At 56.9% G+C, this 57,671-nt stretch carries 51 protein-coding genes and 1 riboswitch; of the genes, 45 read left to right on the forward strand and 6 right to left on the reverse strand.

Translation table 11 applies throughout. The features are described from left to right. Window positions 1-125: 125 nt before the first annotated feature. Window positions 126-1,067, reverse strand: a complete 942-nt coding sequence (locus ABH899_RS03740; protein WP_009676162.1) for an aldo/keto reductase — start codon at window positions 1,065-1,067, stop codon at window positions 126-128. Between the two features lie 169 nt (window positions 1,068-1,236). Here ABH899_RS03740 and ABH899_RS03745 point away from each other — a divergent pair, with 169 nt between their 5' ends. From ABH899_RS03745 to ABH899_RS03780, 8 genes are all read left to right on the forward strand, one after another. Further along, window positions 1,237-1,806 carry a TetR/AcrR family transcriptional regulator gene (locus ABH899_RS03745; RefSeq protein WP_009676128.1) on the forward strand — a complete coding sequence of 190 codons (570 nt, stop codon included), beginning with the start codon at window positions 1,237-1,239 and terminating at the stop codon, window positions 1,804-1,806. Between the two features lie 43 nt (window positions 1,807-1,849). Then, complete coding sequence (locus ABH899_RS03750) at window positions 1,850-2,197, forward strand: DMT family transporter (protein WP_369994106.1); 348 nt, start codon at window positions 1,850-1,852, stop codon at window positions 2,195-2,197. Next, entirely contained in the window at window positions 2,197-2,511 is a 315-nt protein-coding gene (locus ABH899_RS03755; RefSeq protein WP_369994109.1) for a DMT family transporter, read from the forward strand. Before ABH899_RS03750 ends, ABH899_RS03755 begins: the two co-directional genes overlap by 1 nt. 447 nt (window positions 2,512-2,958) lie before the next feature. Continuing rightward, window positions 2,959-3,993 carry a phenylalanine--tRNA ligase subunit alpha gene (pheS, locus tag ABH899_RS03760; protein ID WP_369994112.1) on the forward strand — a complete coding sequence of 345 codons (1,035 nt, stop codon included), beginning with the start codon at window positions 2,959-2,961 and terminating at the stop codon, window positions 3,991-3,993. A 24-nt stretch (window positions 3,994-4,017) separates the two neighbouring features. Continuing rightward, the gene (pheT, locus tag ABH899_RS03765; protein ID WP_369994115.1) at window positions 4,018-6,468 is read left to right on the forward strand and encodes a phenylalanine--tRNA ligase subunit beta; all 2,451 of its coding nucleotides are present in this window, start codon (window positions 4,018-4,020) and stop codon (window positions 6,466-6,468) included. Between the two features lie 179 nt (window positions 6,469-6,647). After that, entirely contained in the window at window positions 6,648-11,633 is a 4,986-nt protein-coding gene (locus ABH899_RS03770) for a hypothetical protein (protein ID WP_369994118.1), read from the forward strand. Beyond that, on the forward strand, window positions 11,633-12,181 hold the full coding sequence (locus ABH899_RS03775) for a CvpA family protein (protein ID WP_326055079.1): 549 nt from the start codon (window positions 11,633-11,635) through the stop codon (window positions 12,179-12,181). Before ABH899_RS03770 ends, ABH899_RS03775 begins: the two co-directional genes overlap by 1 nt. 214 nt (window positions 12,182-12,395) lie before the next feature. Next, a complete protein-coding gene (locus ABH899_RS03780) occupies window positions 12,396-12,971 on the forward strand; it encodes a hypothetical protein (protein ID WP_369994120.1) in 576 nt (191 codons plus the stop codon). A gap of 208 nt (window positions 12,972-13,179) precedes the next feature. On the opposite strand, the gene ABH899_RS03785 is transcribed toward ABH899_RS03780, so the two are convergent. Together ABH899_RS03785 and ABH899_RS03790 are read right to left on the reverse strand one after the other, a co-directional pair. Beyond that, window positions 13,180-13,548 (reverse strand): cupredoxin domain-containing protein, encoded by a 369-nt coding sequence (locus ABH899_RS03785; protein ID WP_009676126.1) that lies wholly within the window; start codon window positions 13,546-13,548, stop codon window positions 13,180-13,182. A 165-nt stretch (window positions 13,549-13,713) separates the two neighbouring features. After that, window positions 13,714-14,079 carry a phage holin family protein gene (locus ABH899_RS03790; RefSeq protein ID WP_369994125.1) on the reverse strand — a complete coding sequence of 122 codons (366 nt, stop codon included), beginning with the start codon at window positions 14,077-14,079 and terminating at the stop codon, window positions 13,714-13,716. A gap of 270 nt (window positions 14,080-14,349) precedes the next feature. Between ABH899_RS03790 and ABH899_RS03795 the strand changes: the two genes are divergently transcribed. The 34 genes from ABH899_RS03795 to ABH899_RS03960 all read left to right on the forward strand — a co-directional run bounded on the left by ABH899_RS03795 (window position 14,350) and on the right by ABH899_RS03960 (window position 50,695). Further along, the gene (locus ABH899_RS03795) at window positions 14,350-16,710 is read left to right on the forward strand and encodes an endonuclease MutS2 (protein ID WP_369994128.1); all 2,361 of its coding nucleotides are present in this window, start codon (window positions 14,350-14,352) and stop codon (window positions 16,708-16,710) included. Between the two features lie 122 nt (window positions 16,711-16,832). Continuing rightward, window positions 16,833-17,507, forward strand: coding sequence for a PspA/IM30 family protein (locus ABH899_RS03800; protein WP_369994131.1), 675 nt, complete (start codon window positions 16,833-16,835; stop codon window positions 17,505-17,507). 95 nt (window positions 17,508-17,602) lie between these two features. Then, entirely contained in the window at window positions 17,603-18,022 is a 420-nt protein-coding gene (locus ABH899_RS03805; RefSeq protein ID WP_009676216.1) for a DUF350 domain-containing protein, read from the forward strand. A 158-nt stretch (window positions 18,023-18,180) separates the two neighbouring features. Further along, the gene (locus tag ABH899_RS03810; protein WP_369994134.1) at window positions 18,181-18,699 is read left to right on the forward strand and encodes a hypothetical protein; all 519 of its coding nucleotides are present in this window, start codon (window positions 18,181-18,183) and stop codon (window positions 18,697-18,699) included. Between the two features lie 224 nt (window positions 18,700-18,923). After that, window positions 18,924-20,255 carry an MFS transporter gene (locus tag ABH899_RS03815; RefSeq protein WP_369994136.1) on the forward strand — a complete coding sequence of 444 codons (1,332 nt, stop codon included), beginning with the start codon at window positions 18,924-18,926 and terminating at the stop codon, window positions 20,253-20,255. Window positions 20,256-20,348: 93 nt separating this feature from the next. Then, a complete protein-coding gene (gene cysK, locus ABH899_RS03820; protein ID WP_369994137.1) occupies window positions 20,349-21,275 on the forward strand; it encodes a cysteine synthase A in 927 nt (308 codons plus the stop codon). Window positions 21,276-21,905: 630 nt separating this feature from the next. After that, complete coding sequence (locus ABH899_RS03825; protein ID WP_009676083.1) at window positions 21,906-22,214, forward strand: GNAT family N-acetyltransferase; 309 nt, start codon at window positions 21,906-21,908, stop codon at window positions 22,212-22,214. A gap of 375 nt (window positions 22,215-22,589) precedes the next feature. Then, window positions 22,590-23,081 carry an Lrp/AsnC family transcriptional regulator gene (locus ABH899_RS03830; RefSeq protein WP_009676149.1) on the forward strand — a complete coding sequence of 164 codons (492 nt, stop codon included), beginning with the start codon at window positions 22,590-22,592 and terminating at the stop codon, window positions 23,079-23,081. Window positions 23,082-23,093: 12 nt separating this feature from the next. Next, window positions 23,094-24,290, forward strand: a complete 1,197-nt coding sequence (locus ABH899_RS03835; RefSeq protein WP_009676105.1) for an aminotransferase class I/II-fold pyridoxal phosphate-dependent enzyme — start codon at window positions 23,094-23,096, stop codon at window positions 24,288-24,290. 70 nt (window positions 24,291-24,360) lie between these two features. After that, complete coding sequence (locus ABH899_RS03840; RefSeq protein ID WP_009676194.1) at window positions 24,361-24,621, forward strand: aspartyl-phosphate phosphatase Spo0E family protein; 261 nt, start codon at window positions 24,361-24,363, stop codon at window positions 24,619-24,621. Between the two features lie 54 nt (window positions 24,622-24,675). Then, window positions 24,676-25,251 carry a hypothetical protein gene (locus tag ABH899_RS03845; RefSeq protein WP_016423856.1) on the forward strand — a complete coding sequence of 192 codons (576 nt, stop codon included), beginning with the start codon at window positions 24,676-24,678 and terminating at the stop codon, window positions 25,249-25,251. Between the two features lie 127 nt (window positions 25,252-25,378). After that, a riboswitch (cobalamin riboswitch) is annotated at window positions 25,379-25,584 on the forward strand. A 178-nt stretch (window positions 25,585-25,762) separates the two neighbouring features. After that, entirely contained in the window at window positions 25,763-26,770 is a 1,008-nt protein-coding gene (locus tag ABH899_RS03850) for an ABC transporter substrate-binding protein (RefSeq protein ID WP_369994142.1), read from the forward strand. After that, window positions 26,771-27,808: a FecCD family ABC transporter permease gene (locus tag ABH899_RS03855; protein WP_009676079.1), complete on the forward strand. Its 1,038-nt coding sequence runs from the start codon at window positions 26,771-26,773 to the stop codon at window positions 27,806-27,808. After that, window positions 27,808-28,593: an ABC transporter ATP-binding protein gene (locus ABH899_RS03860; protein WP_369994145.1), complete on the forward strand. Its 786-nt coding sequence runs from the start codon at window positions 27,808-27,810 to the stop codon at window positions 28,591-28,593. Before ABH899_RS03855 ends, ABH899_RS03860 begins: the two co-directional genes overlap by 1 nt. Before the next feature lie 76 nt (window positions 28,594-28,669). After that, window positions 28,670-29,719, forward strand: a complete 1,050-nt coding sequence (gene cobT / locus ABH899_RS03865; protein WP_369994147.1) for a nicotinate-nucleotide--dimethylbenzimidazole phosphoribosyltransferase — start codon at window positions 28,670-28,672, stop codon at window positions 29,717-29,719. Beyond that, window positions 29,719-30,312 carry a bifunctional adenosylcobinamide kinase/adenosylcobinamide-phosphate guanylyltransferase gene (gene cobU / locus ABH899_RS03870; RefSeq protein WP_369994150.1) on the forward strand — a complete coding sequence of 198 codons (594 nt, stop codon included), beginning with the start codon at window positions 29,719-29,721 and terminating at the stop codon, window positions 30,310-30,312. The genes cobT and cobU overlap by 1 nt, the downstream gene beginning before the upstream one ends. 9 nt (window positions 30,313-30,321) lie before the next feature. Next, window positions 30,322-31,419 (forward strand): adenosylcobinamide-phosphate synthase CbiB, encoded by a 1,098-nt coding sequence (gene cbiB / locus ABH899_RS03875; protein ID WP_369994152.1) that lies wholly within the window; start codon window positions 30,322-30,324, stop codon window positions 31,417-31,419. Next, window positions 31,395-32,252 carry an adenosylcobinamide-GDP ribazoletransferase gene (gene cobS, locus ABH899_RS03880; RefSeq protein WP_369994155.1) on the forward strand — a complete coding sequence of 286 codons (858 nt, stop codon included), beginning with the start codon at window positions 31,395-31,397 and terminating at the stop codon, window positions 32,250-32,252. The genes cbiB and cobS overlap by 25 nt, the downstream gene beginning before the upstream one ends. A 175-nt stretch (window positions 32,253-32,427) precedes the next feature. Continuing rightward, a complete protein-coding gene (cobD, locus tag ABH899_RS03885) occupies window positions 32,428-33,543 on the forward strand; it encodes a threonine-phosphate decarboxylase CobD (RefSeq protein WP_369994157.1) in 1,116 nt (371 codons plus the stop codon). Between the two features lie 2 nt (window positions 33,544-33,545). Further along, a complete protein-coding gene (locus ABH899_RS03890) occupies window positions 33,546-35,228 on the forward strand; it encodes a cobyric acid synthase (RefSeq protein ID WP_369994159.1) in 1,683 nt (560 codons plus the stop codon). Window positions 35,229-35,405: 177 nt separating this feature from the next. Next, the gene (locus tag ABH899_RS03895; RefSeq protein ID WP_369994161.1) at window positions 35,406-35,975 is read left to right on the forward strand and encodes a cob(I)yrinic acid a,c-diamide adenosyltransferase; all 570 of its coding nucleotides are present in this window, start codon (window positions 35,406-35,408) and stop codon (window positions 35,973-35,975) included. Further along, window positions 35,972-36,973, forward strand: coding sequence for an RluA family pseudouridine synthase (locus tag ABH899_RS03900; RefSeq protein WP_369994164.1), 1,002 nt, complete (start codon window positions 35,972-35,974; stop codon window positions 36,971-36,973). Before ABH899_RS03895 ends, ABH899_RS03900 begins: the two co-directional genes overlap by 4 nt. A gap of 352 nt (window positions 36,974-37,325) precedes the next feature. After that, the gene (locus ABH899_RS03905) at window positions 37,326-37,682 is read left to right on the forward strand and encodes an arsenate reductase family protein (RefSeq protein ID WP_009676101.1); all 357 of its coding nucleotides are present in this window, start codon (window positions 37,326-37,328) and stop codon (window positions 37,680-37,682) included. A 48-nt stretch (window positions 37,683-37,730) separates the two neighbouring features. Beyond that, window positions 37,731-38,804 (forward strand): site-2 protease family protein, encoded by a 1,074-nt coding sequence (locus tag ABH899_RS03910; RefSeq protein WP_369994166.1) that lies wholly within the window; start codon window positions 37,731-37,733, stop codon window positions 38,802-38,804. A gap of 30 nt (window positions 38,805-38,834) precedes the next feature. Next, entirely contained in the window at window positions 38,835-40,028 is a 1,194-nt protein-coding gene (locus ABH899_RS03915; protein ID WP_369994169.1) for an aminotransferase class I/II-fold pyridoxal phosphate-dependent enzyme, read from the forward strand. A gap of 97 nt (window positions 40,029-40,125) precedes the next feature. After that, entirely contained in the window at window positions 40,126-41,262 is a 1,137-nt protein-coding gene (locus ABH899_RS03920; protein ID WP_369994171.1) for a DNA sulfur modification protein DndB, read from the forward strand. After that, a complete protein-coding gene (locus ABH899_RS03925) occupies window positions 41,262-42,434 on the forward strand; it encodes a DNA sulfur modification protein DndB (RefSeq protein ID WP_369994172.1) in 1,173 nt (390 codons plus the stop codon). The genes ABH899_RS03920 and ABH899_RS03925 overlap by 1 nt, the downstream gene beginning before the upstream one ends. 223 nt (window positions 42,435-42,657) lie before the next feature. Then, window positions 42,658-45,930 carry a glycosyltransferase family 39 protein gene (locus ABH899_RS03930; RefSeq protein WP_369994174.1) on the forward strand — a complete coding sequence of 1,091 codons (3,273 nt, stop codon included), beginning with the start codon at window positions 42,658-42,660 and terminating at the stop codon, window positions 45,928-45,930. A gap of 97 nt (window positions 45,931-46,027) precedes the next feature. Continuing rightward, window positions 46,028-46,933, forward strand: coding sequence for a 5'-3' exonuclease (locus ABH899_RS03935; protein ID WP_016423859.1), 906 nt, complete (start codon window positions 46,028-46,030; stop codon window positions 46,931-46,933). Between the two features lie 290 nt (window positions 46,934-47,223). Further along, window positions 47,224-47,439, forward strand: a complete 216-nt coding sequence (locus ABH899_RS03940) for a hypothetical protein (RefSeq protein ID WP_369994177.1) — start codon at window positions 47,224-47,226, stop codon at window positions 47,437-47,439. Window positions 47,440-47,464: 25 nt separating this feature from the next. Continuing rightward, entirely contained in the window at window positions 47,465-48,433 is a 969-nt protein-coding gene (locus tag ABH899_RS03945; RefSeq protein WP_369994179.1) for a hypothetical protein, read from the forward strand. Next, window positions 48,433-49,638 (forward strand): glutathionylspermidine synthase family protein, encoded by a 1,206-nt coding sequence (locus ABH899_RS03950; RefSeq protein ID WP_369994182.1) that lies wholly within the window; start codon window positions 48,433-48,435, stop codon window positions 49,636-49,638. The genes ABH899_RS03945 and ABH899_RS03950 overlap by 1 nt, the downstream gene beginning before the upstream one ends. After that, window positions 49,635-50,309 carry a signal peptide protein gene (locus tag ABH899_RS03955; protein WP_369994184.1) on the forward strand — a complete coding sequence of 225 codons (675 nt, stop codon included), beginning with the start codon at window positions 49,635-49,637 and terminating at the stop codon, window positions 50,307-50,309. The genes ABH899_RS03950 and ABH899_RS03955 overlap by 4 nt, the downstream gene beginning before the upstream one ends. Continuing rightward, a complete protein-coding gene (locus ABH899_RS03960; RefSeq protein WP_009676075.1) occupies window positions 50,306-50,695 on the forward strand; it encodes a DUF350 domain-containing protein in 390 nt (129 codons plus the stop codon). The genes ABH899_RS03955 and ABH899_RS03960 overlap by 4 nt, the downstream gene beginning before the upstream one ends. Before the next feature lie 142 nt (window positions 50,696-50,837). On the opposite strand, the gene ABH899_RS03965 is transcribed toward ABH899_RS03960, so the two are convergent. Both ABH899_RS03965 and ABH899_RS03970 read right to left on the reverse strand, forming a co-directional pair. Then, entirely contained in the window at window positions 50,838-51,101 is a 264-nt protein-coding gene (locus ABH899_RS03965; RefSeq protein WP_042229375.1) for a hypothetical protein, read from the reverse strand. Window positions 51,102-51,174: 73 nt separating this feature from the next. After that, window positions 51,175-51,468 carry a DUF3055 domain-containing protein gene (locus ABH899_RS03970; protein ID WP_009676133.1) on the reverse strand — a complete coding sequence of 98 codons (294 nt, stop codon included), beginning with the start codon at window positions 51,466-51,468 and terminating at the stop codon, window positions 51,175-51,177. A gap of 610 nt (window positions 51,469-52,078) precedes the next feature. On the opposite strand from ABH899_RS03970, the gene ABH899_RS03975 reads away from it, so the two are divergent. The 3 genes from ABH899_RS03975 (at window position 52,079) to ABH899_RS03985 (ending at window position 56,366) form a co-directional block, all read left to right on the forward strand. Further along, window positions 52,079-52,957, forward strand: a complete 879-nt coding sequence (locus ABH899_RS03975) for a protein phosphatase 2C domain-containing protein (RefSeq protein ID WP_369994188.1) — start codon at window positions 52,079-52,081, stop codon at window positions 52,955-52,957. Window positions 52,958-53,116: 159 nt separating this feature from the next. Continuing rightward, window positions 53,117-54,145, forward strand: a complete 1,029-nt coding sequence (locus ABH899_RS03980; RefSeq protein WP_369994191.1) for an HRDC domain-containing protein — start codon at window positions 53,117-53,119, stop codon at window positions 54,143-54,145. Between the two features lie 220 nt (window positions 54,146-54,365). Continuing rightward, window positions 54,366-56,366 carry a peptidoglycan D,D-transpeptidase FtsI family protein gene (locus tag ABH899_RS03985; protein ID WP_369994194.1) on the forward strand — a complete coding sequence of 667 codons (2,001 nt, stop codon included), beginning with the start codon at window positions 54,366-54,368 and terminating at the stop codon, window positions 56,364-56,366. A gap of 95 nt (window positions 56,367-56,461) precedes the next feature. On the opposite strand, the gene corA is transcribed toward ABH899_RS03985, so the two are convergent. Next, entirely contained in the window at window positions 56,462-57,400 is a 939-nt protein-coding gene (corA, locus tag ABH899_RS03990; protein WP_016423862.1) for a magnesium/cobalt transporter CorA, read from the reverse strand. Window positions 57,401-57,671 lie beyond the last annotated feature (271 nt).

Genomic DNA, 57,671 nt, shown 5'->3' on the forward strand with positions numbered 1-57,671 from the left:
GCAGCGAAAGCTAAACAAGCTGACGCCGATGGAATATCGACGCCAGCTTGCAGCCTAGGCTTTTTTCATTTGTCCGTTAAATGGGGTCTTGACCAAGAACCGGATAGGCTTTTTCGCGTGCGCAATCATGCGCCGGAAGCTTCCGCTTCTTCCGTCCATGCTTGCGGGTGGTTGTCGCTCAGATACGCCGCCGCTTTCGCGTTGCTTTCGACTTGAGCGACGTTTTTGCAGCCCGGGATGACGGCGCTGACCGCGTCATGCTTCAAGCACCACGCGAGGGCCCACGTCGCCATGTCCATCGCTTCCGGCACTTCGTGCTCGCGGATGCGCTGCACTTCCTCGAGCTTGCGCTGCGTCTCGGCGGGGTCGTGCCGGTGGCGCGTGTCCGTGGCGGCGAAAGTGGCGCCCGGCTTGTACTTGCCGCTGAGATAGCCGCTTGCGAGAGGAACGCGGGCAAGCACGCCGAGGTTCTGCTGCAGGCACGACTGGAACACGCTCTCTTCGGGAGCGCGGTCGAGCCGGTTGTACACGACCTGGATCGCTTCCGAGCCGACCTGTGTGGAGGCGGCTACCTGATGCAGGTTGTCGTTCTTCGCGATCGAAGTGCCGATGTGAAGAATTTTGCCCGCCTGCTTCTGCTTGTCCAGCGCCGTCCAGAGGGCGTCGTTGTCGAACACGGAGTCCGTTCCCGAATGGAACTGGTACAAGTCGACATAGTCCACTCCCAGCGCTTTCAGAGAGGCGTCGAGCTGCCCGATCATATCTTCCGCCGAAAAACGCTCGTCGCGTTTAAACCGGTCATGATAATGATGGCCGAACTTGGTCGCCACGACCCAGCCTTCACGGCCCCGGCGGCTCAAATAGTTGCCGATAAACGATTCCGATAAATGATCGCCGTAGCATTCCGCGGTATCGATAAGGTTGATTCCGAGCTCCTTTGCCTTGTCCAGGACAGCGTCCACTTCGTCCTGCGTAAAGTCCTGTCCCCATTCGCCGCCGAACTGCCATGTGCCGACGCCGATTACGGACACTTTTAATCCCGTTTTGCCGAGTGTGCGGTATTTCATCGTTTCAGCCTCCCGCGTGCGTATTTGACCGTGTCGGACCCGGAATCCGTAACGGTATATTCTCTTTCATTTAACGGGAAAATGAAGACAAAGTCAAAATGCCGCTTGATCTCAAAGCGGAAATGTGACATACTATGCCTAACTAATGTTAGTTAGGAGAATGAGGCTCATGAACACCCCCGAGCGGATCAAGGCCGCGGCACTCGATTTGTTTGCGTCACAAGGCTACGAAGGCACCTCTATGGCAAATATCGCCGAAGCCGTAGGGATAAAAACGCCTTCCATCTACGCACACTTTAAAGGCAAAGAGGAATTGTTTCTCAGTGTGCTGCAGGATGCGTCCCGCGGCGAGCTGGAATTTGCCTCCTCGCATCTGGAAGCGGGCGGCGAGGCGCTCGACCGCAAGCTGTATAAGCTGTTGTCCCATACGCGCGGCAAGTACGAGCATAACGGTTCGACGAAGTTTTGGATTCGGATGATGTACTTTCCGCCGGCCTCGGTGTACCGGGAAACGATAGAGCTCTCTTATGCGTACTTGTCCCGGATGGAGGAGCGGCTTACGTCCGTGTTTACCGAGGACTGCTCGGCTATCGGCGTCGATCCGGATAAAGCTGCGGCGGCTTTTCTTTGTCTGATGGACGGGATCATTGTGGAACTGCTGTACGGTACCGCCGAAAGCTACGATAAAAGGCTGGAGGCTTCGTGGGACGTCTACTGGCGGGGAATCTCTCATTCATGAGCCTTCATGAGCATAAGGGGAAAGAAGGAGGCATAATTCGATTATGAATCGGAACTGGTTTTATGTACTGGCGGCGGGATTGCTGGAAATCGGCTGGGTTTCGGGTCTGAAACATGCGCACGACGCGTTTACCTGGATCTTGACCGGAGCCGCGATCCTGCTCAGCTTCTGGGTGCTGCTGATGGCGACAAGCCGTCTGCCCGTAGGAACGGTGTACGCGGTATTTACGGGGATCGGCACGGCGGGAACGGTCCTTACGGAAACGATCGTGTTCGGAGAGCCGATCAGCTGGCTGAAGATTGTCTTTATCCTGATTCTGCTCGGCGGTGTGGTCGGGCTTAAAATCACGACGAAAGAACCGGAAGAACCGGCGAAAGGAGCGAATTCCTGATGGCATGGGCCGCACTGATATTGGCGGGATGTTCGGAAATTTTCGGCGTACTCGCCATGAACAAAATTGCGCAGAAGAAGACGATTTGGGCTTACGCGCTGCTTTTCTTCGGCTTCGGCATCAGCTTTTCGCTGCTGTCCTTTGCCATGGAATCGATCCCGATGGGCACGGCTTACGCGGTGTGGACGGGAATCGGCACATGCGGAGGCACACTGCTGGGCATGTTTATGTTCGGCGAGTCCAAAGACTGGCGCCGCATCTTGTTTATCGCCATGATTATTTCGGCGGCCGTAGGACTCAAGCTTCTTACGTAACCGCCGCATGTTCTTTTTTTTGCAAGGGAAGCGGGCATTGAATGGGCTTGCAACGCCGCGCCGATTTTCATATAATAGGTGGCATAGTTAAACGCAGCATCAATTCCATAGCAAATGCAATGAAGGAGAAGAGTACGCAGTGCTTCCTGACAGGGAGGAGACGCCGGAGATTGAGAGCGTCCCCGTGGAACCAGGCTGCCGAAGTTCGCTCCCGAGCAGTCTCTTGAACCGTGGCCTGCGGCCAGTCAGTAGAGAGTACCGGCTACGAACCGTTATTTCGAAGAGTGAGACACGTCAGAGGCAAATGACCTTCCGGGAAGGCATTTTGCGCAGCAGGCGGTCTAACAAGGGTGGTACCACGGCTTTTTCGTCCCTTACCGGGCGGAGAAGCTTTTTTTGTTGTCCGGAAACCGTCAAGGGTTGCCAGATCTAAAGGAGGGATTACACATGAGAGAACGTTTGGAAGCGTTAAAAGTACAAGCGCTGCAGGAATTGGCCGCCGTCGGCAGCCAGCAGGAGCTGAATGATCTCAGAATCAAGTATTTGGGCAAAAAAGGGCCGCTGACCGAAATTTTGCGCGGCATGGGCGCGTTAAGCGCGGAGGAGCGTCCGGTTATCGGCCAGGTGGCCAATGACGTCCGCGGTGCGATTGAAGAAGTGATCGCGGCGAAGCAGGAAGAATACGACCGCCAGGAGACGGAAAACCGCCTCCGCGCCGAAACGATCGACGTTTCCCTGCCGGGCCGTCCGTCCGTACAGGGAGCCGTTCATCCGCTGAACAAGATCGTCGAAGAGATCGAGGACATTTTCATCGGGATGGGATTCACCGTCGTGGAAGGGCCCGAAGTGGAGCGCGATTACTACAACTTCGAAGCGCTGAATCTGCCGAAGGACCACCCGGCCCGCGATATGCAGGATTCGTTCTACATCACCGAGGAGCTCCTGCTCCGCACCCAAACGTCGCCTGTCCAGGTCCGGACGATGGAAGGCCGCAAAGGAGCCGTGCCGATCAAAATCATTTCTCCGGGCAAAGTGTACCGGCGCGATGACGACGACGCGACCCACTCCCACCAGTTCACGCAAATCGAGGGGCTTGTCATCGACAAGAACATCCGGATGAGCGATCTGAAAGGGACGCTGCTCCAGTTCGTACGCGAGCTGTACGGCCCGCAGACGCAAATCCGTCTGCGTCCGAGCTTCTTCCCGTTCACCGAGCCGAGCGCGGAAGTCGACGTGTCCTGCATGATGTGCGGCGGCGAAGGCTGCCGGACCTGCAAGCAGACCGGCTGGATCGAAATTCTGGGCTCCGGCATGGTTCACCCGAAGGTGCTCGAAATGTCCGGCTACGATCCGAACGAATACAGCGGGTTCGCTTTCGGCCTGGGGGCTGAACGGGTCGCGATGCTGAAGTACGGGGTAGAAGATATCCGCAATTTCTATACGAACGACCTGCGCTTCCTGAAGCAGTTCGTCCACCTATAAACCGGAGAGAAGGAGGAGAAGACGATGAAAGTTTCTTATCAATGGCTGTCGGAATATGTAGACGTACAGGGCTTCACGGCTGAAGACCTTGCAGATAAATTGACACGGAGCGGTATCGAAGTCGACATTGTCGAATCGCTGAACAAAGGCGTGTCGGGCGTTGTCGTCGGCTTTGTCAAATCGAAGACGAAACACCCCGATGCGGACAAACTCAACGTGTGTACGGTCGATGTGGGAACGGGTGAGGACCTGCAGATCGTCTGCGGAGCCAAAAATGTGGATGCCGGACAAAAGGTCCCGGTTGCCGTAATCGGCGCCGTACTTCCCGGAGATTTCAAAATCAAGCGCGCCAAGCTTCGCGGCGTGGAATCCCAGGGCATGATCTGCTCCGCCAAAGAGCTGGGCATGAACGATAAACTGCTGCCGAAGGAAATTCAGGAAGGCATTCTGGTTCTTCCGGAAAATACCGAGATCGGCAAGCCGGTCGTGGACGTGCTGGCTCTAAGCGACAACATTCTGGAACTTGAGCTGACGCCGAACCGATCGGACTGTCTCAGCATGATCGGCACCGCTTACGAAATCGGCGCGATTCTCGGGCGTCCGGTGAAGCTGCCGGAAGAGGGACGCAACGTTAATGTGGATTTCAGTACCGTCAAAGCGGAAGACAAAATCTCCGTTTCCATCGCCGCTCCCGAGCAGTGCACGCATTATGCGGCACGCCTCATTGAAGGCGTCCGTGTCGGCACGTCTCCGCTGTGGCTCCAGAACCGTCTGATGGCGGCGGGCATCCGGCCCATCAACAACATCGTGGACGTGACGAATTACGTGATGCTGGAATACGGCCAGCCGCTGCACGCATTTGACGCGGATCAGGTCGCGGGCGGCAAAATCGAGGTCCGCCTTGCGAAGGAAGGGGAGAAGCTGGTTACCCTGGACGATGTGGAGCGCACGCTGGAGCCGCACATGCTGCTTATAACCGACGTCCTCAAACCTATCGCGATTGCTGGCGTTATGGGCGGAGCCAATTCCGAAGTGACGGAAAGCACCACTTCGATTTTGCTGGAGTCGGCACGGTTTGCCGGCCCGTCTGTCCGTAAAACGTCCCGCCAGCTCGGTCTGCGTTCGGAGGCGAGCCTCCGTTTCGAGAAGGAAGTCAATCGGGAAGCGGTCATTCCTGCGCTTGACCGTGCGGCGGCTCTCCTTGTGCTTTGCGCCGGAGGCCAGGTCGCCCAAGGCATCGTGCAGGAGACCGTTCAAACCTTCTCCGGCGTCAAGATTCCGTTGAAGCTGGAACGTGCCAATACGTACCTTGGAACGGATCTTTCGCTGCAGCAGGTCAAAGAAATTTTCGACCGTCTCGGTCTGGAATACGGACTGCTCGAAGAGGGCTCTCTCCTCGTTCACGTGCCGGGTCGCCGTGGGGATATTACCCGTGACGTCGAACTCATTGAAGAAGTGGCGCGCCTGTACGGCTACGACAACATCCCGACGACGCTGATGACCGGCGTAACGACTCCCGGCTCCCTGACGCGCGAGCAGTCCCTTCGCCGGACTATCCGCCGTCTGCTGACGGGCAGCGGCCTGCATGAAGTGATCACGTACACGCTGGGACAGCGGGAGAACGCCGCCGACTATCCGGGTCTATATCCGGAATACACGCCGATCCCGCTTGCGATGCCGATGAGCGAGGACCGCAGCGCGCTGCGCACGTCCCTTGTTCCTCATCTGCTTGAGGTCATGAGCTATAACCGCAACCGGAACAACGACGATGTCGCGATTTTCGAAACGGGCACGGTATTCCTGTCCAAGGAGACGGCCTTGACCGCACAGCCGCAGGAAAAGCGTCTGCTGAGCATCGCGATGACCGGTAACTGGAGCGGCGCTCACTGGGGACAGAAAGCCCGCAAAGCCGACTTCTACGACTTGAAGGGCGTGTTGGAACGGGTGATTTCTTACCTGGGCGTAACGATCGAATTCAGGTCCGCACAGAAAGAAGGCTTCCACCCGGGACGCACGGCAGAACTGTTCCTGCTCACTCCGGATGGAGAGCGCCGGTCCATCGGCTACATGGGGCAGCTGCACCCGACGCTTCAGAAGAAGCGGGACCTCGAGGACACCTACGTGCTGGAAGCCGAGCTTGATCCGCTTCTCCAGCAGGCCGACTTCGAAGTGGACTACCGCATACTTCCCCGCTATCCGGCGGTAGGGCGCGATATGGCGCTCGTCGTGGATACGGCTGTACCGGTAGGCGATCTGGAACGCCTGGCGGCGGAAACGGCGGCGGAGCTGCTGGAATCCATCCGCGTGTTCGATATTTATACGGGAGAACGTCTGGGCGAAGGCAAGAAGAGCGTCGCTCTGGCGCTGGTCTATCGTCATCCCGAGCGCACGCTTCAGGACGAAGAAGTCACAGAAACGCATGCGCGTGTCGTGGCGGCATTGGAATCGGCTTTCGGAGCCGAGCTCCGCAAGTGATCTTTCGCTGAAATATCAAGGCTACGGAAGGAAATAGGGCCGGTCGCATCGAATTCTTTTTCGATGGACCGGCTTTTTTCTATAAAACAAGGAAACAAATGGAAAAGTCCGATGTCTTCAACCGGAACCGCCATGCAGGCGGCCGGATTTCGAGTGTTTAAACCGAAGGAGGATATCTCATGAATTCGGAAGAAAAAACGAAAATCATCGTTGATATATATGGAAATGAATATAAACTGAAAGCCCATAACAGCCCCGGCTACGTGCGCAAAGTGGCGGCGGAAGTCAATGACCAGATGGTCCAGATCGCCGAAAGCTATCCGAGACTCGATACCTACAAAATCGCGGTGCTGGCGGCCGTCAATCTGACGGATGAGAAAGCCAAAGTCGAACAGAGATTCAGCGAGACGGAAAACCGGCTGAACGATTTGCAGCGGGCGCTTTCCAAGGCTGACGCCGCCGTGGAAACGGCCCGCGGGCAGCTCGAAAGGGCCCAGCAGGAGGAGCAGCTGCGCAAAGCCGAGCTGGCGGAGGCCCGGGAGCAGGGAGCCAAGGCGGCCAAGCGCCAGCAGGAGCTTACGGCATCCCTGGAGCAGACGAAGCAGCGGGCGGAACAGAATCTGCGGGAGTTGAACGCGGCGAAGGAGAAGGCCCAGCAGGGAGCGAAGCGGGAAGAGCAGCTCAAGGCCGAGCTTCAGCAGGCCAGACAAAACACGGAGAAGCTTCAGCGGGAACAGGTGTCTCTTAAACAGCAGATGGAAAAAGACGCTCGTCAGGCCGATCAGTGGAAAAAGGAGCTGGAGCAGGCGGCGGGGCAAATCAAGACGCTCGAAAGCAAAATCGGGCAGGCGGAGCGCGATGCCGAATCGCTGCTAGAGCAGCTGGAACAGGAAAAAACGGCGGCCGGTCAGGCGAGAGAAGAATCGGCGGCCGCTCTTCTACAAATCCAGGAAGCCGCGGAGAAGGAACAGACCCTGCGGGCCGAGCTTCAGCTGGTCAAACAGCGCAGCGAGCAAGTCCAGCGCGATCTGCAGGCGTCCAAAGAGCGTGAGCGGCAGCAGAACGGGCAGATGGAGCAATTGCGGCAGGAGCTTGCGGAAGCGGCCCAAAGAGAAGCCGCGGTCCGGAAGGAAGCGGATCAGGCGAAGCAGGATGCCGAAGCGCTCTTGGAGGAGCTGGAGCTTGAAAAAGCCTCCGCCGAAGAGAATCGGCAGCAGGCTGCGGCCGAGCTGGAGAGACTGGCGCGTGAGCAGAAGCACACGGACGAACAGCTCCGCCAGCTGAAGGACGAGCTCGAGCTGGCGAAGCTGGAGGCGGACGAAAGCCGCGAAAGAGAAGAGCGGCTGAATACCGACGCGCAGCAGGCCGCTGAACGCGAGGAAATGCTGCGTAGCGAACTCCAGCAGGCCCAGAGAGACGCCGAAGCGCTTCTGGAGGAAGCCGAGCGGGAAAAAGCCGAGGCGGAGAGCTTGAAGGAACAGCTCCGCGAAGCCGGGGAGCGCGAGCAGACGCAGCGCACCGAACTTGCGCTGATGAAACAGCGCGGGGAGCACATGCAGCGCGAGCTGGCCGAAAGCAAAGAACAAACCGCACAGCGCGAGCAGAGTCTGCGGGAAGCGGCCGATCAGCTGGAAGAAATCCGCGACGAGCTGGAAAAATCCCGTAAAGACGCGGAGGCGCTTCTGGAAGAGCTGGAGGCGAACAAGGCTTCGGCGGAAGAAGAGCTGCGCGAATCCACGGAAGCGCTCAAAGCGGCTCGTCTGGAATCCAAAGCGGTGCGAGAAGCGGCGGAGAATGAGAAAGCGGCTGCGGAAACGAGGCTGCGGAATGCCGAAGAAGCGCTGGTAACGGCTCGGCAGGAAGCGGAGGAAAGCCTGGCCGCAGCCCGTCTGGAAGCTGCGGAGAAGCTTGAGGCTCTGCAGAAAGAGTCTGCCGAGCGGTTGGAACTGGCGCAGCTTGAAGCTGAAGAGCAGCTTGAAGCATTGCGCAGGGAAGCGGCCGATCTGGAAGCGGCCCGGAAGGCGGCGGATGCGCAGCTGGAAGCTCTGAAGCGGCAAAGCGCCGAAGAGCTGGAACTGGCCCAGATGGAAGCCGAGGAGAAGCTGGAGGCCGCACGGCGTGAAGCGGCGGAGAAGCTGACGGCGTCCGAGAACGAAGCGGCAGCCAAGCTTCTGGCGGCCGTACGCGAAGCCGAAAAGATAGAGACTGCCCGCAAGGAAGCGGTAGTCAAGCTTGAAGAAGCACAGCGTGAAGCGGCAGCCGCACGCGAGGCGTTCCGGCAGGAGCTGGAGGCGGCGCGTGAACGGGCCGAGCAAGAGCTCCTGGAAGCGATGGAAGCGGCGGAACAGGAAAGCGAGGCGCGCAAGGAGGCTCAGCGGGGCCAAGAGGGCGCCGAGGCTAAGCTGCGCGAAGCGTCCGAGGCTTTACAGGCATTGGAGCAAAGAGCGTCCGGGCTGGAAGCGGAGAAGGAAGAAGCTGCCGCGCGGCTGGAAGCGCTGGAGCGGGAAACCTCCGAGCGAATGGAAGCTTTGAAGCGTGAAGGAGCCGAAGAACTGGAGCTGGCTCAGCTGGAAGCGGAAGAACAGCTCGACGCCGCAAGACGGGAGTCGGCAGCGGAGCTGGAGGAAGCGCGGCGCGAAGCCGCAGCAAAATTACAAGCCGCTGTACGCGAAGCGCAGGAGCTGGATTCGGCCCGCAAGGAAGCGGCGGATAAGCTGGCGGAAGCGCAGCGCGAAGCCGAGGCCGCGCGTGTAGCGTTCCGGCAGGAATTGGCGGCAGAGCGCGAGAAGTCCGAGCAGGAGCTGCTGGAAGCGATGGAAGCGGCAGAGCGGGAGACCGAGGCGCGTGCAGCGCTCCAGCGCGAGAAAGACGACGCCGAGGCCAAGCTGCGCGAAGCGTCCGAAGCGCTGCAAGCCGCCGAGCGTAAAGCGGCCGAGCTGGAAGCAGAGAAGGAAGCTTCCTTGGCGCAGCTGGAAGCTCTGAAGCGGGAAAGCGCGGATGAGCTGGAACTGGCTCAACTGGAGGCGGAAGAGCGCCTGGAAGCCGTGCGCAGAGAAGCGGCGGCCGAACTGAAAGCCGCGGAGAACGCTGCCGCGGAGAAACTTCTGGCGGCGGAGCGCAGGGCGGAAGAGCTGGAAGCCGCCCGCAAAGAGTCGGCGGCCCGGTTGGAAGCGGCACGCCGCGAGGCGGAAGCCGCACAGGAAGCACTCCGCCGGGAACTTGCCGAAGAGCGCGAGAGAGCGGAGCGGGAGCTGCTGGAAGCGATGGAAGCGGCCGAACGGGAGACCGAGGCGCGTGCAGCGGTCCAGCGCGAGAAGGAAGCCGCGGAAGCGCGCCTTCGTGAGACGGAGCAGGCGCTTGCGGCCGTCCGGCAGGAAGCAGGAGAACTGGCGGCTTCCCGCAGCGAAGCGGCGGAGGAATTGGCGGCCGCCCGGAGAGATTTCGCCGAACAGCTCGAGTTTGCGGAGCTGGAGGCGGCGGAGAAGCTGCAGGAGGCTCAGAGGGAAGCGGCCGAGAAGCTGGCTTCCGCACAGCGGGAAGCCGAAGCCGCCCATCAGCGCGAACTTGCCGCGGAACGCGAACGTGCCGAGCGGGAGCTGCTGGAGACGGCGGGAGCGGCGGAGCGGGACAGAGCGGCCCGGGAAGCGGCCGAAATGGAGAAGACCGACGCCCTAGCCAAGCTGCGCGAAACCTCCGAAGCGCTTGAAGCGGCCCGGCAGGAAGCGGTGCAGATGCGCGAATCGGCCGCGAAGCTTGTCGAAACGCTCCGTGCGGAGCTGATGGGGGCGCGTCAGGATGCCGAAGCCCTGCTCGAAGACCTCGAGCAGGATAAATCCGCGGCGGACAAGGAGCTGCGGAAAGTGACCGAAGCCTTGCGCGCCGCACAGGAGGAAGCGGCAGCCGCCGCAAATACCGCTAGTGCCGCGAAAGCCGCGGAGCGGGATGCGGAAGCCCGCGCAGCCTCCTTACGGGAAGAAATGGTGGTTCGCCTGAATGCCGCCGAAGAGCGCGAAGATGCGCTCCGCGGCGAGCTGGAGCAGGCGCGCAGGGATGCCGAAGCGCTGCTGGAAGACCTGGAGCAGGGGCGGAGCACCGCGGACGAGCGGCTCCGTGAAGCGGAGAAGGCGCTGGAAGAAGCGCGTTTGGAAGTGGAACGCGCCCGTGAAGACCGCGCCAAGCTGGAGGCTTCTCTTAAGGAAGAACTGACCGAAACGCTCAAGCAGGGTGAACTCATGCTTACCCAGGTGGCCGCTGCCCGCGAGAAGGCCGACAAAGAACTTGCGTCGGAACGCGGCCGTTCGGCCCAAGAGCGGCTTGCGGCGGTTGAACTTGCCGCCCAGTTGGAGGGAGCTCTTAAGCGTGAAGAGGCACTTCGGGCCGATCTGAACCAGGCGCGTCAGGACGCGGAAGCGCTCCTCGAAGATTTGGAGCAAGGCCAGGGCGCGGCGGCGGCTAAGCTGCAGGAAACGGCTGCCGTATTGGAGGCCGCCCGCGAAGCCGCGGTACGCGAGCTGGCAGCCGAGCGTGACAAGTCCGCCGAAGAACGTCAGAAAGCCGAAGAGCTTGCGGAACAGCTCCATGCGGCGGTTTCCGGTCGGGACGAAGCGGCAGCAAGAGAGGCTAACCTGCGCGAGGAGCTGAGCCAGGCGAAAGCGTCCGGTGAGGCGCTGAATGCCGAGCTGACGGCCGCCCTCCGCGAAGTTGCCGCGACCCAGCAGATGGCTCACGAGCAGGTGCTGCAGGAGCAGTCCATCCGCCGGGAGCTGGACAGCTCCATGCAGGAGCGCCGGTCGTTGCAGGAAGAGCTGGACGCATACCGCCAGCTTATGGACGAGCAGGCCGATCAGGAGCGCGCCAGCCTTGGTGAACTCGGCGGCCTGCGCGGAGAAACCGAACAGCTCCGCCAGGAAGTGGCCCGGATTACCGAAGAACTAGAAACGGAAGCAAAGCGGAGCGGACTGCTCCGGCATCAGCTGGAGGAATTGGAGCAGGCTCACCTTCAAGCGGAGCAGGGCCTCAAAGAAATGAGCCGTCTGCATGAACAGATGAGCGGGCGATGGGATGAGCTGCAGGAAGAACACCGCAAGCTGCAGGACGAGTATGCGAAGCTTCAAACGGAGTATAACGAATGGATTCAGCTTGTGATGGAAGAACCGAAAGGATAATGACTCTTCCTTCCTGGAATGTACTGGATTGGTCTATCCTCGTGCTTATTGCCGGAGGACTTGTTCTCGGCTACGCGCGGGGATTGATTTCCCAGCTGGTTTCAATTGCCGGATTGTTTATCGCCCTGTACGTCGCCGTCCGTTTTTACGAGCCCGTTGCCACGTATTTATTGCAATGGCTTTCCCTTTCTTCTTTTTCCGGTTATGATAAATATGAGTTTTTGGTAAAAGGGCTGAATTTGGAGCGTTATATCGCGAATGCCCTCTCTTTCGCCCTGCTGTTCTTTCTGGTGAAGCTTGCGCTTGGAATCGGGGGGAGAATGCTCAACCTGATTGCCCGGCTGCCTGGTTTGCATACCGTTAACCGGGTGACGGGAGCGCTGCTCGGAGCGCTGGAAGCGTTTGTGATTGCCGCGGTTGCGGTTCATATCATGACAATTCTGCCGTCCGACTATGTTCAAGACAGGCTCGGCCAGTCCCGGTTTGCTCCTTATATCCTGAATGACGTTATGGAATGGGCCCGGAAATTGTGGCAGCGGAGCATGTAAGTTCAAGGATACTTCCTCCCGTAAGGGAGGTTTTTTATTCATTTAATCGGCTCTCCAGCGATCCGGTCGGCGTGAAGCGCGGAGGCTGGAAGTTGCACCGGTACTCCTCGTACAAGCAAGACTACGCAGATGCGCGCGGCACTCCCGCTTAAGCCTGCTTCCGTCACGGCGAGCGACGACGATGCGATTGTGGAGCAAGGGAGGGAGAAACCGTATGGAACAGACGTTAGCCGCCGGCAGCGTTGTGACCACAGCTTGTATCATGGCTGCAGCATGTCTGGGTTGGTTTTATGTATGGATTCGTAGAAAACAAAAAGCGGAGGGCGCCGCCCTCCTGCAGTCGGTCATAACGGCTTTGGCCGTGACGTTCTTTTTCCTGCTGCCGCTGCTGATTATGTTCGTGTGCGTCTATGCGGCTCTTCTCAGTGCGGGGACGTTCCTGCCCGACAGTGTCTGGTTCCAGCAGTCGGAAGATTTGCTCAGCCTGGCTCTGCTGCTTATTTTCGCCCAGACGCTGCTGAGCATTCCGGTGAGGCTGCTGCTGCGGATGGGAGCTTTGAAGGGGCTCGGGGAATTCCGTAAAAAAATCGGGATGCCGATCGTTCCGCTGCAGCTCAGCCTGACGATGCTGACTTTCGCTCTCGGCTATCTGGCCGCCAGAGAATGGCACCTCACTTCGGTTGAACTGACCGAAAGCGGGCTCTATTACGTGTCGATCCTGCCGCCTCTGGCCGCATTCGGTATTTTTACCCTTCTGCGCAGAAAAAGAGGAAACCATCCCGGCGCGTAGGCCGAAGATGAACAGACTGTGGCAGGTGTGTCGCCCTTGCTGGAAAAGCGATCACGCGCTGCGGCCCCGCATGACGGCGGTCAATCTAGAAGCTTCTCAGGGGGCGGCTGGCCCGCTTTGCAAAACAAAAAAGGCTTGCGGAACGTATCGACGATACGTAACCGCAAGCCTTTTTGTTAATTCGCCGGTCATTACCGGCGGGCTTATTTTATTCTACAACGAGCTTGGCTGTCATCGTGGAGTGGCCGCTTCCGCAAGGAATGCTGCAGAGAATGTTGTAAGTGCCGGCTTTCTCCGGAGTGACGACCTTACTCTTGCTGTTGTTGTCGAGACTGACTTTCAAATCCGGAATCGATACGCCGTGAACGCCTTCCTTGATGTCCAGGTTAATTTTAAGCGGTTCGCCTTTTTTGACTTTATATTCAGCCTGGTCGAATTTCCAGTTGGAAGCTTGAAGCGTAATTTCCTGGCTTGCCGTCGCGTTAGCGTCCGTTGCCGCCGTATCCGTTTTTTTGCCGCAGGCAGCCAGAGCGAATACAAGGACAAGAGCCATCAGCAGTGCTGCTGTTTTTTTCATAAATTTCCCTCCCTTTGTTTCATACACCCTCATCATACACCCGGAAGGCGGGGAAGTCAGCGGCTAACAAGTGAACCCTTTATGACAAATCATCGAATAAGATGTGAAAAAAGAAGGCCGGATCCCGCTCGAGAGAGCGTGAATCCGGCCGCGGCATCCCGCCGGTCAGTGCGTGCTTTTGCGCCGGCTGTCTTTTCTGTCAAACGGAGAGACCGGAATAAACAGATCGACAATTCCGACGACAAGAGCGGCAAGGATCGCACCGATGATGGAGGCGTGTACGCCCGTAACGATGAACTGGGACAGCCAGATGACAAGCGCGCTTGTCAGGAAGCCCACGATTCCCCGTCCGAACGGCGTAATCTGCCTGCCGAAAATGCTTTCGATAATCCAGGCCAGCACGGCGATGACGACGGCCAGCAGCAGGGCGCTTACGAACCCGCCCACTGAAAAACCGGGAACGATCCAGCTGACAACCATCAAAACCAGTGCGGAAACGATAAATCTGATCACATGACCGAGAAATCGCATCGGAAAGGCACCTCCTTGATTTGTTGACGGAACGGCGCAAAGCAGCGGTCTGCGCTTAATTCGCCCGCTGAACCGGTTTCCCCGCTTCTTGCGGCCCGGGGACCGAAAGACGTAAAAGTACGCCCGCCGCAAGGCAGGATGCGCGTCTTTAGCATGCCCGTCTTGGCGTTTTCGCATGAACCGGAGGTTATAAAAGAACTCTCCATAGCTTCGTTGTCCCGGATTGGATATAATAAAGAGATCATACTAGATGTGATGAGGGAGAATGCTTTGAATACCAAAACGTTTAACACAATGGAATTTCATAAAATCACACATAAACTGAGCAGCCACGCGGCCACCTCGCTGGGAACGGCAAAAGCGGCGGAGGTAAAGCCTTCCGGGGATTTTGAGGAAGTGAAGCTGCGCCTGCAGGCGACGGACGAAGCTTTCGCCGTCGATCGTCTTAAGGGCGGGGCCCCTTTCGGGGGCATCCGGGATATCCGTGCGGCCGTGCACCGTGCCAGAGTGGGCGGGATGCTCAATCCGAGCGAGCTGCTCGATATCGCGACTACGATCTACGGGGGCCGCAGGCTCCGCAAGTTTCTGGAGACGATGAACGAACAGCATCCGGTTCCGATGCTGCTGAGCTGGGCCGAACTCCTGAGCGACAACAAGGATACCGAGGACCGGATCAAAAGCTGCATCGACGACAACGCGGCGGTGATGGACAGCGCGAGCGGCGAGCTTTCCCGGGTGCGCAGCGAACTGCGTACGGGCGAAGCGCGTGTGCGCGAGAAACTGGAGCAGATGATCCGCAACCCGTCCGTGCAGAAAATGCTGCAGGACGCGCTGGTGACGATGCGCGGAGACCGCTATGTCATCCCCGTTAAACAGGAATACCGTTCTTCGTTCGGGGGCATGATTCATGATCAGTCCGCGTCGGGCGCCACTCTTTTCATTGAACCGGAAGCCGTCGTTACTCTAAACAACAGGATCCGCGAGCTGAAATTCAAGGAAGAAGCCGAAGTGGAGAAAATTCTCCGCATGCTGACGGCGCAGGTTGCGGAAATCGAGGAAGATCTTCTATCGGACGTCGAACTGCTCGCGCAGCTGGATTTTACGTTCGCCAAGGCGGGACTTGCCCGTGAAATGAAAGCAACGCTGCCGAAGTTGAACGACCGGGGCTTTCTGAAGCTGAAAAGGGCGCGTCATCCGCTGATTCCGCTCGACAAAGTCGTTCCGATCGATCTGGAACTCGGCGGGAGCTTCACGACGATTATCGTGACGGGACCTAATACCGGCGGTAAGACGGTGTCTCTGAAAACCGTCGGCCTGCTCAGCCTGATGGCGATGTCCGGCCTGTTCGTCCCGGCGGAAGAAGGCAGCGAGCTGTGCGTCTTCGACGGCATCTTCGCCGATATCGGAGACGAACAGAGCATCGAGCAGAGCCTCAGCACCTTCTCCAGCCATATGACGAATATTATCGGTATCCTCCGTGATATGACACCCAAGAGTCTCGTCCTGCTCGATGAGCTGGGGGCGGGAACCGACCCGGCGGAAGGGTCCGCGCTCGCCATCTCGCTGCTGGAGAACATCCACCGGATGGGCTGCCGCATGATCGCGACGACTCACTACAGCGAGCTGAAGGCGTACGCCTTCGAGCGCCGCGGCGTGATCAACGCGAGCATGGAGTTCGACGTGCAGACGCTGAGCCCGACGTATCGTCTGCTCGTCGGGGTTCCCGGCCGCAGCAACGCGTTCGCCATCGCGGAGCGTCTCGGTCTTCCGCGCGCGATTATCGACAAAGCGCGCGGACAGGTCAGCGACGAGGACCAGCGCGTCGAGACGATGATCGCCTCGCTGGAGGAGAACCGGCTGACCGCCGAAGCGGAACGCCACAGCGCCGAACAGATCCGGCGCGAGAACGAAGAGCTGCGGGCGGCGCTCTCCGCGGAGCGCGCCAAGCTGGACGAGCAGCGCGACAAGGTGCTGCTCAAAGCCGAGCGCGAGGCGCAGGACGCGATCGCCAAAGCCCGCCGTGAAGCGGAAGAGATCATCGCCGACCTGCGGCGTCTGGCGAAGGAAGAGGCCGGCGCGATCAAGGATCACAAGCTGATCGCGGCCCGCCGCCGCCTCGACGAGGCCGAGCCGAAGCTCCGCAAGCCGGGAGCTAAGCGCCCCGAGCGGAGCAAGGCGGAGGTCGAGCCGGGCGACGAGGTGCGCGTGGTGAGCCTCGGCCAGAAAGGCCACGTCGTGGAAATCGTGAATCCGTCGGAAGTCACCGTGCAGCTGGGCATCATGAAGATGAAGGTGAACAAGACCGACCTCGAAGTGATCAAGGCGTCGCCTCAGAAGAAACCGGTCCAGCAAGTTGCCGCCACGGTTAAAAGAACCCGGGACGACAACATCCGCATGGAAGTCGATCTTCGCGGAACCAACGTGGAAGAAGGCATCATGGAGCTCGACCGGTTCCTCGACGAATCGTTCCTGAACAACTTTGCCCAAGTGTATGTCATTCACGGCAAAGGAACGGGTGTGCTGCGGACGGGCATCCAGGACTATCTGCGCAGACACAAGCATGTTAAAAGCTTCCGGATCGGAGCTTATAACGAGGGCGGCACCGGTGTGACGGTGGTTGAGCTAAAGTAACCGGACGGAAGATCCGGAAAAAATAATTTGGAAATGATTGAAACGTTCTTACAGGTCCCCCGTATGAAAAAGTATGAAAGTTATAAAAGCACAATTCAAACGAAAGCGGGAGGGAATTCCAAATGGGAATTTTTAAAAGACTTAGAGACTTGACGATGGCTTCGATGAACGATTTACTCGATAAAGCGGAAGATCCGGTAAAAATGCTGAACCAGTTCCTCAGAGACATGGAGCAGGACATTCAGGAAGCGGAAGTGGCGGTAGCCAAGCAGATCGCGATCGAGAAGAAATTCAAGCAGCAGTACGAAGAAGCGGAAGAAATGGTCGGCAAGCGTACGGAGCAGGCCATGAAAGCTCTGGAGCAGGGCAATGAAGACCTCGCCCGCCGCGCGCTGGAAGACAAGAAAGAGCACCAGACCCGTTTCGACGAAATGAAGCGCCAGTACGACATCGCCAAAACGAATGCCGATCAGCTCCGCAATCAGCTGGCCGAAATGAAAGACGAATTTTCGAAAATGAAAAACAAGAAAGACCTGCTGATCGCCCGTGCGGAAGCGGCGAAAGCCCAGAAGCACATCAACCAGGCGATGTCCGGTTTCGGAACCGACAACGCGGCGAAAGGCTTCGACCGCATGTCCGAGAAGGTGCTTCAGCTTGAAGCCGAAGCGCAAGCGAGCGGCGAGCTCCGCTCCAAAGGCAAGAGCCTCGACGACGAACTCGACCAGCTCGGCAAGAACGACGGAGTCGACGACGAGCTTGCGGCCATGAAAGCGAAGCTGGCTGAAAAAAAACAATAAGCATGATATAATGGCGGTATGCCTAACGCGGAGACTGAGAATTTTCTCAGTCTCTTCCCTTGTTTACCATTCCTTGCGACGGAGGAGGCATACATTTGTACGAAGAGGTGAATCAGTTGGTCAGCAATCCTTACCTTGGAGCGTTAGCGTACTTCTCTGTGGCGGTCGTGGCCGTTATCGTATTTCTTACCATTTTCGAGATTGTAACGAAGTATAATGACTGGGAAGAGATCAAGCGAGGGAATGTCTCTGTGGCCATGGCTACAGGCGGTAAAATATTCGGAATCTGCAATCTGTTCCGATTCGCTATCGAAAACAACGATTCGCTTATCCGCTCTCTCATTTGGGCCGGATACGGCTTCCTTCTATTGATGGCCGCTTATTTTATTTTTGAATTTTTGACGCCGTATTTTAAAATCGACGAAGAAATCCAGAAAGACAATCGCGCGGTGGGACTGCTGTCGCTGATGATATCCGTCTCCATTTCGTATGTCGTCGGAGCTTGCGTGCCCTAAAGGGCATCCGAATCCGGCTCTTCGACCGCTTGGCGATGGCGGAAAGGAAAGCGAAAGATGAAATATTTATGGGGAATCTTATTTGCTCTGGCCGTACTGTTTATGGGGCTGGGCGTCTGGTATTTGATGAATCATTGACCTGTCGGAGGTGAACTGGCGTGAACGAGGAAGAACTGAAAACCGTATGCCCGTGGTGCCAGACGGAAATCGTATGGGACCCGGAAATCGGACCGGAAGAAGAATGTCCGCACTGCTATAACGAACTGAGCGATTATCGCAGTCTCCGGCTTGGTGCGGATGAAGAAGACGGGGACGAGCCGGCTGAAGAAGCGGAACCGGCGGCCGCTCCGGATGATTTCCTGGACTGGGAAGAAGACGCCGGGTATACGAACGAGTACGCCGAAGCTGTCCAGAATGTGCTGGATACCCAGGAGGAAGCGCCCGAGTGCTCCGCCTGCCGGGAACTCATGCTCCACGGGGGCACGCAGGTAACCGCGGGTACGGGTTATAGCCCCGTTATACCGGGATCGGTCGGCAGGGCTTTCCTGAATCCCGGCTACAAATTGAATGTGTTTGTGTGTCCGTCTTGTTTCAAGGTCGAGACTTTTTTGGCGGAAGAAGACCGCGAGAAGCTTCTGGCCGTATTGAATCCGTCCAAAGAACAAGCCGACAACTAAAACAGAGGCAGCGTAAACCGCTAACCGTCCTTAGGATGGCAGCGGTTTTTTTGCATACGATGTCACATCGCGCGGCGAGAGCTCTACGCGGTGTTAATTTTTCGTATTAACGGGGTTATGCGGCAAGGGAAACAGGAAAAAAACGGAACCTATCTGCTTCTTTGAAGAGGCCCTCTTTTGGACAGGATAAGGAAGATCAGGCTTCGAAAGGAAGGGATTTGAGGATGCAGCAGGACAAATACCGGGGACGCTCCCGGCTGGCAGGCTGGCTCGGAGCGGATAAGGAATCGGCTGCGGCGCAGCCCTGGGAACATGAAGCGGATGCCCCGGCTTCCGCCGGACAGAAGAAGAGACCTACCATTGGAAGACTGGATGCCCAGTCCGCCCTGCTGCTTATAGAAAATATGCTTTTTGCGGCCGCCAACGCCTTGTCCGGGACGTTCGTCAGTATTTATCTATGGAAAGCCAAAAGCGATTTTGCCATGATCGGATGGTTTACACTCACGCATCAGCTTGCGATGGCGCTCACCTTCTGGGTGGCGGGCAAGTGGGTGAAAGAGCATAACAAAATGAACTGCCTCCGTGCGGGTGTTGTCATGTCGGCGGTTTTTTACCTGCTCGTTCTGATGCTGGGTCTGTCCAGCGTGAATTACATTTTCCTGCTCGGTGCGGTTCAGGGGATGGCTTCGGGTTTTTTCTGGTTGGCGTTCAACATCGTCTACTTCGAGGTTACGAGCAGGGAAACGCGGGACCAATTCAACGGCTGGGCGGGCTTGCTGGGAGCGGGCGTCGGCATGCTGGCACCGTGGATTTCCGGACTCATCATCGTTCATATGGCGGGTACGAGCGGTTACCGGGTTATCTTCTCGATCTCGCTGGGTATTTTTGTTCTCGGCGTGGCGGTGAGCTTTTTTCTGAAAAAGCGGAAGATCGAAGGCACCTACGGCTGGACGTACGGTTTCCGTCATTTGCGGCAGGGCGATACTCCGTGGAGGCCGGTTTGTGCCGCTTTGATGGCGCAAGGTTTCCGCGAAGGCGTATTCGGGTTTATGATTTCGCTGCTGGTGTATATCGCGACGACGAGCGAGCAAAAGCTCGGAAGCTACGCTTTGGTTACTTCGGGAGTTTCCTTCGTGAGTTTCTGGCTGGTCGGCCGTGTGCTCAAACCCAGATACAGAAGCAGAGGGATGCTCCTCGGGGTGCTGATGGTCATCGCGGCCATACTCCCGTTTTTCTGGAAAGTGAATTATATGACCCTGCTCCTGTTCGGGATCGGGACGTCCCTTTTTCTGCCGCTGTTTACGATTCCTATGACGTCGTCCGTATTTGATCTGATCGGAAGAGACGAGGAAAGCGTGAGGCACCGGGAGGAGTTCGTCATTCTGAGGGAGCTGGCGCTGAATGCCGGGCGGATTCTCGGTACGCTGCTGTTTATTGCCGTTGTCTCCCAAAGCACCTCTACGATGGTGATTAATACGCTGCTGCTTGTGATCGGAAGCGCGCCGTTCCTGAGCTGGCTCTTTATGAGAAAGGTTCTGCATCCAGAAAACTCTTGACAGAGCTGTCCATTCCTATAAAAATAGTGGGTATATGTTTGGACCCATTGTGTTGGAAAGAGAAAGAATTGTGTTACGGGGAGGAGAGCGGAAATGAGCGGGAAACTGGTTAACAGCATCGCCGAACTGATAGGAGACACGCCTGCCGTACGGCTTAACCGCCTGACAAGCGAAGAGCATGCGGACGTGTATGTTAAGCTGGAATATTTCAATCCGAGCGGGAGCGTAAAAGACCGCGCGGCCTATAATTTGATAGCGCAGGCCGAGAAAGACGGCCTGCTGAAGCCCGGCGCGACGATCATCGAGCCGACGAGCGGCAACACCGGCATCGGACTGGCGATGAACGCGGCCGCGAAGGGGTATAAAGCGATTCTGGTCATGCCGGATAACATGACCAAGGAGCGGATCAATCTGCTCAAGGCCTACGGAGCGGATGTGGTGCTCACGCCTGCGGCGGAACGTATGCCGGGTGCGATTGCCAAAGCGGTGGAGCTTCAGCGCGGCATTCCCGGCAGCTTCATCCCGCAGCAGTTCGAGAACAAGGCGAACCCGGACATTCACCGGGTGACCACCGCCTTGGAGATTCTCGAGCAGACGGGCGGCAGGCTCGACGCGTTCGTCGCTTCGTCCGGCACCGGCGGGACGATCACGGGCACGGGCGAGGTGCTGCGCGAGCGGATTCCCGGCATCGAGATCTACGTCGTCGAGCCGGCCGGATCGCCGGTGCTGTCGGGCGGAGAACCCGGCCCGCACAAGCTGGTCGGCACGTCGCCGGGTTTCGTGCCGAAGATCTTGAACACGGACGTCTACGACGAGATCGTCCGGGTAGAAGACGAGGATGCGCTGCGTACCACCCGCGAGCTCGCGGCCCAGGAAGGCATCCTCGTCGGTCCGTCCGCGGGCGCTACCGTGTGGACGGCTATCCAGGTGGCCCGCAAGCTGGGGCCCGGCAAGCGCGTCCTGTGCATCGCGCCCGATACGGGCGAGCGGTACCTCAGCATGGGCATCTTCGGCGAATAAAGCGCCGGAGGCGGCGGGATACGGCCCATATCCCGGCAGCATCGCGGAAGGATGAATTCCCGTAGGCCGGGCTGGGCGCGGTCGTGCCTCTGATTCCCGGCTACCTCCGAGGGCGCTCTCATAACAGCGCGTGCCGGGATAGGATGCGTAATCGGTGTCCCTATACAAAAGAGCTTTCCCTGAATCCGGGGAAAGCTCTTTTTGTATGCGGTCCCTTTTAGGAACAGGAAGATCAGTGGACATGGATAAATAAAAATAAAGCGGCAGCCCGTATACATAGGGGGATAAGCAGAATGCTTCACCAAATTTGTGGAGGTTACATATAAAGAACGGAGAGTTTCATCTCCGGCGCCTGGGGGCGGAAGATCACCGTCATGCGAGGTCGCACTGTGCGCTGGGAACCGTACGTGCTGTGAAAGCGGAATGGCGTGCCGCTTGCAGCGTCTTTAACGAAGATCCTGGACGCCAGCAGGAGTAATTTGTCCTGCGCGTATTACGGACGATGCGGCCGGAGGAGAATAGGCTTTTTTTGTGAAGGTGTGGAATATGAGAGGAAGTCATTGAATAAAAATACATTATCATGTATAATTATCACAACTTCACTTGTTCGTAGAAAGGTGGCCTGCAAGAATGATTTCGTTGTCCGGTGAGATGCCTAAACCATGGGTCCTGAACCCTTTTATACAATCCTATACAGAATTGACTTCCCAGAAGGTCGATCGCAAAAGTTTGAAGCAAATCGGAAACGGCCGTTTTATTTCCGCTTACGAGGATCAGAAACTGGTCGGAATCGCCTTTTGTACCGGAGATGTGGAGTGGGAGAACGAAGTATCCCTTTCGGTTCTTATTCTGCCTTCCTACCGCAAAAGAGGGATCGAATCCGCCATGCTGCGCCTGCTCCGCGGCAAGCAGTCGGCCTACAGCCGTACAGTTGGCTGAGCGGAATGCAGCCGGCAGGACGGCGGGCTCCTGCGATCAGCAAGCCCCGCACAAGCACGTCCGGCTGCCCCGGAGACCGGGCAAAGGGAGAAATGCTTATACACGGAGGTCTTTCAGGCAGAAAGCCGGTGGGACCGAAGCCTCGGCAGGCTGGGGGAACGACCTTGCGGTTTTGCGCCGCCGGTCGATGCCGCACCGCTTGCCGGGACGGGGAGATGAAGCTGCAAGGAGCGCGTGCTTGCGGCTTTTTTGCGCTTCCGTTTTTTATTGAATTCGGCGGGGGCTGCGTGTAATATGGAAGATAACGATTTTCCCTATCCGATGCTTGATTTCATTGGACCTTATTCATGACGATTCTTAGTAGGAGGCTTGACGATGGACGATTTGAAGCACAAGATTCTGGATATTCTGAAAGAAGATTCCCGCCGTTCTCCGGCGCTTATCGCGACCATGCTGGGAATTACGGAAGAAGAGGCGACGGCGGCCATCCGCCAGATGGAAGACGAGCACATCATCGTGAAGTACGCCACCGTGCTCAACTGGAGCAAAGTGGACAGCGACAAGGTGAACGCGCTGATCGAAGTGCAGATCACGCCTGAACGGGGAACCGGATTCGACGCGATTGCGGAACGCATTTATTTATATCCAGAAGTGAAGTCGGTCTATCTGATGTCCGGAGCTTACGATCTGCTTGTGGAGATCGAAGGCCGTACGCTGCGGGAAGTGTCTTCTTTCGTTTCCAGCAAGCTGTCGACACTGGACCGGGTATTGTCAACGAAAACTCATTTTATTCTGAAAAAATACAAACAGGATGGGATCATTTTTGATGACCGTGAGGATGATCATCGGATGCTGGTCTCACCATAAAGGACGATGACGATGATAAACCAGGAAGAAATCGGAAGTAAACCGAAATCCATGCAGGGCTATTTGTCACCGCTGGTCCGGGATATTCCTCCTTCGGGCATCCGGCGTTTTTTTGATTTGGTAAGCGGGAGCAAGGATATCATTTCTCTGGGCGTCGGGGAACCGGATTTCGTGACGCCGTGGCATGTCCGCGAGGCGTGCGTGTATTCCCTGGAAAGAGGGCGGACGAACTATACGCCGAATGCGGGCCTCCCTGAGCTTCGCGAAGCGATCGCCGAGTATTTGTACACGAATTTTGCCGTAAAATACGAGCCTTCGAATGAAGTCGTCGTAACGGTCGGCGGCAGCGAGGCGATTGACCTTGCGCTGCGCGCGCTGATTACGCCGGGCGATGAAATTCTCGTTCCGGAGCCCTGCTATATCGCTTACAGCCCGATCGTCACGATCGGCGGAGGAGTCCCGGTCGGCATCGAGACCTTCGCGAAGGACAGCTTCAAGCTGAAGCCCGAGGCGCTCCGCGCAAGTCTGACGCCGAAATCCAAGGTTCTCGTTCTGAGCTATCCGAGCAACCCGACGGGCGGCATCATGACGTACGAGGACTGGGAGCCGATCGCCCGGATCGTGGAAGAGAACGATCTGATCGTCATCGCCGATGAAATTTATGCGGAGCTCACTTACGGAAGCAAGCACGTGAGCTTCGCGTCGCTGCCCGGCATGCGGGACCGCACTGTTCTTGTCAGCGGCTTCGCGAAAGCTTTTGCCATGACGGGCTGGAGAGTCGGCTACATGTGTGGGCATCCGGACCTGATCTCGGCGATGCTGAAGATCCATCAGTACACGGTCATGTGCGCTCCGATCATGGGCCAGATTGCCGCGCTTGAGGCGCTCCGCAACGGACTGGAGGAGAAGGACCGGATGATGGAGTCCTATAACCAGCGCAGACGCCTGGTCGTTCAAGGCTTCCGGCAGATCGGTCTCGACTGCCACGAGCCTCAGGGAGCGTTCTACGCGTTCCCTTCCATCGCTTCGACGGGCCTCAGCTCGGAAGAGTTCGCTCAGCGGCTTCTGACCGAAGCGAAGGTGGCGGCCGTTCCGGGACAGGTATTCGGCAACGGCGGCGAAGGCTTCGTCCGCTGCTCCTATGCGACTTCCGTTTCACAGCTGAACGAAGCTTTGGACCGTATTGGGTCTTTTGTGAAAAAATTGTAAAGACTTGTCCCAAAAAATAGTTTTCAGAATCGGAAAAAACTGATATCTTTAGGGTAAAGGAGGGATATGTATGGCTTATTTAGAATATCGTCTGGCCGACAACTCGGGTTGGTACAGCCATGACGTTTCCGATCAACGCTGGTTATCCAAACGACCTGCCAAATTAGCCTCCCTCTTTCACCTGGAAGAAGAAATTCAGTTTATGCGGCACAGACTGGAACAGATGGTTCAGTCCGGTGAGGCTATGACTTCCGAGTCCGTAATTGAAATGAGTACGCTACTTGATCATAAGATTAACGAATATATGAATCTAGTCCAGAAGAGCCGGTAAATGCCGGCTTTTTTGCAGCGTTTGCACAGGCTATCAGGCAACGGAGGGATTACGATGACACAGAAACGCTGGTTTTCGGCTGCTGTACTGCTTCTATTATTCACCGTCTTGGTTTCCGGGTGCGGGAAGGCCCAGCCCAAAGCGGATGTTTCCATCTTTATGATGGCCCGTGACGGTATACCGGTCGATGCCGCTTTTAAGCTTGAAAATTCGTTGAAAGCGCTTGTGGGGGACAAGCCGTCCATCTATTTGAATACGTCCCCGCTTTTTTCCAATGAGAAGATGATCGTCGAAATGGGATACGGCAATCACGGTATTCTGATCATCCCCGAAGAACAGTTTAAGATTTATGCGGCCGAAGGGGCATTTTTACCGCTGGAAGAGCATTTCAAGCAGGAGGACTATCCGGAGGGCGTACTCGAGGCGACGATTGAACCTGCCGGGAAGAAAAAGAATCCGCCCGAAGCGCCCAAGAAGGAGACGCATCTGTACGGCATTCCGCTCCAGTATTCCAAGTGGATGAAGGATAACGGCGTAGAGGGCAAAGGGCTCGTCGCTTTCATGGCGGTGAACAGCCGCAATCCCGAACAGTCGTTCGAGGTGCTCAAAAAGATCGCCGCTAAATCCTGACGCGACGGCCTCGGCGCCGCCACGACTCTATGGCCCGCGCGAGGAACTGCAAGCGGTGCGGTGACTAAAGTCCTTGTCTTTCCGGCGCCGCTTGGCCTATAATGGGGGATGAACTTGAAGGCCCAACCTCATACGTTTACCGTCAGGTCCCGAAGCGGCGTCTCCCAACGGAGCCGAAGCCCAGGGTGAAAAGGGAAGCCGGTGCAAATCCGGCACGGTCCCGCCACTGTAATACGGAGATCGTCTTACGATGCCACTGTCCGCGCGCGGATGGGAAGGCAAGACGGTCAGTCATCCGTAAGTCAGGAGACCTGCCTGCCGGTTTGCAGCACAATATCCTTCGAGGAGAGGATCGCGCGAAACCGGAAAGGACGTCCGACTGACGGCCGTTTCACCTCGTGATTCCGAAAGTTATCCCCTCTATCTCCGGATAGAGGGGATTTTTTGTTGACATGCGCGAACATCGTGGGACAACTTCAAGTCAAACTAAATCAGCAAGGGAGTAGAGAACATGAACAACGAACGAAGAACCGCTAGGGGTTTTAAATACGCCCTGCTGCTGCTTGTTTTGACGATGGCCGTCGGCCTGGCAGCCTGCGGCAAGCAAAGCACGGATAACGGGACGGCGGGCTCGGCCTCTCCGGCGGCAAGCACCGCTCCGCAAACGAGCGCGAAGAAAACGCAGTATCCTTTGAAAGTAACCGATGCGACAGGCAAGGAATTTACGTTCGAGAAAGCGCCCGGTAAAATCGTGTCGGTTTCGCCGGCTGAGACGGAAGCTCTTTTTGCGATCGGTCTGGGCGATACAATCGTCGGCGTGTCCGATTTTGACGATTATCCGGCGGAAGCGAAAACGAAGCCGAAAATGGGCGGAATTACGCAGCCTAACCAGGAATCGGTTATCGCGTCGGGAGCCGACGTTGTTTTCACAGGCGTTTCGATGAAAAAAGAATCGGTCGAAAAGCTGCGCGCCATGGGCATCAACGTGTTCAAGGTGGAGCCTAAGACGCTTGACGACGTCATGAAAAATATTCAGCTCTACGGTCAGATTACCGACCATCAGGAACAGGCGGAAAAAGTTGTCGCAAAAATGAAAGAGGACCGTCAGAAAGTTACGGATGCCGTAAAAACCGTAGCGGCGGACAAGAAGAAAAAAGTCTACATCGAATTCTCTCCGGGCTGGACAGTCGGCAAGGGCGAATTCATGGATGAGCTGATCACGCTGGCGGGCGGTGTCAATGTCGCTTCCGACATTACGGGCTGGAAGCAGATCAGCGAGGAGAAAATCATTCAGCAGAACCCGGACGTTATTTTATTCGCCAAAGACGTGGTGGATGACAAAACGAAGAAGAGTCTTGAAGAACTCATTCGCGGACGCAGCGGGTGGAACGAAATCAATGCGGTCAAAAACAACCAGGTAATCGGTCTCGACCAGAATACGCTGACCCGTCCGGGACCGCGTCTGACAGAGGGACTCCTGCAAATGGCTAAAGCCATCTATCCGGACTTGGTGAAATAAATGAAACCTAAATGGGGACTTTGGGGAGGAGTAGGAGTTTTACTCCTTCTTCTTTCTATTGTGCTGAGTCTTTCGCTGGGCTCGGCCCATCTGCCGGTGAGTCAGATCGCTTCGATTCTGGGGAGCAAGCTGCCTTGGATCGGAGACCGAATCACGCCGGACTGGCCCGTATCCTCGGAGCAGATTATTATGAAGGTAAGGCTGCCGCGCGTAATGCTGGCCATCCTTGTCGGGGCCTCCCTTTCGGTAGCGGGAGCCGCTTTTCAAGGCGTTCTGCGCAATCCGCTTGCGGACCCGTATACGCTTGGGGTCAGCAGCGGAACGAGCGTCGGCGCGGCGTTCGTCATTTACTTCGGTCTGCAGACGACGTTTTTCGGGACGTGGACGATACCGGTCGTCGGGTTTGCTACAGGAGCCGTTTCGCTTTGGATCGTTCTACGACTGGCCCGGACTGACGGCAAAATCCGTATGGAGACGCTGCTGCTTTCCGGTGTCGTGATGCAGGCGTTTCTCGGCTCCGTGGTTTCTTTTCTGGTGTCGATGTCCAAGCAGGTCGTCAATGAAATCATTTTCTGGCTAATGGGCAGCCTCGCTATGAAAGGCTGGTCGTACACAACCGTTCTCCTTCCGTATTTCCTCGTAACTTTCGTTGTGCTCTACAGCTATGCGCGGACACTCAACTTGCTGGCGCTCGGGGAACGTCAGGCCGCCCATCTGGGTATCCATGTCGAACGGACGAAATTGATCGTGCTGATCACCGCGACACTGGTGACGGCTGCGGCCGTTTCCGTATCCGGCGTCATCGGGTTTGTCGGGCTGATCGTGCCTCATCTGATCCGTCTGATCGCGGGACCGGATTACCGGCTGATCGTGCCGCTTTCCGCCGTTGGCGGAGCCATCTACGTCCTTTGGGCCGACACGCTGGCCCGGACGCTTCTAAGCCCGACAGAGATTCCGCTCGGCGTAATCACCGCGTTTCTGGGTGCGCCGTTCTTCGCTTATCTGCTGCGCAAACAGAAGAAATGGGGGAGAAGCTGATGGAACCGATCATCGAAGTGCAGGGTGCTGGAAAAAGTTTCGGCGGAACCCGCGTGCTCAAAGATATCCGTTTCGAGGTGAAGCCCGGCGAATTTTTCGGCATCATCGGGCCCAACGGGAGCGGCAAATCGACTCTGCTGAGGCTTATCTCCGGCGTAGACCCCCTTACGGAAGGCCGTATTCTTCTCCAGGGGAGGGAAGTCGCGGGCTACGCCCGCAAGGAGCTGGCACGCTGGCTTGCCGTGCTTCAGCAGGATGCGCTGCCTCCGCTCGGTTTCACCGTCCGTGAGGTGGTCGAAATGGGCCGGTTCCCTTTCCAGAACTGGCTCGGCGAAGACCGGGAGGACGCCGCTGCGCTTATCGACCGGATTATGCGGCGGCTCGATCTGGAGCCGCTGGCCGACCGGACGGTCGAGAACCTGAGCGGAGGCCAGAAACAGCGCGTGGCGCTGGCGAAGGTGATGGCGCAGGAGCCCCGACTGCTGCTGCTCGACGAGCCTACGACTTACCTGGACATCGGCTATCAGATGCAGCTGATGGACTACGTGCGGCAGTGGCAGCGGGAAGAAGGGTTGACGGTGGTCGCCGTCCTTCACGATTTGAACCTGGCCTCTCTCTACTGCGAACGGCTTCTCGTCGTTCACGAGGGAGAAGGCGTATCGATCGGCACGCCGGAGGAAATTATGAGAAGCGAGCTGATCCTGGACGTCTACGGGACGGAACCGATCGTCCTGGAGCATCCGGATCACGGCATTCCTCAAATCCTGCTGCGCCGGGGAGATTGAATAGAGTGAATCCGGACCGCCCGCAGGGCGGTTTACATACATACCGACTTATACTACATACCGAGGAGGAACAAACATGAACGAACTTCAGGATGTAATCGGCGCCATTCGCCCGCTCCGTCAGGAAGCGAAGGATGCGGCATCCGTCCATCTCGATAATTTGACTAAACCGCCGGGAAGCCTCGGCAAGCTGGAAGATATGGCACGCCAGCTTGCGGGGATTACCGGAGAGGTTATGCCCGATATGAGCCGCAAGGCCATCGTCGTCATGGCGGCCGACCACGGCGTCTGCGAAGAAGGCGTCAGCGCGTTTCCGCAGGAAGTGACCCGCCAGATGGTGATGAACTTCCTGCAGGGCGGCGCGGCCGTCAATGTGCTGGCCCGGCACGCGGGCGCGGAGGTCGTATGCGTCGATATCGGCGTCAACGCCGACCTGGAGCATCCGGACCTCTTTACTCGCAAAGTCCGGAAAGGTACGGCCAATATGGCCCGTGAAGCCGCTATGACCCGTGAAGAGGCTCTCCAGGCCATCCGCGCCGGCATTGAAGTCGCAGACGAGCTGGCCGGACGCGGCGTGCGGGTTCTGGCGACCGGGGAGATGGGGATCGGCAACACCACGGCCAGTTCCGCGCTGCTGAGCGTGCTCGGGGGCATCGCCGTAGAAGACGCGGTAGGACGCGGAACGGGCATCGACGATGCCCGCTGGCTGCACAAGCAGGAAGTTGTTCGCAGAGCCATCGAGGTCAACAAACCGGATGCGGGCGATGCGCTCGATGTGCTGGCGAAAGTCGGCGGCCTCGAAATCGCGGGCCTGGCCGGAGTCATACTCGGTGCGGCCAAGAACGCTTGTCCGGTCGTGATCGACGGTTTCATCTCCTCGGCCGCCGCGCTGGTTGCTTCACGGCTGGCTCCCGAGTCCCAGCCGTATATGATCGCCTCTCATCAGTCTCACGAGCAGGGCCACGCACGGATGCTGGAAGCGGTCGGGCTCAGCCCCATGCTTCATATGGATATGAGACTGGGAGAAGGGACCGGGGCTGCGCTCTGCTTCACGCTCATGGATGCGGCGGGCAAAATCATGCGCGAGATGGCTTCCTTCGAAAGCGCCGGAGTGTCGCGGGGCTGATGAATCTGGCGCATGAACATACACCGGGAGCGGGAGCTGTCCTCGTGACGGGCGGCGCCAGAAGCGGCAAAAGCTCGTTTGCCGAGCAGCTGTCTTCGCGGCTTGCCGCACACGGGACTTATCTCGCTACGGCCCAGATCTGGGACGAGGAGATGCGGCAGCGGATCGCTCTGCACCGCACGCAGCGCGAGCAGTCCGGCTTCCCCTGGATTACGGCGGAAGAGCCGGTGGAGCTGTCCGCCGTGCTGAAAGCTTGCAGCGGCGGCAGGAGCCAGGGCGTCGTTCTGGTGGACTGTCTGACGCTGTGGCTTTCCAATCGTCTGCTGAAGGCGGAGTCTTCGCCGGATGCGGCCGAACAAGTGAATGCCGCCGTGGACGAGCTTGTCCGGACGGTTGAAGCCTACGAGGGACCGCTCGTTCTTGTCACGAACGAAGTGGGGAGCGGCATTGTGCCCGAGTATCCCCTCGGGCGATTGTACCGCGATCTCGCCGGTCGGATGAATCAGCGGCTGGCACAAGTTTGCGGCCGGGTTTTTCTGGTGACCGCCGGGATACCTGTCGAGTTGAAAAGCCGGGCTTACCGGTTTGAATAAAGGGAACTCATGATTTTTTATTCGCTGAAAGAAATCTTGTGGATGATGCTGGCGGCTATTGCCGTCGACCTTGTGATCGGCGATCCGAAGTGGCCGACGCATCCGGTGATCCGCATCGGGAGTCTGATCAGCTTTCTGGAACGGAAGCTGAGGAAAGAGCCGGCACCGCGGAAGAGCGCGTCAGAATGCGCCGGAGGAGTCCGAGGCGAGGCCGGGACCGGGGCTGCCGGTGGCGTGCCGCTGGAGGCCGGCACATCCGCCGACACGGCCGGACAAGCGGCCTCTCTGTCACCGCGCTCCTTGAAGCGGCGGGGGATTGTCCTGGCCGCAGCCGTCATGCTGGCCGCATTTGCCGCCATGACGGCCGTAACGGCCGCAGCCGCGGCGATACATCCGTGGCTGGGATACGCGGTGACGACGTGGTTTATTTCGACGACGGTAGCCGTCAAAGGCTTGAAAGATGCCGCACGGCTGGTAGCGGTACCCCTGGCCGCGGGAGATTTGGCCGCCGCTCGCAAATATACGGGCTATATCGTCGGCCGCGACACGAAGAACCTTGACGAAGGCGAGCTGACGCGCGCCGTCGTGGAAACGGTCGCCGAGAACACCGTCGACGGTGTCGTATCGCCGCTGTTCTACGCCCTCATCGGCGGAGCGCCTCTGGCGATGCTGTACCGGGCGGCGAACACGCTGGACTCCATGGTCGGCTACAAGAACGACCGGTATGTGCATTTCGGCTGGGCCTCCGCGCGGTGGGACGACGTGATGAACTGGATTCCGGCCAGACTGACCGGAATCCTGCTGATTCTGGCCGCGGCCGTACAGCCGCGGATGAGCGCTTTCCGGGCGGGCCGCTCGATCGGCCGTTTCGCCCGGCTTCATCCGAGCCCGAACAGCGGGATTCCGGAGTCGGCGGTCGCGGGCGCGCTCGGCATCGAGCTGGGCGGGCGCAATACATACGGAACCGTGGTCAGCGAGCGCGCACGCATGGGCTGGCCGCTGCGGCCGCGGAACCGCGGAGACATTGACGGCACGGTCCGGCTGCTCTACGGGGCGACGGGCTGGCTGGCAGGAGGGGTCCTATGCGCAATTTGGCTGCTGAATTAAAGCTCTGGCTGTTTGGACTGATAACGGCCGTCCAGTTTCTTACCCGGCTGCCGCTTCCGGTAAGGATCGAGTGGACACCGGCTGTTCTGCGGCGGAGCCTCGCTTTTTACCCGGTGGTCGGCATGATCCTGGGCCTCCTCCTTACCGGCTCCGGCTGGGTGCTGGAGAAGACGCTTCCCCCTCTGCCCGCTGCCGCGCTTCTTCTGTGCCTGTGGATCGGGCTGACGGGAGCGCTGCATCTGGACGGGCTGATGGATACGGCCGACGGGCTGCTCAGCCACCGTTCCAGGGAGCGCATGCTGGAAATTATGAAAGACAGCCGCGTCGGAGCCATGGGCGTCATTGTATGTGTCGCGGTCTTGCTTCTCAAGTGGAGCGTAATGGTGCCGCTGCTGACGGGCGGCGCTCTCACCGGGAGCTGGATTCTGCTGCTTGTTCCGGTCTGGAGCCGGACTTTCATGGCCGCAGCCGTGGCTTTATGGCCGTATGCGCGGAGCGGAGGCGGTCTGGGCGGTTTTTTTGAAGGGGAAAAAAAGCCCTTCGCGCTGCTGGGAGCGGCAATCGCCTTATTTCTGAGCGCCGGAACGGTCGCGTTTTTCCATGAATCGGGCGGGACGCTTTCGCTCAAGCCTTCTTTGCATGTTTTGGAAGGGGCGGGGCCCGTATGGTGGGGGATTATGCTCCTCATGGTCACCTTTGCGCTTGGAGGAGTCTTGGCGGCCTGGATGGCTAAAAAGCTCGGCGGGCTGACGGGGGACACCTACGGGGCTTTAAATGAGCTGCTGGAGGCTCTGCTGCTTCTTGCCGCCGCTTTCATGCTGCATTTGACCTAGTTTGGATGCCCGGATACCCTCGAAAAGCTTTTTGCCGTAGGGTGAAAAGGAGCGTGCGGAGCAGGCGGGCTCTCCGAAAGGAACCAAAAAAGAGGCGGGATGGATTCGTTCGTCGGACTCCCGGCCTTTTTGCATATAAACGGACAGGAAATGACAAAAAAGTGGGGGGATCACTATGCTGGAGCGATACGGACACGGCGGGGATGTGTGGACGGCGGAGGAAAAGTTCGGGCGCGGCCGGGAACAGTTTCTGGATTTCAGCTCGAATATGAATCCGTTCGGTCCGCCTGATGCGGTGGAGGAAGTGCTGCGGTCAGGCTGGAAGCATATTGTCCGGTATCCGGACCCGGCTGTCCGGGAGCTAACAGGAAAAATTGCCGCCAAATACGGAGTTCCCGCAGAATCCGTACTGGTGGGCAACGGCGCCGCCGAATTGATCGACCTTATCGTGCGTGTTCTGCAGCCCGAGGTGACGGGGCTTGCGCGTCCGTCTTTCAGCGAATACGAGGATGCGGTGCTGAAAACGGGAGGCCGTATCCACGGGATTCCGCTGCGTGCGGAACACGATTTCCTGCTGCAGCGGGCGGATGCCGAGGAAGCCGTGAAGCGTTCGGATTTGCTGTTTCTGGGACATCCGAACAATCCGACGGGAAGACTCCTTTCCCGGGAACTGCTGAACGACTTGGCCGGCAGCGGACATCCGCTCATTCTGGACGAGGCGTTCCTCGATTTCGTACCCGACGAAAAAAACGTGACGCTTCTGCGGCTTGCGGCCGAATCCAAGCATGTAGCCGTGATTCGCTCCATGACGAAGTTTTACGCGATTCCGGGGGCCCGGCTCGGCTTCATTGTCGCTCATCCGGATGTGATCGCCCGGATGTCCCGTCTGCAGGTGCCGTGGAGCGTAAATTATTTCGCCCAGCTTATCGGATGCGCCGTTCTGGAGGACGAGGCTTTTCACGCGAAAACCATCCGCTGGCTGCAGGAAGAGAGTCCCTGGCTTGCCGACAAACTTGCGGGTCTCGGGCTCTCGGTGACACCGAGCGACACCAACTATTTGTTGTGCGCGCTTCCGGAGCACAGCCTAATCGATGTCCGCATCCTTCAAGAAGAAATGGGCAGACGCGGGGTTCTCATCCGGGACGCTTCGCTTTTCGAAGGGCTCGGCACGCGTTATTTCCGTACGGCGGTCAAACTCCGCGGCGATAACGAGCGCATGCTTGCCGCTTTGTCAGACGTGTTGAAAGCGGCTCAAGCCGGTGAAATTTCCTTTGAAAGGGGCGGCCGATGAACATGAGGAATTCCACTCATACAGAAGGACGCACAGGCACGGTCCCGACTCACCTTGACCGTGAAGCGGATCAACCGGAGGGCAACGGGAGCGGGACGGACGGAACGCGGGCCAGGACCCTTATGGTACAAGGGACGGCTTCGGATGTCGGCAAAAGCATTTTGACGGCGGCTCTGTGCCGCATTTTCGTGCAGGACGGCCACCGCGTGGCGCCGTTTAAGTCGCAGAACATGTCGCTGAACTCTTACGTGACGCCGGACGGCAAAGAGATCGGGCGGGCTCAGGGGGTCCAGGCCGATGCGTGCCGCATACCGGCTACGACCGATATGAACCCGATTCTGCTGAAGCCGTCTCAGGATATGCGTTCCCAGGTCGTTGTTCACGGCAAGCCTTATCAGGATATGGACGCGAGAGCTTACCGCGAATCTTACCTGCCCCTGGCGGAGAAAGTCGTGTGTGACGCGCTCGAACGGCTGCGTCGGACGGTTGACCTCGTTGTGCTTGAAGGAGCCGGAAGTCCGGCGGAGATCAACCTGAAAGACCGGGATATCGTGAACATGCGGATGGCGAAATGGGCCGACGCTCCCGTAATCCTCGTGGCGGATATCGATCGGGGCGGGGTGTTTGCGTCGATCGTCGGGACGCTGGAGCTTCTGGAGCCGGAAGAGCGGGAGCGGGTAAAGGGATTTGTCATCAACAAGTTCCGGGGGGACGTCAGCCTGTTGAAGCCGGGATTGGACTGGCTGGAGGAACGGACGGGAAAACCCGTACTCGGCGTCGTCCCTTACTATCCGAAGCTGGGGATTGAAGACGAAGATTCCGCTTCGCTGGATTCCAAAAGAAGGCTGGAACCGGCTCCGGCCGCACAGCAGGACGGTCGGCGGCCCGATGTGCTCGATATCGCGGTCGTCCGGCTGCCCCGGATTTCCAACTTCACGGATATCGATCCGCTGCACGAAGAGCCGGATGTGTCCGTGCGTTACGTCGGCAGCGCCGCCGAATGGGGGAATCCGGATATCGTCCTTGTGCCGGGGAGCAAAAATACGATGAGCGACCTTCTTTTCCTGCGGGAAAGCGGCCTGGCCGACAAAATCGTCCGTCACGCGGCCGGTGAAGGCAGGGTTGCCGGGATATGCGGGGGCTACCAGATGCTGGGCGAGGCGCTTTCGGACCCGCTCGGAACGGAATCCGATTATAGGGGGGACCGGGAAGGACTCGGCCTTCTGCCGGTGGCGACTGAATTCACGCCGGAGAAAAAAACGGTGCGTGCCGAAGGCAGCTGCGGACTCTTCCGCCAAATGCCGGATCTGCCGGTCGACGGCTATGAAATTCATATGGGCGTGACGAGGATGACGGACGAAACGTCGGAGCGGCCGTTTCGCCTTCGCGCTTCCTTGGCGGGTTCCGGGGATGAAGCCGGTGCGGCGGACGGTTTGCATCCGGAGGGAGCTTCGGCTTTCGAAGGACGGGTCTGGGGAACGTATCTGCACGGCATTCTTCATAATGACGATTTCCGCAGATGCTGGCTGAACGAAGCTCGTCAAAGCAAAGGCTGGGAGCCTCTTTCCGCCGAACTGCGTTTTCGCGAAAAGCGGGAGGAAGCGTTTGACCGGCTCGCGGGTCACGTCCGCAAACATATTGATATGGATCTCTTGTACGAGATAGCGGGATTAACCGCTGAATAAAAGCGTCCGGACCAGTTTCCGCAGAGAGCGGATATCGGACCGAATCCATTTGCACTGCCTGTCCGGGGAAGCTATGATAAGAAAAAGAGCCTTTCGGAGCTGATGAAGCGAACGGGCGATGTTGATTTTTTACCCTGAATATAAGAAAGATATTTGGCGTGAGCGGGAGGAATACAGGTGAAAATTTATACGAGAACAGGGGACGCCGGCAAAACGGGTGTCATCGGCGGACGTGTCGATAAAGACGACGAACGGGTGGAAGCGTACGGAACGGTAGACGAGCTGAACTGTTATCTGGGGCAGGCGATGAGTTTTATGGACCCTGAGAAGTTTGCCGACCTGCTGGAAGACCTGCTTACGGTCCAGCATGAGCTGTTTGACTGCGGCTCGGATTTGGCTCTGCTCAAAACGGAGCTGCGGCCTTTTAAAGTGACGGCGGAGATGGTGGACAATCTGGAGACGTGGATCGATAAATACGATGCCGAAACGCCCGATATTACACGGTTCATTCTGCCGGGGGGAAGCCGGAGTTCCGCTGCGCTCCACATCTGCCGGACGGTATGCCGCCGTGCCGAAAGACGCGTCGTGACGCTGGCCCGCACCCAGGAGATCAACGTGGAGGTACGCCGTTACCTGAACCGCCTGTCGGATCTCTTCTTCACGATTGCCCGCACGGCCAACTTCAGGGAAGGTCAGACGGATGTGGAGTACGTCCGCAGCGGCGAGGTGTTCCGCCGGAAAAAATGATAAATTATTACAGTCCTTTAACGTATGTGGTTCCTCCCGATGAGGAGGGTTTCTATCTGAAAACGATTTTGCAGAACCGGATGGGTCTCTCGCGGAAACTGCTCTCCAGGCTCAAGCTGACGGAACAGGGGATTACCGTCAACGGCAAGCGCGAATATATCAGCATCAAAGTGAACAGCGGAGATGTGATCGAAATCCGGATGCAGGAGGAAGAGTCGGAGGATATTTTGCCTCAAGACCTCCCGCTTGAAATTTTGTATGAGGACGAGTACCTGCTCATCGTCAATAAAGAGTCCGGGATGATCGTGCATCCGACGCACGGGCATTATTTGAACACGGTGGCCAACGCCGCCGTGCATCACTGGAAAGAGCGGGGGGAAAACGTCCGCTTCCGGCCGGTTCACCGGCTGGACCAGGAAACCTCGGGCGTGCTTGCGATTGCGAAAAATCCGTATGTGCACCAGCAGATTTCGGAGCAGATGATCGCTCACAGCATAACGAAGGAGTACCTGGCCATTGTGCACGGCACGGTAGTGGAGGACCGGGGTACGATCGACGCTCCGATCGACCGCGACCCGGAGCAGCCGCACGTCCGCATCGTGACGCCGTCCGGTTACCGCGCCGTCACGCATTACGAGACGGTGCGGCGCTACGACGGGATCACTCTGGTGCGGCTGATGCTGGAAACCGGGCGGACGCATCAAATCCGCGTCCATATGAAGCACCTCGGGCACCCTCTCCTCGGTGACAAGATGTACGGCCCGGACTTCGCCGCCGCAGCGGACTTCGCTGCCGGAGCGGACTGTGCCGACGGCGTGCCGGGAGCGCCCTCCGCCGTCCCGTCCCCGGCAGTAGACGGCGAGGCGGTCCCGGCGCTCGCCCGGCAGGCGCTGCACGCGTACCGGCTGGGCTTCGTCCACCCGGGCACGCGGGAGCCGGTGGAGTTCACCGCTCCGCTGCCGGCGGACATGCAGGCGGTGCTCGACGCCTGCCGGTAGGGTCTCCGCGTCAGCGGGCTGTGCTGCCTGGTGCGTGCTTAAGCTGCTGCGGGTCTCAATCTCGCCTGCACCCGGCCGCGCGCCGGCAGGACTATGCCTGCCGGTTACGACATACGGAAGCAGGCGCTCCGCCGCTTATCGCCACAGGCTTTGCCGACCACCAGTCACGAGCCGCCTGCGCGCATGGCCGCCCGGTGGAACTTTTTCGGCAGCCCTGCGTATAAAGCATACGGCAAGCAGGCCGAGATTTTTTTAAAACCAGCCTCCCCGCCGCATCGGCAGCGGAGGTTTTTTTCGGGTACGCGAACCGCAGACCGTTAGCTACCATTGTCCCATGAAAGGAAGTCATTTTATGTCCGTAACGATTTATGAATACAGCAAATGCAGCACGTGCCGCAGCGCCCTGAAATGGCTGCGCGCCAAAGGGCTTGATCCGGTAACCGTTCCGATTATGGAGCAGCCGCCGACCGCGGAGGAAATCCGCGTACTTGTCCGCAACAGCGGCCTGGAGCTCAAAAAGTTTTTCAATACCGGCGGAGAAGTATACAGGGAGCTGGGACTGAAAGACAAGCTCGGAAGCATGACGGAGGACGAGCAGCTGGCCCTGCTTGCATCCAACGGCAAATTGCTCAAACGGCCGATCGTAACGGACGGCAGCAGGGTTACCGTAGGTTTTAAGGAAGCCGACTTCGAGAAGGCATGGGGGTAACGGAGAAGTCCCTCTGGGACCGTCCGTTTCCGGAAAGGGGTGACAGAATTGCCGGAAAAGCAATCGTCCAAATCATCTAAAAAAAATCCGCTCTGGGTTCTTGGAGCCATCGGGGCTTTTCTGCTGAAATTCGGAAAGTTCGGAAAATTCGGGGCGACGATTATTTCGATCGCGATTACGATCGCCAGTTATGCGATCATTGCTCCGCTGCCGTTCGCTATCGGGCTGGTAGCGATGATTTTTATCCATGAAATCGGTCACGTGCTCGCGGCCAAGCAAAAAGGGCTTCCGGTCACGGCGCCTCTTTTCATTCCGTTTCTGGGTGCGCTGATTACCATGAAGCGTAATCCCAGGGATGCCGTTACGGAAGCCTACATCGCCTACGGAGGACCGCTGCTCGGAACGATCGGAGCTACGGCGGCATTTGCCCTGGGCGTGTACACCGACTCCAACCTGCTGATCTCGATCGCGTACACCGGATTTTTTCTGAACCTGCTCAACCTTCTTCCGATCCATCCGCTGGACGGGGGGCGTATTTCGACCGCTGTGACCCGCTGGCTGTGGCTCGTCGGTCTGATCGGTGGACTGGCCGTTATCCTTTATTTGCGAAGCTTCCTGTTCCTGATCATCTGGGCTTTGTTCGCTTGGGATTTATACAAAAAATTCGTCAAATTCCGCGACAAGCCTCAGCTTATGCATTTTCAGCCGCGTTTTGACATGACGGCCCACCATTTGCTGGCGCACGGGTATATGATTCCGGGAGAGGATCACCGGCGCGATCTTGCTTTTACGACCTACTCCGAGCTGAGCGGAGATGAAGCAGGTGTGCAAATGGTGCATACCTCTTGGGACGCGATCGAGTTCGAAACGAAATTCGCCCTGCCCCGGCAGGCAGTGGTTCACCGTGTCCAAGTGGTTAAAATCGAACGGGTTACGCGTGAAGACGGCCTGCATCTGGTGCTGCACTTCGATGTCGAACTGGAGCCGTTCGAGAACGATGCCTATTACGAGGTTCCCACGGCTTCACGCTGGAAGTTCGGCGCGGCTTATTTCGCACTCGCCGTGTATCTGCTGGCCATGATGAACTGGGTCCACCGGGTACTGCCCGCGGCCGCTTATTAAACAAGTCGATTCAAGGGGGAAACGTTCCGGATGAAAGCATACGGCTCGACAAGATTAGGCAGTCTGGGGTCGGCGATTTTCGCCGAGGTCGCCCAGTGGAGGAGGGAGGCGGAGGAACGCGGCGTCGATGTCATCGACCTTGGAATCGGAAGTCCCGACCTTCCGCCTTCTCCGCGTGTCATCGAGGCCCTGGCGGAGGCCGTGAAGAATCCGCAGGCCTACGGCTATCCGGGCTCTGAGGGAACGCCCGAATTCCGCAGGGCGGCCGCGGGCTGGATGAACCGGCGGTTCGGGGTTACGCTCGACCCGCAGCGCGAGGTGCTGGCCCTGATGGGATCGCAGGACGGATTGGCCCATCTGGCGATGGCTCTGTGCAATCCCGGAGATACGGCGCTCGTGCCCGATCCCGGCTATCCCATTTATGCGGCCAGCCTCGTTCTGGCCGGCGTTCAACCCGTTCTGATGCCTTTAAGGGAATCGAACGGGTTTCTTCCGCAGTTGGAGAGCATCCCTCCGGAAACGGCGGAGAAGGCTTCCTTCCTGCTGCTGAGCTATCCCGGCAATCCGATCCCCGAGGCGGCGGACCGGGCCTTTTACGAGAAAGCGCTCGCCTTTGCGGAGCGTTACGATCTTTTGATCGTGCACGACCTGGCATATTCGGAGCTTGCGTATGGCGGCTACAAACCGATGAGCATTCTTGAGCTGGAAGGTGCGAAGAAGAGAACGGTGGAATTTCATTCCTTGTCCAAAAGTTTCAATATGGCCGGCTGCCGGATCGCCTTTCTGGCCGGTAATGCGGAAGCGGTGGACGCTCTGCGCAGGTTGAAGTCCAACATCGACTACGGCGTCTTCCTGCCTGTCCAGCAGGCTGCCGTCGTTGCACTGGAGGAGGAGACGTCGTTCCCGTCCTCCATTTCAGCGGTATACGAACGGAGACGGGATGCGCTCGTGGACGGCCTGCGCCGCATCGGCTGGCATGTCCCCCGGCCTAAAGCGACGATGTTCGTCTGGGCGAGGATTCCGAAAGGATGGACTTCCCGACATATTTCTCGGGAAATATTGGACCGTGCGGGAGTAGCGATGATCCCCGGAGACGCTTTCGGGGCGGAGGGTGAAGGCTATGTCCGCCTAGCGCTTGTCCAGCCGGAAGAACGCCTTCGGGAAGCCGTGTCTAGAATCGGCGAAATATGGCAGTCGGTTAGCGAAGGAGAGAGAAATACATAAATTTTCCAAACAACCCGTTTTAAAGAAGGAAAATATGCCAAGAATGAGTAAAGTAATAGAGGTTCCTCTACGAAACAGGGTTGAAAGGAGTTAATTTATGGATTCTATCTTTTCGCTGTCCGAGCTGCTGTCCCAACAGAAGCCTTCTTCCCTTGTGGAAATTCCGGGTGTGCTCGGCCAAACTTTTGGACAAGCGACGCTTTCGACAACTTTGCCTATTAGCAAGCTTTTTTCTATTTACGAGGTGGATCTGGAAGTTCAGCGTGCTATCATTCCGCGCAATCTCAGCAAGCTGATGGATTATGTTTCGCTTTATCTGGATAATCATCAGCCGATTTATTTCCCGGGTGTTATTTTCTCCGCAAGAGGGGCCGGAAGCTACGATTCCGAGAAGCGCGTGTTCCAACTGCAGCCGATTGAAAAGTTGTATGTCGTCGACGGGCAGCACAGGCTGGCGGCCTTCCAGCGTTTGATGGAAACGCTTCAAAGCCAGATGGCGCGCGCCAAAGACCGCAGGGAATACGACCGGATGGAAGTAATCACGGAAAAACTGAGCCGTCTGTACGCATTTCCGGTCTCAACGATGATCTATCTGGACATCGACGCGCGCCAGGAACGCCAGCTGTTCTCGGACATTAACAAGCTTCCGCGCAAAATCGGCGGAAATCTGGCCGTTCTCCGGGACCAGCGCCGCTTCTATCACGTGACCGCCTCGCAGCTCGTAGAGAAGGCTCCGGTGATGCAGCACATTCCGGTCGATATGTTTTCCGAGCGGGGAAAAGCGCCGGAATTCCTGTTCACGTATCACCTTCTGATCGAAATTCTGGTGGCTCTGTTCGAAGGGCGGATGAAGTCCGGCGCCCGCAATAACGGCTACCATTATGAGGAAGAGGAGGTAACGGATCATCTGTCGATCAGTTCCTTCTACTTCCAGCAGCTGCTGAAATATTTGCCGGAGCCGGTAAAGGGCGAGCCCGCCTGGTCGGAGAACATTCAAATCGCGCTTGCGCTCTTCTTTCACGAGGAAGCGACCAAAAGCGCGAAGTTCAACCGCTACGCGCTGGAATACGCGACGAAGATCCTGCCTCACATCGACTGGAACGCGATTTTCAGCGGAGACGAGAAGGATCGGCTTCCGCGCCGTTCGCGGATTATGAAGGCTTATCAATATATCCGCTCGTTCTACCAGGAGCAGCATCTGTTCCTGATCAGCGATAAGGAGGATGTCGGCTGATGGATGGATTATGCCTGCGAATGACGATTCACCCGTTCTGCGAGCGCTTCGGTCTCGCGACTGTGGCCCTTAAAGTGCAGGATCTGCTCAACTATACGATGATTGATGCGATTGTACAGCGCAAGCTGAGCAAGATGCAGCGCCGTAAAATCTCGAATTATCTCCAGGAGCGCGAGCTCGACCAGGTCTTTTTCGGCCCGGTAACGCTGTCGCTTCGCGATGTGAGCCAGCTTACCCGCACGAGCGAGGAGCTGTATCTGAGGCACGGGTCCAAGCTAAGTATAATCGACGGGCAGCACCGGATTCTGGCTCTGGGGTTTGTCAATGAACAGATGCAGAAGGAAGTGAAGCGCACCGAGCGCAAGCTGGCTTCCCTGCGAGTTCGGCACCGCAAAGAAACGGACAACCGGGAGCTGGCCGACGAAATCGCTCAGGTAAGCGGTCTGTTGGAGCAGATGGAAGCCCGGCGGCTGGGGCTGATGGAAAGCGAGCTGGCCGTACAAATTTACATCGGGCTTAACGAGGTGGAAGAGCAGCAGCTTTTCGGGGACATCAACTCGAAGGTGCAGTTGGTGAGCAAAGAGCTCGGGCATTCGTTCGACTCCGTCGATCCGCTTAATCTCGTGATCCAGCAGGTTGTCGACCATAACATGCTGCTGAAAGAGGCCGGCGTGGAGAAGCGCAGCAATTTGACGGCTTTCAACCGGAATTTCACGTGTCTGTCGTGGATGTATTCGACGGCGGTCATGCTCTTTTCGGGCAAAATGCAGTCGTCTTACGAGCTGCAGCGCAAAATCCGCAAGGAAACGGCCACGTACGTGGAAATTTTGCACCAGTTCTATAACACGATTCTGCCGATGATGCCGGAGCAGCCCGGGCTTGTCCAGGTCACTTCCGCCAATCGGGTTATGCAGGAAAGCATTGCGCTGTATGCCAACCAGTTCCTGTTCCGGGACGGAGTGTACAACCCGGACTGGACGTCGTGCCTGCGGATTCTCGAAGGCTTCGACTGGACGCACGGCAATGAGGAGCTGGTCTATATTTTCGGCTCGCTCGATAACGGCAAATTAAATCTCATTCATGAAAAATCTCTGCGCAAGCACGGCAAGCTCGTGAGCTTTTTCCTGGAAGGCATTGAGCCGGACGGATTAAAATCGGCTTCGCTGGCTTAATCGAACAAACGAACAACCGGATTGGAAGACGTCTGCCCGAACGGGGCGATGTTCCAAGATCCGGTTTTTTTGTATGCTTGCGGGCGGAGGCCGGTACAGGAGGTGCGGCGTCGTCAGGGGGCGTGAAAGCGCCGAAGGTAAATGTGTTTGCCAACCAAGGGACCGTTCCTCCATAATAGGAAGAAATACGCTGGATTTTACAAAGCTGTAAAGGAGTGAACGCATGCAAATCGGGGAAACGATGCCCAAGGAGGCGAATGTTCGGCACGCTATGTTCGCTTTGGCGCTGGCGGCAGCCGTTCTCATCCGCTTTCTCGTGGCTCCGAATGTTTTTGGCTACGAAGCCGATGTGCGCACGTTTATGGCGTGGGCGGATCGGGCGTTTACGGTCGGGTTCGGAAATCTTTATACCGATCCGGGCTATTTTCTGGATTACCCGCCGGGGTATATGTATATCCTGTACCTTATCGGCGCCGCCCATCATCTGTTCGGAATCGAATGGGGAACGGGTCTGTCTCTGGTCCTGCTGAAAACACCTCCAATGCTGGCGGATCTGCTGGCTTCGGTTCTTCTGTACCGGCTGGCTCTGCGTTCCGTAAATGTACGGCAGGCCGCCGTGCTGGCTTCGCTGTATATGCTGAATCCGGCCGTATGGATCAATTCGGCGGCCTGGGGCCAGGTCGATTCGCTGTTTATGCTTTTCGTTCTTCTGTCCCTTCTGCGCGTGGAAGACAAAAAGTTCCCGGCAGCGGCGGTTTACCTGGGACTGGCGGTTCTGCTTAAACCGCAGGGCCTGCTGTTCGGTCCGTTCTTCCTGCTGGCTCTGCTCTGGCGGGTCCGGCAGAAAGGATTCGGGCGGGAGCTTGCGGTCAGCGCAGCAGCCGGAGCGGCTGCCTTTCTGCTGCCGGCCCTGCCTTTCGCCTGGAAGATGGAGCCGCTTTGGCTGCCCAAGCTGTATTTCGGCACGCTGGCTTCCTATCCGTACGCTTCGCTGAATGCCTTCAACCTGCTGGCGCTGCTCGGCGGCAATTTCGAGTCTGTTGACGGCCGCCTCTTCTCTTTGACCTACGGGGCTTGGGGCACACTGTTGTTTGCGCTGTCGCTCCTGTTCGTTCTAGCGTTTTTTGCCAAAAACATGGGCAGGAAGGGCGCGGGCCTGTACGCGGGGTTCCTGTTCGCCGCAAGCGCGTTTATGCTGATGACCAAAATGCACGAACGGTATTTATTCTACGGGCTGCTCCTGCTGCTGGCCGCATATTTGCGGTCGAAGGACCGCAGGCTGCTTGTGCTGTTCGCCGGTTTTTCCGTGACGCATTTCGCGAATGTGGGCTATGTGCTCTGGAAAAGCGCGAAGGGGGTATTCCACATCCCTAAACACGATCCGGTTCTCCTCCTGGTGTCCCTGCTGAACGTGATTCTGTTCGTGATGGCGTGGCAGGCTGCGCGCACATGGGCGAAGAAATCCGCCGGAACGGACACCCGGCCTCAAGGCAGCGCCGACGCCGGGAAAGGTCTCTTCGCCGGCGTCATGAACCGCGGTTCCGTCGTGTGGGACCGGGACGGAGCCGTGGCCGCCAGACAGCCGCTTCTGACGAAGAAGGACGGCTGGCTGATGGGTGGAATCACCGTGGTCTACGCGGTGATCGCGCTGGTCAACCTGGGGTCGTTCGACGCGCCCCAGACGTTCTGGAAGCCTGCGAGTCAGACGGAGGCCGTCGTCGCCGATCTCGGCGCGACGAAGCATCTGACGCGCATCCAAGATTTTGCCGGCGCCGGAGAAGGCGAATTCCGGTTTGAATTCTCCTTGGACGGCGTCACCTGGAATGAGCCGATCGACGTGAAATCGGATTATACCAAGGTATTTACCTGGAATGTCGTGAAGACGGAACGGGATGCCCGGTATGTGAAGATCACGCCGCTCGCTACCGGGTTCGCCCTGCATGAGGCGGCCTTCTTCGACGGAACGTCCGATACACCTCTGCCGGTCAGCGTTCTGCCGGGAGACGATACGCAAAATTCCGGGGAACACCGGAAAATATTCGATGAGCAGGCGATTGTACCGCCCGCTCCCGGCTATAAAGACGGCACTTATTTCGACGAGATCTATCACGCCCGGACGGCTTACGAGCATCTGCACCGGATCGAGCCTTACGAGAGCACGCATCCGCCTCTGGGCAAAATTCTGATCTCGGCGGGTATCGCCCTGTTCGGAATGAACCCGTTCGGCTGGCGCATTGTCGGCACGCTGTTCGGCGTCGCGATGCTGCCGCTCATGTATGTGATGGCGAAGCGCTTATTCGGCCGGACGGAGTATGCGGCGATGGCGACGTTCCTGTTCGCCGTCGATTTTATGCACTTTGCCCAAACGCGGATTTCGACCATCGACGTGTACGGCGTATTTTTTATCATGCTGATGTTTGCCTTCATGTACCGATATACGACGCTGAGCTTCTATGACGTACCGCTTCGCAAAACGCTGCTTCCGCTCGGGCTGGCGGGCGTCACGTTCGGCATCGGCGCCGCCTCCAAGTGGATTGTGATCTACGGCGGGGCCGGTCTTGCCGTACTGCTCGCCCTGTCGCTCTGGGAGCGGTTCGGCGAGTACAGGCAGGCGCGTCGCAGTCTTGCCGAGTGGAGCCGTGAGGCATCCACGGCGGAGGGGCCGGATACGGTATGGAGCGGGGGAGGACCGGCGGGAGCAGCCGATGCGTCAGGCGTATCCGCCGTTTCCGGTGAAACCGGACAGCCGCGCATCCCGGGCGTATTCGAGCGTTTCCATACCGCGGAGAGCAGCGACGAGGACCGGGAACGGTGGCGGCATATCGTTCGTAAATTCCCGCGGAATACGGTGTACACTCTGCTTTTCTGCGTGGTCTTCTATGTACTTATTCCGGCCGCCATTTATGCGGCGTCCTATATTCCGTTTATGCTGGTGCCGGGTCCGGGTCACGGACTTGCCGATGTGGTCACGTACCAGCAGCATATGTACAGTTATCACAGCGGGTTGGTCGCGACCCATCCGTTCTCGTCAAGCTGGTGGGAATGGCCCCTGATGCTCAGGCCGATCTGGTACTACAAAGGCGAGTTCGTTCCGCCGGGCAGCATGTCGAGCATCGTATCCTTCGGGAATCCGCTCGTCTGGTGGCCTGGGCTTATCTGCGTCCTGCTTGCCCTGTGGGCCGCCGTTAAAACGAAAAACAAGCCGCTCCGGTTCTTGCTGATTGCGTACGCATCCCAGTATCTGCCCTGGATGCTTGTGCCGAGGCTGACATTTATTTACCATTATTTCGCCATGGTTCCGTTTATGATTCTGATGATTACCTTCTTCCTCCGGCATCTTATTGAGACCAGGCCGAAGCTGAAACGGTGGATTTACGTGTATCTGGCCGGCGCAGCCGTGCTGTTCGCCGTCTTTTATCCCCTGCTTTCGGGTCTTGTCGTGGATGATTCGTACACCGGATGGCTGCGCTGGCTGCCGGGCTGGAGCTTTTTCTGAAGACATGGAAACAATTGTTCACCCTATCATCCGTTTCTTGTAAAGGAAGGCTTGCCCCCGTGTGATATAATAGAGGGGAAGAATCAGGGTTCGGCCCATGATGGGAGAGATATTTGTGACACAGACCAGACCTTCAGTCCTGCTGGTAGACGGAATGGCCCTGCTGTTCCGGGCTTACTACGCATCGGCTGTGACCGGATATATTAAACGGACGAGCGCGGGAGTGCCGACGAATGCCGTGTACGGCTTCGTGCGGTATTTCTGGGACGCCGTCCAGACCTTTTCGCCGACGCACGTCATCGTATGCTGGGATATGGGCGCCAAAACGTTCCGTTCCGAGCAGTTCACGGATTACAAGGCTAACCGGGCCGCAGCGCCCGAAGACCTGATTCCCCAATTTGACCTCGTCAAAGAAGTGGTGGACAGTTTCGGAGTGCCGAATGTAGGGATGAGCGGCTATGAAGCGGACGACTGCATCGGAACGCTGGCACATGCGTACAAAGATTCGGCGGATGTGTTCATCTTGACCGGGGACCACGATCTGCTTCAGCTCGTGGACGACAGCGTAAGCGTCGTTATTATGAAAAAAGGCCACGGCAACTACGCCGTTTACACGCCGGACCTGCTGCTGGAGGAGCGGAATCTGTCAGCGGCCCAGATCATTGATCTGAAAGGGCTGATGGGCGACACCAGCGACAACTATCCGGGCGTAAAAGGCATCGGAGAGAAAACGGCGCTGAAGCTTATTCAGCAGTACGGCACCATCGAAGGGATTCTCGAGAATCTGTCCGAGCTTCCGAAAGGCGTGCGGGCGAAGATCGAGGCGCAGCTCGATATGCTTCATCTGTCCAGGGAGCTGGCGACGATTTTCCTCAAGGTTCCGGTCGCCTGCGCGCTGGAGGAGTGCTGCTGGGCCATCGATCACGAGCGGGTGCTCACGAAGTTCGAGGAACTGGAGTTCAAGGGATTGGCCAAACTGGTCGGCCAGCCGGCTTTTTTGTAGGGGAAATGAAAGGGAAAGTGTAACGCTATAGAGCCTGCAGTCCGGCTTGCCGGCCCTTATGGAATTCAAAGGCGATTCGTTCGGCTCCGGCCGGCGGATCGCTTTTTGATTGTTAATTACGCCTTTTCTCTTATTAAAATGTCACAAAAGGGTTCCCACCATTTCATGTTTTTGGTATGTTAGGGAATGAACTGTTTACAGCATTTCGGAAAAAAATGAAACAAAATCGCCGCTCAAACGTTAGAAATAGCATGATAATTTCCTAACCGCATTTTGAAAGGATGAAAACGATGGAAGCTAACGTATTGATTATTGAAAAATTGGAAAACGGCGAATTGAAGACGATTGATGAGCGTCATTGGAATGCGACGATGCTGGCAATGATGGAGCATGCCAATTTTCTGTATGTTGGGGGCAAAGAGTACGAAATGATCGAAGGAAGACTCGATGTAGAAAATCAGAAGCTGGAAGTACTGGTACTGCCCATAAATAAAGCAATCGAGTAAGAAGTCAGAATTGGAGGGACTTGCAATGAACGACAATCTGAACAACAACGCAGGTGGGCTTAACGATACGGAAGCGGCTGAAACTCTTGAAGCGGCGACGAGGGAATGCGCAGCGGAAGCGGTTGCAGCGGATACGGCGGGAGCGCCCGAACCGGACTCTCCCGAAGCGGTGCTTGCCGCACGTGCGGCTGCGGAGGCTAAAGCGGCGGAAGCGCGTGCCGCCCGCAGAACGCGCACCCCGAAACCGCTTCGCGTGCTGAACACGTCGCTCGGCGTCGTGCTGGCGGCCAACCTGCTGCTGGTTCCGGCGGTTTACGCCGAGAGCAAAGCGGCCGAGCCGCAAATCATCGAATGGTCCAACGAGGATGTCAAAACCTATTTCGATCCGAGCGCGGACTGGAGCATTCCGCTCCCGGAGCAGCTGGATAAACCGGGAGCGACCCCGACTCCTACCCCTTCCGCGGGCGTAGGTACGGGCGGAACGGGGGCGGGAGTCGGCACAGCCGCTCCGGTCGTGTACAACCACGGCCTCGACTGGACCGACCTGATGCTGTATCATCTGATCTTCAACAGCGGCGGCTCTTACTCGTCGAGCGGCTGGTCCAGCTCACGTCCGTCTTACGATTACCGCACGAAGAAGCCATACTCGGTGCCGACGTACGATTCGACGAAGTTCCAGAATAAACAAACGGCGAATTCGACGGTTAAGCCGAAGACTTCGAATACAACAGGTGCTTTTAACAGCAAATCGACGATCAATTCCCGGAACAACTCAAGTAAGAGCTCGTCCACTACAGGATCTTCTTCGACCAAAAGCTCGTCGAGCACGGGATCTTCCGGCAGCGGCTCTACAAGCACGAAATCGGGATCTTCTAGCTCTTCCGGCTCCGTATCCTCCGGTTCATCGAGCAAATCCTCGTCCTCGTCGTCCGGCAGCATCGGCGGCAAGTCGGGCGGATTCAGCTCGTCGGGCAGCTCTTCCAGCGGAAGCTGATGGGCAGCCGGACATTCAGGGTACTCGGGCACCCGCATAAGGACCGCAAGGCTTATGTAGCCGAGCTGGGCCGGATGGGTTTTACATGGGCCGATCTGGAACAGGAGCAATACTGGATCGACCAGCTTGTGCTTATGAACCGCGGTGTTTACGAGGAGCTGAACCAAGCGTCGAGACTCTTGTGGGACATTTTCGATAAAGGGGCCCGGTTTGTTATCGGCCGGCGAGATTTGTACGATATGCTGAGCATCCCGGAGGTGCTTTGGGACGGCTTGGATGGACTGGAACCTGGGCCGAAAGGACTTCTCAGCCGCTATGCGCGCTTTGATTTCAGCGTATCCCAGGAAGGGGATATCAAGCTTCTGGAGCTGAATGCCGATACCCCGACCGGTTACGTGGAGGCATCCGTTGTCACTCCGTGGATGTGCAGCCGGTACGGCGGTCACAGCCCCAATACGGCAATGCCGGATCTCGTCCGCCACGCCTGGTCGGAAGAGATGCCGGAGGCTGCCGCATGCATAGATTACGGCAAACACTTGGAAGATTCGGGAACTGTCGATATGCTGATCCGTCACAGCGGACTTGAAGTTCGTCCGGTGGATTGTCTGGAACTGTGGGTGGACGAAGGAATTCTCAAAGACGGGGAGAACCGGGAAATCCGGAGCATGTTCGCCCTCTATCCGAAAGAGTGGATGGGTGTGGACGACGGAGGAGAAGCTCTCGCGTACTCCATTGAGAACGGCCATTTACGGCTGTTTAATCCTCTTCACGCGATTATTCTGCAATCCAAGGGGCTGCAGGCCGTCATTTGGGGCCTGCATGAGATGATGGCCCCTCTGTTTACGCCGGAAGAGCACCGGATCATTGAGCGTTATATGCTGCCGACTTACAATCAGCCGGTTTTGGAAAGCAATTACGTGTCCAAGTCGATGTTCGGCCGCGAAGGAGGCTCCGTGCGGATGTACGGCGCTTCCGGCGAAATCGATATCCAGGATGAGGACGGCTTCGATACAAGCACTCTTTTCACGAACGTGTATCAGGCCCGGGCGGATTTGCCTCAAATCTCACTCACCCGTGGAGAATATCGGCTGCTTACCGGAATGTTTGTCATCAACGGACAGCCGTGCGGCCTGCTGGGCCGTGCCGGAGGTTTGATTACCGGCAATGCGAGTCATTTTGTGGCGATAGGAGTTGAACAGAAATGAGCAGACCTGCGATGAACAGGAGATACGGGACGGGAAAAAAACGGAGCCGTCTCGCGATCGGGATTTTCTCGGCGCTTGTCCTTCTTCTGGTTTTCGGGTTAATCGGCGCGTGCTCCGACAAGAAAGGCGCGGGGGGTGCCACCGCATCCGGCGGGGCTACAACCGAATCGAGCGTAGTTCCGTGGGATTATAAAGTCGAGCAGGCCAAAGTAGGAGATCTGATCGGGGGAGACATGACGCTGCTACCGAACAACGACATGCTTCCGAACGACGGTAATTTCGCTACGGGAGACTCGGTTTGGGTCATGAGCTTTATGACCGCCGAAATGAAAACCGGAGCGGACGGGAAGAACGATGTCAAGCTTTCGGGATGGACCCCTCTGAAAACATTTAAAACCGAAAGCGAAGCAAAGGCCGACATGGGCCAGCTCAAAACGGAAATTCAGACCGAGGTCGATCTCGTCGGCGTCTACAAGACGCAGTACGGCGATAAGCATCGGGACTTCGCCGTCGTATCCATGCCGTCGGGACACAAGGTGAAACAGCCGATTTCCGATGAGCGCTATACGGCGATTAAAGACAAGAAACGCGTGAAAATCGTCCTCGAAGAAGTGCACGATTTCTCGAATTATGATTTGGCCATGTCCAAGTTCAGGGGGTGGGCGGAATGATCGCCTTGAATATTTTAGTCAGCTTTATCGTTATCGTGGCTTTACAGATTATCGGGATGGTCATTTTTAACTGGATTACGCCGTTTAACGACATGGAGGAACTCCGCAAAGGCAATAAGGCGGTGGCCTTGGCCCTGGGCGGGAAATTTTTCGGAACGGCCATTATTCTGGGCGTTGCGGCTTACACGAACTCCTCGATCTTTCATATGGCCATGTGGTTTGCGATCGGTTACGTCTGCCTGCTTCTCACCTACTTCGTTTTCGACTTGCTGACGCCAGGGATTAAACTGTCCGAGCAGCTTAAGGACGGCAATGTGGCGGTAGGCATCATGCTGTTCGCGATCTATGTCGGCGTCGCGTTTTCCATGAGCAGTTTGATTATTTAAGATCATTCGCTCGAAAAAAACAATCCCCGCAACCGGAAGCCTTGGAGGCCCGGTGCGGGGATTTTTGCTTGGAACGGAGCACGATTGACAACCGTCATGCCAAGCCGCACCGCGCGCTGGGAGCTCGTAAGGTGCGAGCGTCTTAAGGTCCGGGCGTTTCTTCCGACTGATCGTCGCCGGGATAATCCCGCTCGATACCGTAATGAAGCTCGCGGTTTTCGTAGCGGAAACGGTTCGTTGGACGCTGGTCATCCCGCCACGGAGTGCTTTTGCCGAGCGATTCGCTTAGAACGGACGAGCCGTACGGACCCTCCGGAAATTCTTCGGGGATCGTATCGTTTCGCTGGGACTCGACGGTAGACAGATCGGCGCCCCGGCTTTCTTCTTTTAAAAATTCATCACCCATGGGAAATCCTCCTGATCAGGCGGCCTGATTAAGCGCTGCCGGTGGTCTTTTCCCATTTTCTCCCCAGGAGGCTTCAAATATCCGTGAAATTGACAGTGCCCACGATCTGGAAAAGGAAAGAGCGAAGCTCTTCGGCCTCTTCCTCGGAGATTTTATATACGTGTTCGAGATAGCCTTCTTCATTCAAATCGTCCGGACCGATGATGGCGGTTTTGCCGGATTGCAGGTCGGTGATCATTTTTTTGCCGTAAAAACGGTTCGTATTCGTGACCGCCAGATCGAAGCGGTGCAGGGACGAGCCAACAAAGCAGACAAAGCGGGTCGAGGTATCTTCGGTATGGTCATATAAAAAATCTAATTCGGACATCACGTTCACTCCATTTACCGGTTAATACTCCCGATTATATCGGAAGTGGGGCGCGGCGTCCAAGAGGGGTCACGAAAACGGGAAAAAAGATAATTTCGTTTTTCAATGTTGTCTGAAGGAAAGAATTTTGCCGGGTTCAAGCGTTTGCGGTATGATAAGGGCGAGCGGTATATTTTCGAAAAGCGGAATGGAACAAGCGGGACAGATTCGAGCTGGCCGCAAAATCGGACGGCGGGGGCGCACTATATACCCGTACCGGGAAGTTTCGTTGTTAGATATGAATGGCAGAGTGTTTTAAAACTAAAACTCAGGTGTATCTCAATCGTTTCTCGGGAAAATGGGCGGATTTGGAGCCCAGAAGAAGGATGGAAAGAACGATACGTACGCTTTTCTGAACGCGGCGGTCTTGTGTGGCTTTGGTCATGGCGGGCTGCCTCCTTTTTTTGTGTAAGGGGATGAGTCACTAAAGCGATCTTGTTTATAAACCAATTCTACACCGGACAACGGTCTGGCGTAACGGACTCCGGTACGAGGCGAGACCCCGACAAAGGTCCAGGCTTCGAGGATTGGACCGATCCTAAAGTTTGTTGTTTGGAAAAGAGGGAACAGTATGTCGCCGCATTTATTCAAAGTGGAGAGTGTTATCCGGCAGGGACAAGGCGTGTGCAACGAGGATGCGCTGCTTCTGGCGCCCGAAGAAGGCGTGTACGGCGTGATCGACGGCGTCTCGGGCCTGACGCCGTATCGGGACGCGCTGGGCCGCACCGCCGGCCATATCGCGTCCGCGCTCGTGGCGTCCTGCTTTGCGGACGCCGGCGGGGCCGATCTCGAGCGCACCACGCTCGAGGCCAACGCGCGGCTGCACGGGGAGATGGAGCGCCTGCAGGGGCGCTCCGAAGACACCGGCAGCCGGTGGGGCGCCGTCCACGCCGTTGTGCGCGTGGACGAGGACCGCGTCGCCTGGGTGCAATCAGGCGACTGCATGGTTTACGCCGTCTACGAAGACGGCGTGGTGCGCGCGGTGACGCGGGACTCCGTGGAGCCCCACGACGAACGCGCACTGGCGCTCTGGCGCCGGGAATATCCCGGCGAGTGGGAGCGCAGGGTCCAGCCGCCGGAAGTGACGGAAGCGCTGCGGGCAAACCGCAGGCGCGCCAACCGGCCCGGCGGCTACAGCGTCATCAACGGCGATGACGCGCTGGCCCGGCACCTGGAGAGCGGGAATATCGCCCGCTCGGGGCTGGCGCACCTGCTGCTCGTCACGGACGGGATTTATCCGTGGCGGGAAGAGCATCGGCACAGCACGGAGGAGTGGGTCCGTGCGGTAATCAGGGCCGGGCTGGAAGCTTATGTGGACGAGCTGGAGGCATTCGAGGAGGACGATCCGGAATGCCGCAGCGTGCAGCGTTTCAAACGTTCGGACGACAAGACCGGGATTTTACTTTCTTTTTCCAAAGAAAGCCGATCGGATAGCAAGACTGTTCGTTGAAAGAGAGATTCTTGTAAAATCGGTTCGTGTATGGTAGAATATGGGATATAGCTCAGTGCACAGAGGAAGCACCTCTCCACTTGCGTTTTATTACGCATAAGGAGAGGTGCTTTTTGCGTTTCCGGGCCTTATTCACAATCAAAATAGAGGAGGAAAGGTATGAACGTCATTTATTTAACGACTTTGGAGAAACAAGTGGAAGAAGGGAAGGTTAAGCAGGCTCAATTTTTTGCGGGGGAAAAGACGGGAGTCTGGCAGGCCATGTGGAATGAAGTGAACGACAACGGCAAGCCGATCCAGGATATCTGGTATGAAGGCATTTCTTGGGAGGAACTTGTCGGTGCCATTAAGAAAGGGCTTCAATTAAAGCTGGCGGAAGGTTTTAAGCCTCTGCTCCGGGGAATCGGGGAAGAGCAGGCGGGTTTGTCCGCCAAAGCGGAGATGACGCAGCTTCTTCAATACTACGGTGAGGTTCATGCCGATGAGACCCTCTATGAAGAGCTGAGAGCGTGGAGACGCGAACAATCTTTCAAAGAAGGCCGCTCGCCGTTTATTTTGGCATCCAACCGAATGCTGCAGATGATCGCCGCATTTTGCCCGCAATCGTTGGAAGAATTGCTTCACATTCCAGGCTTCGGACAAAATCGGGCTTCCAAATACGGAGGCGATGTCCTGCGGATCACGAGAGACAAGCAGCGCCAGACGGATTTTCCGCTGGATTGGGTCGCGGCCGCGACAGACCGTTCGCAGTTTGAAGCCTGGATGAACCGGCAGATGGAACGCCGGGTACAGAAGGAGGCTGCGAGACAATCGGGCAAGCGCAGACTTCTGGAAGCGATGGCAAGCGGCGGCAGTCTGGCGCAGCTCCGGGCCGAGCTCTCGTTTACTTCCCGAGAGCTGGTTGCCTTGCTCGAAGAGCTGGAGCGAGATGGCTACGATGTACTCGCGGGCATCGAGAGCGAGCTTGCCAAAGTGCCTTCCGAGCAGCTGGCCGAGGCGGAGCGCCTGTTCGCCGAGATGGGCGACCGCTATCTGAAGCCCATCCTCCAGGGCTTGTACGGGGAGCAGCTGCCTGATGCCCAGACGGCCGACGGCGTCTATGAATGGCTGCGGCTGCTGAGATTCAAAACACGGAAGCGGAAAGAGGAAGCGGCGAAGGAACGGGATGGCGGGCAAAAAGCCGGGTAGCCGTGATACGGCAAACAGACAACGAAAAACAGGCCGCTCTGACCTGTTTTTCGGAAAGTCCATTGTATTAGAGAAAGAACAGCGGATGCCGGCTCGAGGTCCGGGGGTCCTCTCCTTAAATCTTAACCTTTTTGTAACCAGTCTGGAGGCTCCGTTCAATTGTAAATAAAGGGTGGTTTTGCTACACTTGAACGTATAGATTGTGAGAGAGGGCTGGCTTATGAAATCGCCTTATACCGAGCAGGACCCCGCTAAAAGAGAAGCGGACAAACGCATTCATTTTACGCTTCGGATCAATATTTTTTTCTTCGCTACTTTCGCCCTGTTTTGTGTGCTTATCGTTAAACTTTCCTACCTTCAATTCGTTAAAGGCCCTGAACTTCAGATCGCAAAAACGAATGGGATGAATACGGATACCGCCATTCCCCCCATACGCGGCAATATATTGAGTAAAGACGGCGTGCCGATTGCTTCTTCCAATTCAACGGAATCGCTGTATTTCCGTGTCGAAGGCGGTACCAAGAATCAAGATCCGATCATTGAGACAGCCAAGAAACTCGAGAAAATTCTGGGTGAACTTGGCGACAAGAATCTGCCGAAGATGACTATGGAAGATATTATGAAGGCGATGGATCTGGATTTTGACATCAACAAGCAGAAGATCAAACCCAAAACGCCTTATTCGGAGCCGAGAAGAATAAAAGCCAATTTAAACAAGGAAGAGGTTGCTTACCTTCTTTCCCACCGGGATGAGCTTCACGGCGTGGAGGTTGTCGAGGAAAGCATCCGCATGTATGATCAGCGGAAAATAGCTGCCCAGCTCGTAGGCTACTTGAAAAAATACGATGATACCGCAAATCTTAATTTTTATAAGAGCAGGCAGGACCAAGGCTATTTGCTGCGAGAAACGGTTGGCTTTGACGGGCTTGAAATGATGTATCAGGATGAACTGCGCGGAAAGCCGGGCAAGAAAATTTATCCGGTAAACGCGGCGGGTAAAATTGTCGGCAACGGAACTTTGGAAAAACCGATGAAAGGCAACAATCTCCGGTTAACCATTGATACCAACGTGCAGCTCGCTGCCCAGCAAGCTATTATGGATCAGCTGAAATGGCTTCATAACCCGCCGTCCGGCTATGCGAAGTTTGCCGCTCCATACGCTCGTTCCGGTTACGCGGTAGCGATGGAAGTCGATACGGGCAAAGTGGTCGCTATGGCCTCCATGCCGGACTACGACACCAATTTGTGGACCGGTGGGATGTCTATCGAGACGTATAAGCAGCTTGAATATTTTATCAATAACGGGACCATTCGGACTTCACCGGCCAATTTTCCGGAAAAAGAGCAGAAGAAGCATCCGTCTTCCCTTGTATATCTGGGATCGACGATCAAGCCTCTTAGTGTGTTAGTAGGCCTTCAAGAAGGATTTCTAAGTCCCGGAAGTACTTATAACGACACAGGATCGTTTTCGTTCGGTAAAGATAAAAGTACCATTCATAACTCCGATGGTAAGAGTTACGGAAACATGGGTCCCACAAGAGCGATAGAAGTATCCTCAAATACTTACATGTCCGCTATGATAGGAATTCCGTTTTATAACAAGTATCAAAAAAAATCGGGTGAGTTATGGGATAAACATATGGCTGAATTTGGTTTGGGCGTTCTGACAGGCAGCGGGTTACCTAGAGAGATAGAAGGGTTCTCAGAAATCGATGCCGCCGCTAAAACAAGCAGTTATCAATCCGCCATGGTTTATGCTTCTTGGGGACAAAACGAAAAGTACACCACTTTGCAGCTAACTCAATTTGCCGCTACCTTGGGGAGCCGCGGCAAAAGAATGAAACCGCAGTTCGTGGAAGAAATTCTCGATTCCGACGGCAAAGTCGTCAAAGGCTACGAACCGGAGATTCTGAATCAAGTCGATCTTCCCAAAACCTACTGGGATACGGTCATTAACGGGATGAAGAGCGGAGCGGAAGGCATCGACAAACTGCCATATCCGGTAGCCCGCAAAACCGGTACTTCGACGCAGCAGGTTTCTGGCGGAACTGTCGATAACGCGGTGTTCATTTCTTTCGCGCCCGCTCAAAATCCTAAGCTGGCCATTGCCGTTGTCGTGCCGGAAGGCGGTTACGGCCGTTACGGGGCGTCACCGATCGCGGCCAAGATTTACGAAGCCTACGACCAGTATGTCGGCGGCCTCAGCACACCCAAAAAATAATAACGGCACAAAAATAGCATCGGCTTCCATTTTGTTCTTGGTCAAGAACAATGGAAGCCGATGCTTTGTTAGGTCGACGTCGTCATTCTGCATAGTCAAATCCACCCTTTTTTACGGAAGAGTAGGAACATGCACAGCCCGAGTACACCCATAAATCCGAAAATGAATAAATCCGCATAAGGAACAGTCAGCAGCCCGAGAATATCGGTGAAGTTCATTCCGAAAATACCGGTGATAAAGGTCAGTGGCATAAAGATCGTGGTCAGTGCGGTAAAAATACGCATGATTTCGTTCGCGCGGTTCGCTACGCTGGACTGATAAGCCTCTCGTAAGTTGCCCATGAGATCGCGGAGCGTATCGAAGGTGTCGACGATTTTGACGGCATTTTCGTGAATGTCGCCGAAATATTTTTGCAGCTGATTATCGATCAGCTTCAGTTCTTTGCGGTTTAATGTCGCCACAACGTCGCGCTGCGGCACAAGCATTTTTTTCAGCCACAAAATTTCCCCGCGGAGACCGACGATCTCGTTCAAATGGGATTTTTTCGTGTGCATCAGGATATCTTCTTCAAGCTTCTCGATCTTATCTTCGATCCGGTCTCCGACAATGACGTAGTTGTCAACGACAAGGTCAACCAGATGATACAGGAAGCGGTCCGGGCTGTTAACTTCTTCATCCCAAAGAAAGGGTTTGATGGCACGGAGCTCCTGGATTTTCTGTCTCGTAACGGTAATGATGAAATGCCTGCCCAGAAAAATATTGAGTGCGCGAAGAAAGATTTCTTCATCATCAAACCGGATGCTGTTGATTACAATAAAATAGTGCGTGTCGTAAATTTCGATTTTGGGCCGCTGTTCTTCTTCGCTGAGACAATCCTCTACGGCCAGATCGTGAAGATGGAAGAGCGGCTGCAGCTGCTCCAGATCGTCCACATCCGCATCGATCCAGTAAAAACCGGATTCGGGTGGTGTCAGCGCTTCGTGAATGTCTTCAACCAGCGTAAAAGCGCCCTTGTGTACCAGGCGTGTTTTCATCCGTTTCACCTCTTTATGCGAAACGGCGCACAGCACTCCGGTCCGTAGGGAAACTACGGACGCTGGAGTGCCGGCCCCGGTTCGCTGCTATTCGATTTTGATCGTACCGGGTAAAGCGTCTACTTCTCGGTCGGTCCCCGTCCATCCGTATGTTCCCCCCTTTATCATTCCGTGTCGAATATACTTGTCTAGTATATACCTACATTTTCCACGATTCAAGCATCAAACTCTGGTACTTTTCTCCTGTCAATCCCCGTAGTCTGGGGATTTT

The organism is Paenibacillus sp. RC84, assembly GCF_041260495.1.
Classification (GTDB): Bacteria; Bacillota; Bacilli; order Paenibacillales; family NBRC-103111; genus Paenibacillus_F.

Coding starts and splice junctions, on each gene's coding strand:
- ABH899_RS03740 (WP_009676162.1), bottom strand. CDS start 1,067: ATGAAATACCGCACACTCGGCAAAACGGGATTAAAAGTGTCCGTAATC.
- ABH899_RS03745 (WP_009676128.1), top strand. CDS start 1,237: ATGAACACCCCCGAGCGGATCAAGGCCGCGGCACTCGATTTGTTTGCG.
- ABH899_RS03750 (WP_369994106.1), top strand. CDS start 1,850: ATGAATCGGAACTGGTTTTATGTACTGGCGGCGGGATTGCTGGAAATC.
- ABH899_RS03755 (WP_369994109.1), top strand. CDS start 2,197: ATGGCATGGGCCGCACTGATATTGGCGGGATGTTCGGAAATTTTCGGC.
- pheS (WP_369994112.1), top strand. CDS start 2,959: ATGAGAGAACGTTTGGAAGCGTTAAAAGTACAAGCGCTGCAGGAATTG.
- pheT (WP_369994115.1), top strand. CDS start 4,018: ATGAAAGTTTCTTATCAATGGCTGTCGGAATATGTAGACGTACAGGGC.
- ABH899_RS03770 (WP_369994118.1), top strand. CDS start 6,648: ATGAATTCGGAAGAAAAAACGAAAATCATCGTTGATATATATGGAAAT.
- ABH899_RS03775 (WP_326055079.1), top strand. CDS start 11,633: ATGACTCTTCCTTCCTGGAATGTACTGGATTGGTCTATCCTCGTGCTT.
- ABH899_RS03780 (WP_369994120.1), top strand. CDS start 12,396: ATGGAACAGACGTTAGCCGCCGGCAGCGTTGTGACCACAGCTTGTATC.
- ABH899_RS03785 (WP_009676126.1), bottom strand. CDS start 13,548: ATGAAAAAAACAGCAGCACTGCTGATGGCTCTTGTCCTTGTATTCGCT.
- ABH899_RS03790 (WP_369994125.1), bottom strand. CDS start 14,079: ATGCGATTTCTCGGTCATGTGATCAGATTTATCGTTTCCGCACTGGTT.
- ABH899_RS03800 (WP_369994131.1), top strand. CDS start 16,833: ATGGGAATTTTTAAAAGACTTAGAGACTTGACGATGGCTTCGATGAAC.
- ABH899_RS03815 (WP_369994136.1), top strand. CDS start 18,924: ATGCAGCAGGACAAATACCGGGGACGCTCCCGGCTGGCAGGCTGGCTC.
- cysK (WP_369994137.1), top strand. CDS start 20,349: ATGAGCGGGAAACTGGTTAACAGCATCGCCGAACTGATAGGAGACACG.
- ABH899_RS03825 (WP_009676083.1), top strand. CDS start 21,906: ATGATTTCGTTGTCCGGTGAGATGCCTAAACCATGGGTCCTGAACCCT.
- ABH899_RS03830 (WP_009676149.1), top strand. CDS start 22,590: ATGGACGATTTGAAGCACAAGATTCTGGATATTCTGAAAGAAGATTCC.
- ABH899_RS03835 (WP_009676105.1), top strand. CDS start 23,094: ATGATAAACCAGGAAGAAATCGGAAGTAAACCGAAATCCATGCAGGGC.
- ABH899_RS03840 (WP_009676194.1), top strand. CDS start 24,361: ATGGCTTATTTAGAATATCGTCTGGCCGACAACTCGGGTTGGTACAGC.
- ABH899_RS03845 (WP_016423856.1), top strand. CDS start 24,676: ATGACACAGAAACGCTGGTTTTCGGCTGCTGTACTGCTTCTATTATTC.
- ABH899_RS03850 (WP_369994142.1), top strand. CDS start 25,763: ATGAACAACGAACGAAGAACCGCTAGGGGTTTTAAATACGCCCTGCTG.
- ABH899_RS03855 (WP_009676079.1), top strand. CDS start 26,771: ATGAAACCTAAATGGGGACTTTGGGGAGGAGTAGGAGTTTTACTCCTT.
- ABH899_RS03860 (WP_369994145.1), top strand. CDS start 27,808: ATGGAACCGATCATCGAAGTGCAGGGTGCTGGAAAAAGTTTCGGCGGA.
- cobT (WP_369994147.1), top strand. CDS start 28,670: ATGAACGAACTTCAGGATGTAATCGGCGCCATTCGCCCGCTCCGTCAG.
- cobU (WP_369994150.1), top strand. CDS start 29,719: ATGAATCTGGCGCATGAACATACACCGGGAGCGGGAGCTGTCCTCGTG.
- cbiB (WP_369994152.1), top strand. CDS start 30,322: ATGATTTTTTATTCGCTGAAAGAAATCTTGTGGATGATGCTGGCGGCT.
- cobS (WP_369994155.1), top strand. CDS start 31,395: ATGCGCAATTTGGCTGCTGAATTAAAGCTCTGGCTGTTTGGACTGATA.
- cobD (WP_369994157.1), top strand. CDS start 32,428: ATGCTGGAGCGATACGGACACGGCGGGGATGTGTGGACGGCGGAGGAA.
- ABH899_RS03890 (WP_369994159.1), top strand. CDS start 33,546: ATGAGGAATTCCACTCATACAGAAGGACGCACAGGCACGGTCCCGACT.
- ABH899_RS03900 (WP_369994164.1), top strand. CDS start 35,972: ATGATAAATTATTACAGTCCTTTAACGTATGTGGTTCCTCCCGATGAG.
- ABH899_RS03905 (WP_009676101.1), top strand. CDS start 37,326: ATGTCCGTAACGATTTATGAATACAGCAAATGCAGCACGTGCCGCAGC.
- ABH899_RS03915 (WP_369994169.1), top strand. CDS start 38,835: ATGAAAGCATACGGCTCGACAAGATTAGGCAGTCTGGGGTCGGCGATT.
- ABH899_RS03920 (WP_369994171.1), top strand. CDS start 40,126: ATGGATTCTATCTTTTCGCTGTCCGAGCTGCTGTCCCAACAGAAGCCT.
- ABH899_RS03925 (WP_369994172.1), top strand. CDS start 41,262: ATGGATGGATTATGCCTGCGAATGACGATTCACCCGTTCTGCGAGCGC.
- ABH899_RS03930 (WP_369994174.1), top strand. CDS start 42,658: ATGCAAATCGGGGAAACGATGCCCAAGGAGGCGAATGTTCGGCACGCT.
- ABH899_RS03935 (WP_016423859.1), top strand. CDS start 46,028: ATGATGGGAGAGATATTTGTGACACAGACCAGACCTTCAGTCCTGCTG.
- ABH899_RS03940 (WP_369994177.1), top strand. CDS start 47,224: ATGGAAGCTAACGTATTGATTATTGAAAAATTGGAAAACGGCGAATTG.
- ABH899_RS03945 (WP_369994179.1), top strand. CDS start 47,465: ATGAACGACAATCTGAACAACAACGCAGGTGGGCTTAACGATACGGAA.
- ABH899_RS03950 (WP_369994182.1), top strand. CDS start 48,433: ATGGGCAGCCGGACATTCAGGGTACTCGGGCACCCGCATAAGGACCGC.
- ABH899_RS03955 (WP_369994184.1), top strand. CDS start 49,635: ATGAGCAGACCTGCGATGAACAGGAGATACGGGACGGGAAAAAAACGG.
- ABH899_RS03960 (WP_009676075.1), top strand. CDS start 50,306: ATGATCGCCTTGAATATTTTAGTCAGCTTTATCGTTATCGTGGCTTTA.
- ABH899_RS03965 (WP_042229375.1), bottom strand. CDS start 51,101: ATGGGTGATGAATTTTTAAAAGAAGAAAGCCGGGGCGCCGATCTGTCT.
- ABH899_RS03970 (WP_009676133.1), bottom strand. CDS start 51,468: ATGTCCGAATTAGATTTTTTATATGACCATACCGAAGATACCTCGACC.
- ABH899_RS03975 (WP_369994188.1), top strand. CDS start 52,079: ATGTCGCCGCATTTATTCAAAGTGGAGAGTGTTATCCGGCAGGGACAA.
- ABH899_RS03980 (WP_369994191.1), top strand. CDS start 53,117: ATGAACGTCATTTATTTAACGACTTTGGAGAAACAAGTGGAAGAAGGG.
- ABH899_RS03985 (WP_369994194.1), top strand. CDS start 54,366: ATGAAATCGCCTTATACCGAGCAGGACCCCGCTAAAAGAGAAGCGGAC.
- corA (WP_016423862.1), bottom strand. CDS start 57,400: ATGAAAACACGCCTGGTACACAAGGGCGCTTTTACGCTGGTTGAAGAC.